Below are 55027 nucleotides of genomic sequence, written 5' to 3'. Positions count from 1 at the left end.
AAGCTAACCACTACTACTGCCTTCATGATTCGGGACTTCCACCCTATAGATTGCACCCATGCCGGGCGCACGAAAAAAAGGCAAAGCATGGCGCTTTGCCTTTTTTGGGTTTTTATAGACTTTTCACTTCCACGTTTTCCGGAAGCTTGAAAGGGTTCTCGGTATTGATCCTGTCATAAAACATCATCCCGTTCAAATGATCTAGCTCATGTTGAAAAACGATTGCAGCAAAGCCCTTCAGCCGCATCTCTATTTCCTCACCATTACCATCCACCGCTTTAATTTTAACCCGTTCATAACGCGGTACATATCCTTTAACATCACGATCGACAGAAAGGCAGCCCTCACTTTGCGGTAAATAGATCATTGTGGCAGAATGACTGATAATTTTCGGATTCACAAGGGCATATTCAAACAGCTTCCCCTTTTCGTCTGGAAAATACATGACGAACATGCGTTTATTCAAGCCTATCTGATTTGCAGACAACCCAACGCCTTCACGCAAGTTGTACTTCTTTTGGAGTTTTGGGTCCTGGCTATTTTTAAGGTATTGCATCATGCATTCCAACGTTTCACGATCTTCATCCGAAATCGGCAGGCTAACTTCATCCGTTACCTGACGCAGAATTGGATCTCCTTCTCTAACGATATCCTTCATCGTAATCATATAGTCTTTTATAAATTTACTCATAGAACTTCACACTCTTCTACCATTTTATTTTTTCATGACTTAGACCATTTCACTTTAGCATTTCGCATTTAAAAAGTCTAATAAGCAGGTTAGAATAAATTTACCTAAATCCTGGACTCCATTACTAAAATTTTCAATAATGAATTTCATTTCCTTACTCTAACATTATTTACCTTAACTTTAGGGTACAAAGACCTATATATTAAACGTTTAAAAATTCTATACTGAATATATATTCTTAAAGGAGATGAAAAATTGAATTCGAACTCTAAATTTGTTTCGAAGTTGCTGCCGTTCTTGACGGCTTTCATTGTGATAATTGCTGGAATCAGTTGGTATGTTGTTACACAGTCAAAGGAAATGGTCATTCCTTTTTCTTCTGTAGAAAAGACGATTAAAGCTCAAAATGGAGCCCCTGTCACCATTGAAGAAAAAAAGAATGGCACTCTTCACATCTCCACACCAGATGGAGAATACGTTTCTAGTATTCCTCCCAACAGTCAAATGATCAATAAACTTGTCGAAACATATAACGTTCAATATTCTTTTTCATCAACTAATAAATCAGCAATATGGATTCTAGGCGGATTGTTGGCGGCTCTCGTCGCAACCGGTGTCATTATACAGAAAAGATCAAAAGGTGGATTACGGATCGGCAGCAAGAAACAAAGCCTTTCCACCCCTAAGCCTCTACCAGAGATAACCATGGATGATGTAGGCGGTTTGCAAACCGAAATCAAACAGGAAATCCTACAGACGCTCACTACACTAAAAGAACCTGAACGTTCAGCAAAGATTGGAATTAAGCCGCCTCAAGGCATTTTATTATACGGCCCCCCTGGGACGGGGAAAACGTTGCTTGCCCAGGCAATCGCAAAAGAGCTTGGTTCAAACTTCTTCTCTACGAGCGGTTCGGCCTTCAACGAAATGTTTGTTGGAGTCGGTGCAGCCCGTGTCCGCAGTCTTTTCCAAAATGCACGTAAGCAATCGCCAGCTGTCATTTTCATCGATGAAGTGGATGCGTTGGCCGGCAAAAGGAAAGCTCATGGCGGGGAAGAAGGCGAAAAAACGTTAACTGAACTGCTTGTGCAATTGGACGGAGGCCATCCAAATGAAGGCATTTTATTCATCGCAGCGACCAACCGGAAAGATATGCTCGATGAGGCATTTCTACGTCCGGGCAGGATCGATTTCTCTTTCCAAGTTCCACTCCCAGATACACAAGGAAGAAAGGAAATCATCGATATCCATTCGAAGGGAAAGCATTTGGCAACGGATGTCCTTGCCTCCTTGGATGAATTGGCTGAAAGTACATCCGGTTTCTCCGGTGCTGACTTAAGTGCTCTATTCGATACTGCCTCACGTCATGCACTGAGGAATGAACAGGATATGATTCGTAAACAGGATCTTGATTATGCCATTGACCGTACGATACTTGGAGCCACATCACGTACTTTGAATGATGTGGATACGAAGCGGCGTGTGGCCATTCATGAAAGTGGACATGCCCTGATTGCAGCTTTGACAAAGCCTGGTTCTGTTCGAAAGGCGACCATCATTCCTCGTGGGGAAGCCCTTGGATATGTAGCGCCGATACCAAAAGAACTACATCTAGCTACAGCAAGCGAATTGCTTGATCAAGTCAAAATGATTTTAGCGGGCGGCGTGGCGGAAAGAATGTATTTAGGGGAACACAGTATTGGTGTAGGCGGAGATGTACAGCAGGCGAAACATCTACTTGAACAAATGGTCGATACGGGAATGCTTCAAGATGGATTTACCCTCACTTTCAATAAAGGTGAGAAGGAACAAAAGATGCAGGAATTATTCACCAAAGCGATTCAGGAAACGGAAATGTTGATTGATACGAATCGCCAACAGTATGATGAGCTCGTTGATGAGTTATTGAAAAAAGAGACACTCGATGGATCAGAAGTTCAGCGTATCGTTGATGCTTCAGAAATAACCAGCGTATGCTCGAATGCTTAACACTATTTTCTGCTGGAGTGTTTTAAAACCTACTCTGTGTTTGGGGCCTGTTTGAATCGAACAGGCTCTTTTTTTTGATCATATTCGGAGGCGACCCGTAAAGCTAAGAAGTGAGGAAAGGGGAAATTAACCAGAAGGAAATTCCGTCCACTCTCTGTGAGTGGATTTCAGCATATAAAAGGGCTGTCGACATTGTCGACAGCCCTTTTTCAAGGTTTGCACCTATCACTTTATAGTTTTTCCAACTGGATGATACCTGGTGTGTTTTGTTTCTGGATCCCTGCCTTTTGCAATTTCACTGCCGTTCCTTCTGGTAAGTTAGTGAATATGATAGGAGTGACCGTAGACGGAGCATTCCGTTTTATGAAATCTAAATCAATTTCCAAAAGAGGTGTTCCTTTTGTTATCTTTTGACCTTCTTGCACAAGAGATGTAAAGCCTTCTCCATTTAATTTAACTGTATCTAAGCCAACATGGATCAGAATTTCCAGTCCATTATTCATTTTCAATCCCAATGCATGATTTGTTGGGAAGATACTAAGCACTTCCCCATCGATTGGTGATACTAGTTTCCCATTGACTGGCTCGATAGCAAAGCCATCACCCATCATTTTCATCGCAAATACTTGATCGGGAACCTGTTCTATCGGCAAAACGGTTCCTTCGATTGGAAGGACAAAGTCATTTGCCCCCAAAGTTTGGTTTTCTTCCACTCTTTCCTCTGCCACTTGTGCAGATGGACCTGTTTTCACTTGAATTGGATCGACGCCATTCTTGACAAGTTGTTTCATCGCATTTGCCACAAATTCAACATTCGTTCCAACAATGACTTGCACACTTGATTTATTCAATTTCATTACACCGCGCGCACCATGCCTTTTTAAGGCGGCTTCATTCACATTACCTGTATCGGCAACTTCTAAACGTAAGCGTGTTGCACAGTTATCAATTAGCTTTATGTTTTCTTTACCGCCAAGATCTTGAATGAAAAGCGATCCCATATCGGTATATTTATCCCCTGTTTTCACAATAGTCTCTTCTTCCGCATCTTCCTCATCATCTTCCCGGCCAGGTGTTTTTAAATCCATGATCTTGATGACAAAATAGAAAATCACGAAGTAAACGACAGCGTATACTAAGCCAATCGGTATTAACCATAGTGGTTTTTGCGCAATGCCAAAGTTCAAGAAATAATCAATGGCTCCTGCGGAGAATCCAAAACCGTGATGAATATCCAAAATAACAGCAAGTGCCAGAGAGACCCCTGTTAATAAGGCATGTATTACATATAACACTGGCGCGATGAACATGAACAGAAATTCAATCGGTTCAGTGATTCCTGTTAAGAACGAGGTGAAGGCTAACCCGAGCAGCATCCCCGTCACCAATTTACGTTTCTCTTTCTTAGCAGCTGCAATCATCGCTAATGCTGCAGCGGGAAGGCCGAACATCATGATTGGGAAAAAACCAGTCATGAAAGGTCCAGCAGTTGGATCACCTGCGAAGAAACGGTTTATATCACCGGTCGCTCCATTGTATTCACCAAATACGAACCATACCATACTATTCAGGACGTGATGCAAACCTACTGGAAGCAATAAGCGATTCAATACGCCAAATACGCCAGCACCTAAAGCTCCTGCACCTGTAATCCAGTCTCCAACGTTATTGATTAGATCTTGAATAGGAGGCCATACAAAACCGAATATTCCCGCAAGTAAAATCATCGCCAGGGATGTGATGATCGGAACAAATCGTTTCCCTGAAAAGAATCCAAGCCATTCAGGGAGTTTTATTTCAGAGTATCTATTATATAGGAAGGCAGCAACTATACCTGATATAATACCTCCTAATACAGCCATGTCGATATCTTTATTAATCGCTTGTGTACCATTCGTCAAAACAAAGTAACCAACAAGACCAGCTAATGCCGCAGCACCGCTCCCATCTTTGGATAATCCAATCGCTATACCTAAAGCGAACAGTATGGCAAGGTTATCAAAAATTGCTTTTCCCGAGGCAGCCATAAATGCAATATCAAGTAAATCCGGTTGCCCTAACCGAAGCAATAAAGCTGCTGCTGGTAAAACAGCAATTGGCAACATCAAAGCTTTCCCAATTTTTTGTAGAAAATTTAACATCTAACTCATCTCCCTTGTTCCTAACATCTTTTGATTCAGCAGAATGACAAGACATATAAAGCGTTTTCATTTTGTCAATAGAATAATTTTTCTTTGGCTTATACTAGCACAGAAAAGATATAGATGTCTATACCAATTTATCTGGAAATATACTATATTCTTAGAATATAAGAGAAAAATATCATCATTTACCCCTTAACTGGTCTAGACAACTATTAATAAAAACGATAAAATGAGGGCAAAATATAAGAGACCAATTCATGACTCATTCATTAAGTTTTACTTTCACAAAGGAGATTATGTATGAAAACATTCATTATTAATGATCTGATTGTTCATAGCGAAAACGAAACATACAAAAATGGGTACATTAAGGTCGTGGATGGAAAAATTGCCGAAGTTGGGCCAGTAAACCAATACAAACATGACGATGATGTTAAAGTAATCACTCTTTCATCAGATTACCAGGTAATTCCCGGTGCCATCGACATTCATATCCACGGGGCATCCAATTCCGATGCAATGGATGCCACACAAGAAGCATTATCCACAATGGCAGAGACTCTTCCCAAAGAAGGAACCACCAGCTTTCTGGCCACTACAATGACTCAAACTACCGAAGCCATTGAATCAGCACTACTTAATGCTGGTAAATATATCGAAAGTCAATCTCAAGAACACGCTGAAATAATTGGAATCCATTTAGAAGGTCCTTTCATTTCACCGGTCCGTAAAGGAGCACAGCCTGAAGAGCATATCGTTGACCCTGATGTCACTCTATTTAAAAGGTGGCAGGAAATGGCCGAAAATCAAATCAAGCTTGTAACGCTTGCTCCTGAACAACCAAACGGATTAGATCTTGCCGCTCACTTAAAGGCAACTGGTGTCGTCGCTTCCATTGGACATTCAGATGCAACATATGACCAAATCGATGAAGCAATCCAAGCAGGGACTACCCACGTTACACATCTTTATAATGGGATGCGGGGACTCCATCACCGTGAACCTGGTGTTTTGGGAGCTGCTTATCTTCGAGACGAGCTATATGTTGAACTTATTGCTGACGGCATTCACTGCAGGCCGGAAATGATCAAGCTGGCATATAACCAAATTACCAGCGAACGAATGATCTTGATAACGGATTCGCTTCGTGCCAAATGGCTTGAAAAGGGAACCTATGATTTAGGTGGTCAGCCTGTGTATGTTAACGAAACGAAAGCAACGCTTTCAGATGGTACACTAGCCGGCAGTATATTGAAAATGAACGATGCCATTAAGAACACAATGGAATATACCGATTGTTCCATGACTGACATTATAAAAATGACGGCGGAAAACCCTGCCAAACAACTTCGGATTTTTGACAGAAAAGGAAGCATCCAGGTCGGCAAAGACGCCGATCTTGTAATATTGAATGACCGCTTGGACGTTGAAATGACGTTCTGCAGAGGAAATTTAGCTTTTAAAAAGGAGAATGTATAATGAATATCATACAAGTGCAGGACTACATGGAAATGAGCCGGACAGCCGCAGAAATAGTGATCGGAAAAGTCAAAGGAAATCCTACTATCAAATTGGGCCTTGCAACAGGCGGTACCCCTAAAGGAATGTACGATAATTTGATTGAAGATCATGTGCGCAATCATACTTCTTATGAACATGTAACGTCCTTTAATCTTGACGAGTATATCGGCTTAAAACCAAATGATCCAAACAGTTATCATTATTATATGAATGACTCCCTATTCACTTACATCAATATAAATAAAGAGCGCACTCACCTTCCAAATGGCACAGCAGATGACACCAACGGAGAATGTAAACGGTATGATGAAATGATTGATTCCGTCGGAGGGATCGATCTTCAGATACTTGGCATTGGGCAAAATGGCCATATTGGTTTTAATGAACCTGGAACTTCCTTCACATCAGGTACACACGTCGTGACACTCGAAGAATCCACGCGTCAAGCGAATGCACGTTATTTCGATTCCATAGACGAAGTTCCTACACATGCCGTTACGATGGGCATTTCAACAATCATGAAAAGCAAAGAAATTCTGCTGTTGATATCTGGTGAAGAAAAAGCCGAAACCTTGAAGAAATTGATACACGGTGACATTTCAGAGGAATTCCCTGCATCTATCCTAAAAAAACATAATAATGTTACAATTATCGCAGACCAAAAAGCGTTATCCGGAGTGATAATACCCTAAAAGGAGCGAAAGTCGATGATTGATAAAAACTCACCTCTTCCGATTTATTTTCAAATCGAAGAACAAATAAAAAGACAAATAGAAAACGGTGAGTTCCAAGCGCACGATGCCCTTCCATCTGAACGCGAATATGCCGAGCAATTCGGAATTAGCCGGATGACCGTCCGGCAAGCCATAAATAATTTGGTGAATGACGGATACTTATACCGTCAAAAAGGAAGGGGAACCTTTGTCGCCGATAAGAAGTTGGAGCAGCAGCTCAATGGGCTGACCAGCTTTACAGAGGATATGAAAGCCAGGGGGTTAAATCCAAGCAGTAAGCTGCTGAGCTTTGAAATCATTCCGGCTAATAAGAAAATTGCCAGTGAATTGCACATTTCCCTTCATGCTCCCGTTTATGAAATAAAACGCATTCGCTTGGCAGATGATGTTCCAATGGCACTCGAGACCGTGTACATGTCTGCTAATTTAATTAAAGGACTAACGGAAGAAATCATTAACCTTTCCCTTTACCAGTATGTGGAGAATTACATTAAACTTAAAATAGACTATGCTTCACAAACATTGGAATCAGCGATTGCTTCTGAATTGGAAGTGACCCATTTAGCGATCCCAAAGGACTCACCCATATTATTCATTCAAAGGAATACATTTTTAATAGATGGAACTCCTCTTGAATATGTTAAATCGGCTTATCGTGCAGACAGGTATAAGTTCACTATCACTATATCCAGATAATCTTAAATATTTTTGATATACAGAAGGGCCAATCACTAGAGTCTATTAATTGCTAAAGGTAATGGAGGGTGGCACATATATGAATTCATACTTTGAAGAAGTTCAGGCTTTACTCAAAATTGTGGGAGAACAGGAAAAGCAATCAATTAAGGAATCTGTGGAACATATCTCGAAAGCAGTGATGTCGGATGGAGTCATTCATCTATTCGGAAGCGGACATTCTCATATTTTGACGGAAGAGGTATTCTACCGGGCAGGTGGGTTAGCCGCCATTCATCCTATTTTCGTTGAAGATTTGATGCTTTTTAAGGGAGCATCTAGGTCATCGCAACTTGAAAGGCAAAATGACCTATCTGAGAAATTCATGCTTGATGAGGATATCCGTCCTGGCGATGTCTGTATTGTCATTTCATCGTCTGGTGTGAATCCCGTTCCCATCGATGTAGCTATTATCGCAAAAGAAAAGGGCGCCTTTGTCATTGGCCTTACATCACCGGAGTATGCAAACAGTTGTCCTTCACGGCATAAAAAGAAGCTTTATCTCCACGATGTCGTTGATTTGGTCATAGACAATCATATTTCCAAAGGTGACACATTGCTGAAATCAAATAATATATCCTTTGGTTCCGGATCGACCGTAATCGGGGCCGTCCTTCTCAATATGATTTTCACACAAGTCATTGAAACGATTATTGAATCAGGAGTGACCCCTCCCGTATTTCTAAGCAGTAATATCGAAGGGGCAGATGAACACAATCAAAAGATTATCGCGAAATATAAAACAAGAATCCCCCAATTGTGAATCGATATAGCCAAAAAGGCATACATAAGCTTTTATGTTCCACATGATGAAATATAAAGAAGGCACCCATTCGAATGCCTTCTTTATTTTATAGTCCCTTTTAATCCTTTTTTTAAAAAAACGGCCACCAATTCGCGTTTCCAAACGTTGCAACCATTACTGAACAACGGCAAGATGACAAACGCGTATAAAGCAAGCCCCACCAATATTAACAATGGCAATCTCCAAGAGTGATAAAACCCCACCCGGCATCATCTCAGCAAAAGTTCCCCCATCTTATTGACCTAGAAGAAAACTTCCATATACCGATCAATCAAACCAGAAAATTTTTCATTTGTCATCGTTGCACCTCTCAAAAGGTAGCTCAATCATTAAACTATATGTAGCTTACTACTGTTTTATTTAACATATCAATCCCATAATAGTTTATTATTCCTAGTTTAACTCATGGTAAATAAGGGAAAACCAAAGTAAGCAAACAATCTACTATTCTAAGGGAGGAAATATAAATGACTCAAACAACTATCGAAACTCAAACGAATAGCAAACTGTTAAAAGGGATTCTAATTGGAGGACTTGTTGGTGGTGCGTTAACCTTGCTTGACTCCAATACAAGAAATAAAGTAAAGCGTTCAGCCGTCCTTTTAAAAGACAACTCCATGAATATGATTGAACAGGTCAAGGAGAATCCCGGCGAAATGAAGGAACAAATGGTATCAGGAGTCAAAGGCGCAACAGAGACGATTAAAGAGGCAATCAATGACGTTGAAACCTTATATGAAACCGTCAATGAAGACGTGGTGGGTAAAGTATCCGAAGTAAAGGATATCTCCACTAACGCCCTTGGTACAGCTAAGGACGCAACAAATGAATTAAAGGACATCAGCTCAAAAGTGGTTGTTGCCGGTAAACAACTGAAGGAAACACCAACACAATCATTGAAGTCAGATAATAAAAAAAGTGAAAAAGAGAGCGATGACGTCGTTACAAAATCAGGATTATCCAATCAAAAATCAATTTCATCGAACTTCTAATATATAAAAAAGCTGAGGCATTATGAATCGACCCTTTGTAAAGGACATTTTAAAAAAAGCTAGGCAACTTGAAGGAGATGCTGTCTGTATTTTGCAGGCGGCATCTTTAATGGTCGACAAATAAGCACGTTTGCCGTGATGGTAAGTTAAGTAAGTGATGTCCGTTAATAATACTTTGCCTGCGACACCTTGTTTGAATGGACGCTGTAGGAGGTTTGGATAAGTACGGTGTTCGTGTGTCACTTTTGCCATTCGGCGATATGGATTCGCTTTTCAGATCGGGCAGATCCTATTAAATTTATTCATAATGCGACGAATTCTTTTAAGTTGTAAGTGATTTGATACTGATTTTCTAACGTCATTTTAATTTGACACGCACCTTTTTTTCTTCGACGAAAATGATCTGTGTACGTGATGGCCTTGTCACTAAGAGCTTGAACATGAGGATTACATTTTAGTTGTGCTTGTTCTTTCTCCGTTGGTCATCTTAGTTCACTCCGACGTGTTTTTTCTTATCATAAACAAAAGTACCCTACAGGATAGACTTTTTTCAAAGTGTCTATTCTATAGGGTACTTTTTATTACGCCCCAGCTTTTTGTTGTTCCATATATCATTTCACTTGATAATCTTATTCAGAACCCTCTATTTTATTCGTAATCTCATGATCTTTTTTCACTTCAGCTAACCAAGCTGGATATTCCTCTTGTAATCTTTCAGAAAGAAGCGTTTCCTTGATTTCGTCTTTACTGTCTTCTAAATTAGCTTCTTTTGCTTCCTTTTTACCGGTTACTTTTATGATGTGATAACCATAATCGGATTTGACTGGATCACTGACTTTGCCTATATCAAGATCAAAGGCAACATCTTCAAACTCATCCACCATATTCCCTTTCTCAAAGTATCCTAAGCTTCCACCGTTATCCGCCGTTTCTGTATCAGTGGAATATTCAGCTGCCAATTTAGCGAAATCACCGCCCTCTGCAATTTCCTTCTCAACCTTTTTAGCCGTTTTTTCGTCTTCGACTAAAATGTGACTGGCTTCCACTTGTTCAGCTTGTGCAAATGTATCTTTATTATCTTCAAAATACGTACTGATTTCATCGTCTGTAACGGTAATTCTCGGTTCGATCAGTTTTTTCGTTTGCAGATAAACCACGATATCATTTTTCAAGGCTTCCATGGACGAACCGCTTGCTTCCAATTGCTCTTTTAACGACTTTTCATCGCCATAGGACTCAGCCATGGTATCTATTTCTTTTTGGATTTCTTCATCCTTAATTTTAATTCCTTCTTTTTCCGCTTCCAATTCAACCAATTTATTCGTAATTAACAGGTCTAAAGTATCTGCTCCGTACTCTGCAACAAGCGCGTCATACAGCTCATCCTTACTGATTTTCTCGCCATCGATACTTGCCATTGTCTTATTCTTTTCCGTAGAAGAAATCATCGCAAATGCCATGATCCCGGCAATGATTAAAGTGCTCCCTGCCCAAACATATGCCTTCGTGCTTCTTAATAGGTTCATGAATGCTCTCCCTTAATTTTTCTATTATGATAGTTTGGAAATATTAGTCAGTCCTTAAAATATTAGTTCCACCTGTGGTATTTCCCATCATTATACTAACATACTTATATCCCTACTGATATTTTAGAGCATTTTCTGGCCTACTAACATTTTACATTGCTATAAATTCATTATTACAAAGATCTAAATTATACCGTTATATTGACTTTTGATATATAGGTAATGGTGGCGAAGCATCGGAGATCATACGTCAAAAACTCAGAAAAAAGCATGGTATAAGGGGGATACCTTTACACCATGCTTTTCTTGTATTATTTACGATGCATCTTAAACTCAAGGAAGAGTTCGTTGTAATGGGCCAAGTTTTTCTTCCCAAGGTTTTCGTACACTTCCAGCTTCTCTGTCAGTTCTGGTGATGGATAGAAACGTTCATCCTTCACCACTTCTTCAGGCATATATTTCAGTGCTTCTTTATTAGGGGTCGAGTAGCTTACATATTCGGCATTCTGTGCCGCAACTTTTGGGTCCAGCATGAAGTTGATGAACTGGTGAGCCGCATCGGCATTTTTGGTTGTTTTCGGGATGACCATATTATCAAACCATAAATTGGACCCCTCTTTAGGGACCACATATTCGAGATCTTCATTTTCAGCCATGATTTCAGAAGCCACTCCGGACCAAACAAGCCCAATCGCCGCTTCCTGGGTTTCCAATAGCATGCGGCTTTCATCTCCAACGATCGCTTTAATATTTGGAGTGAGTGCATCAAGCTTGGACTTTGCCTCTTGAAGGTGTTCTTCATCTATATCATTCAATGAATAATTCAAAGAGTTCAGGCCCATGCCCATCACTTCTCTAGCCCCATCCGTCAAAAGTATTTCATTTTTTAAATCTTTATCCCATAAATCCGCCCAAGCCGTTATTTCTTTGCCACCAAGCATCTTGGAGTTGTAAACAATTCCAACTGTTCCCCAGAAATAAGGCACGGAATATTTATTCTCCGGATCGAATGGCAGATTGATGAACCGCTCGTCGATATTTTTCAAGTTTGGTAGCTTGGAATGATCCAGGGGAACCAATAAGTCTTCTTGTCTCATCTTATCAATCATATACTCAGAGGGTATGGCAATATCATAAGTCGTACCGCCCTGCTCGATTTTAGTCATCATTGCCTCATTTGAATCGAACGTCTCATAAATGACCTTTATACCCGTTTCTTCTTCAAAACGGTCGATTAGATCCGTATCGATGTAATCGCCCCAATTATAGATGGTAAGCGTATTATTGCTCGTAAACCCCTGTGATGAGTTCAATCTTGAAATCGCATATAGCAGCAAGGCGGATACGAGGGAAATGATTAAAAACATTTGAACCAGTCTTTTCATCGTTTCCCCCCCATTCCCGTTTGCCTTACACGTTGAGTTATAAAGTAATAAACGACAACCAACAATAGTGTCAAGGCGAACAGCAGTGTCGATAGTGCATTGATATTCAATGAAATACCACGGCGGGCCAATGAATAAATTTCCACTGATAGAGTGGAGAAGCCATTACCGGTCACAAAGAACGTAACCGCAAAATCATCAAGTGAATAAGTCAAAGCCATAAAAAAACCAGCAAAGATACCTGGTAAGATGTATGGTAGGATGACCTTCGTCAATACATCCCAACGGCTTGCCCCTAAATCCCGGGCCGCATCAATTAAGGTAGGGCTCATTTCCTGAAGTTTCGGAAGGACAAGCAGCACAACGATCGGGATGCTGAAGGCGATATGCGACAACAGTACTGAGTAGAATCCAAGCTTGATCCCAGCCATTGTGAATAGAATGAGGAAGGAAGCACCGATAATCACATCGGGACTGACAATCAATACATTATTCAATGACAATACCGTATTCCTAGCTTTACTGCTCGTAAAGGAACGAATTCCAATGGCTCCAATCACCCCAATGATCGTGGCGATCAGTGCAGATAATAAAGCGATCACAAGCGTATTCAATACAATGATCAACAGCCTTGTATCTTGGAACAGCTCCTTGTACCACTCCATGGTGAACCCTTTAAAGTCATACATCGTTCCACCGCTGTTAAACGAGTAAAAGACTAAAAAGAAAATCGGTGCATAGAGTATGAGAAAAATCAAAACGAGAAACCCTTTTGATATTGGTGATAACTTACTACCCAATTTACACACCCTGCTTTCGGTTACCCGTTACAAACATAATCAGGAACATTATAATAATCAAAAATACCGCGATTGTGGAACCCATTCCCCAATCCTGTGTCACAAGGAAGTGCTGCTCGATAGCCGTACCAAGCGTAATGACTCGATTACCGGCAATCAGTCTTGTAAGCATGAACAATGAAAGTGCCGGGATGAAGACTACCTGGCATCCCGTCTTTACACCATCTATCGTCAAAGGAAAAATGACGCGGCGGAATGTCATCCACCGGGACGCTCCCAAGTCATTGGCCGCATCCAAAAGGGTTGGATTCATTTCATCCAGCGCATTGAATATCGGTAAGATCATAAACGGGATGAATATATAAACCGAAACGAATATGAAGCTGAAATCCGTAAAGAGAATTTGCTGCTTTCCGATTCCTACTGCCTCCAGAAAACCATTGGCCACACCATACGTGCCAAAAATGCCAATAAAGGCATAAGCCTTTAAGAGTAAATTAATCCAGGAAGGCACGATTATCAGCAAAAGCCACAACTGCTTATGCTTGGTTTTCGTTAACAAATATGCGGTAGGGTAAGCCACTAAAAGGGATATTCCCGTAATGAGGAAAGCATACCAAAATGAGCTTAAAGTCATTTTTAAATATACTGGTGTAAAGAACTTTTGATAGTTAATCAAAGAAAGATTACCTTCAATGTCGAAGAAGGAATAGTAAAGGATTAACAAAATGGGTGCGACAACGAATAAAGCAATCCATAAGACATAGGGTATGAAATAAATATTCCGTGATAGTTTATTCTGCATGACTTTCCCCATCATGATACGCTTCCAAACGCTTATCGAATTCCTCTTCCGTTTCACCCAATCGCATGACATGAATCGCTTCGGGATCGAAATAAAGACCTATTTCATCTCCAACTGTTGCCTTTTTCGTTGATTGGACAAGCCACTCATTCCCATCATGATCATAGCAGCTGATTTCATAATGCACACCGCGAAATAGCTGAGAGTCCACCCGAACTTGCAGTTTCCCGCGATTGACGGAAGTAATCTCTAAATCTTCCGGGCGGATGACAATATCAACAGCTTCATCGCTGTTCAAACCTTGGTCTACACATTCGAACTGTCTGCCGACGAATTCCACTAGGTAATCTTCAATCATTTTTCCTTTTACAATGTTCGACTCACCAATGAAATCAGCAACGAATCGATTCAGCGGTTCATCATAAATATCCGTAGGGGGCCCACTTTGCTGAATTTTCCCTTTGTTAAGGACAAAAATCTCATCTGACATCGCTAATGCTTCCTCTTGGTCATGAGTGACGAAGATGAACGTGATTCCAAGTCTTTGTTGTAGCTCCCGCAATTCATATTGCATTTCTGTACGCAATTTCAAATCAAGGGCAGATAGCGGTTCATCCAGCAGGATGACTTCCGGTTCATTAACTATCGCCCTGGCAATCGCTACACGTTGCCGCTGACCGCCGGACATTTCCCTGATCTCCCGTTTTTCATAACCCTCCAAATTAACAAAGCTGAGGGCTTCCTTCACCTTTATTTCCACTTCGGTATTTTTCATTTTTTTGATGCGAAGACCGAATGCTACATTTTCAAAAACATTTAAATGTGGAAAAAGTGCATAATCTTGAAATACCGTATTTACTTGCCTTTTATTGGCTGGCACATCATTGATCTTTTTTCCCTCAAAGTAAATATCACCCTTGGAGGCCTCCGTAAATCCGGCAATCAAGCGAAGGATCGTTGTCTTCCCACAGCCTGAAGGACCCAGAAGCGTATAGAACTTCCCTCTCTCGATTTCAAAACTAACATTATCGAGAACTACCGTATCATCATCGAATTGCTTCGTAACCTGATCGAAGTGTATTATATTCTCGTTTGCCATAGCTACTTCCCTCTTTCCATTACCTTACTTCATCCGTCTTTACATAGACGATAGCAATTGCTTTGAATTCTATAAGTATGATTCCGTCACCACAAGCAATAACTCGGATGGACCCCCAAAATCATTGATGATTTGGTGTTCATCGGAAGCATGAAAATAAATTGATTCACCTGCCTTGACGAAATACGTATGTGTACCAAGCTTTACAATGACTCTTCCGCTTATTACATAACCGAATGTTTCCGACAAGGATGGTTCAAATTGTTTGAATTCCCCTTTTTCCTGAAGGGTCAGGCGAATCGGTTCCATTTCCTTCTCATTCGATTCAGGCACAAGCCACTGAATTTGATACCCTCGTTCCTCATCGATAAAAAATGTTTGTGCTTCTTCTTCATACACTACTTTTTGGACCTGATCCTCTTCATCGAAGAATTGCTTCGGCTTGCAGCCGAGTACTTCTAATATATTGAAAAGAGTTTCAATGGAAGGGGAACTAAGATCCCTTTCTAACTGTGAAATATATCCTTTGCTTAAATCCGTTCTTTCTCCCAATTCTTCCTGGGTCAATCCTTTTTTCAAGCGAAGGTTTTTTATTTTTTTTCCAATTTGCATCCTATTTACCCTCAATTAGTTTACCTATAGTAAACCTACAGTAGATAAAGTTTTATATAAGTAAACTTTCAGTTTAATTTTACGAATATCATTATACAGGAAATGCTGGAAACTTCAAACGGAATTTCCAGTCATGCAAAAAAGGACTGCCACCTGGCAGTCCCCCTTTTACAAATTCAGACATATCTCTTGCGCTTTCTTTTCCCCATCAGCAATACAGTCCGGTATTCCGACACCATTGTATGAACATCCCGCAAGTAAAACATTCGGATAATTCTCGGAGATTTTCGCCTCCAGTGATTGAACGATTTGAGGATGTTTAATATGGTAGTTCGGCATTTCTTCATGCCATTTCGTCACTTCACTTGTAATTGGAGTCCCAGAAATACTTAAACTACTTTTAATGTCCCGTAAAGCCACCTGGATTAATTCCTGATTTGTAAGGGACCGTAACCGTTCATAGTCCGGAATTGAGCTTTTATAAAAAAGCCTTACTAAAAGCTGACTGTTTTCAGAAGTATGCTCCCATTTCCGGCTCGTCCACGTACATGCATTGCAGATCAAATCACTATTATCACCTGCAATGAAACCCGTCCCATCATTAGGAAGCATGCTGTCCGGGATATCGAATCCAAGGTAAACGCTTATCATTGAACTATTGATCAAGCCAGCGAAGTCTTGATCCAACTCCCTATCACCCAATAGTTTCTGGGCAATTGTATGCGGTGTACTCAATACGATGAAGTCCGTTTCCAGCGATTCACCGTTTGCCAATGAAATTATATACCTCTCATCATTCTTTCTGATTTTTTCCGCCTTGACCCCTTTAATAATTTCCACTATATCGAGGCTTTCCTCAATACGTTCAATCAATACCGATAAGCCATTTTTAAACGAAAGGAACTTCTTATTTCCCTTGCTTTGATATTTCTGCTTATTTTCCGATAGACCGCGTATGATACTGCCATATTCATTTTTATAATCCAGCATCTCCGGCAGTGTTTTAGCAATGGTCAATTCATTTAGTTTTCCTGAATAAACACCCGATAGGACAGGTGATATCTGTTTTTGTACCAATTCCTTACCTAAGAAACTTTCAAGAAATAAACCGATTGAGTCGTTTTTCGTAAACGTCTCATTCTTTGTATAGAAATCCTTTAAGGCATCGACCTTTCCTTGTGCAGAAACCAGATCACTTTTCACCAGGGACTCCAGGCTCATTGGAATTCCGAATAGGGCATCTTCAGGGATTCCCTTTAGCACGCCATCGGTATAGATAAATGATTTTCCCGTCGCATTATAGACAACTTGATCCTCAAGGTTCAATTCTTTAAGAAATGGTTTTATATTTTGTTTCCTGGCGACAATCGAATCGGCACCCGCTTCGATTTTAAATGGACCATCATGCACTGTCCTGATTTTACCGCCTAGTTTCTCATTTCCTTCTATTAATATTAATCGTACGGAGAGACTGTTCGCTTTAGCAGCTTTTTGTAAATAATACATGGTTGATAAACCCGTAATGCCTCCACCAACCACTACGACCGTTTTCATTAGAATACACCTCGATTAACGAAATTTACATTAAGTAAAGTGTACCATAAGGCAGCAGCATTATTAAAAGTGACCCTTTAATTCATTAGTTTCGTAATGAAACCTGTAACAAATTGGACAAAAAAAAGACCTTCTCTCATTCGAAAAGTCTAAATGCCCTCATATTGATACTCTATATCTCATTTCTTTTTTCCATATCCATGTTCATTTTATCTAATCTATATTCCATTATCTCCATCAACCCGCTTCTTCCTTCTTTATGAATTCCTGTATCCTGATACCCCGATTTCGTATAAAGAGTTTTGGCAATCATATTCTTGACGTCCACTGCCAGTACAATCGAATCCTTGTTTGGAAAAATCCCTTTTGCGAATTCCGGAAGGATTTGCAAGGCTTTCTTCGCAATCCGTTTCCCTTGATGCTTTTGATCAACAAGAAATCCACGGAGTAATATCGCTTTTTTATTGCTGGTGAAAGGGCTGATGTTCTCCCCAATGTGTAAAACGAAAAACCCGACCGGAATACCCGCAGCCAAAATAACGAAAGGGTGTCTGTCAACATCCTTTCGGCAATATTTCAGTGACTCTTCCGGCAGAGCCGAAAAAGGGGTTTGTGTCTCCGGTAAATAAAACTGTGACAGCTGGTGATGATGTTCCGGTAAATAATGCGTTAAGGTGATGATCCCGATTTCCTTGTCCTGTTTCATTTGGCACACCGCTTTCATCAATTATTGGATACCTTAATGATTCGATGCGTCACCTTAAAATCCCTCCACTAAATGAAAGAAGCACTGCCGAATATATCGGCAGCGCTCTTTAAAATAATCAATGGGTGCTTTCATTGATTGTCAGTGCTTCTCGTAAATTGATTTGCTTGCGGAGTATATTGGCAACCTCGCGGGAAATTTGTCGTTTTTCAAACATATCCTGCACTTCGTCCCGTTCTGCCTGGATCGCTTTATAGAATAGCTCCCTTTCATAATCGACCATTTTACTAGGGATACGGCCTCTATTTTCACGTTTGCATTTTAATATCAACACTTTATACTCTTCTATGATCATCGAAGACGTCTCATGATTTTCAGAAGTGATACCCGCTTGTATCTCTTGGATGGCGGCTTTGTACATCCTGATTTTAAGGTCTCTCACCTTTTCCAATCTCTCTATATTGATCCTTCTTATTTCACTTTTATTAGGGAAAAATAATTTAAAAACCCTCAGCATACTTCTTCTGAAAAGCGTTACGGACCTGAAAAAACGGAATTTCATCCGGTTTGTGACCGCGCCTTCCATACGCTGGATATATTCTTTACATATAAATGCCGTTTCCCGGTCCACTTTCTCATCCTTAATAAGTTTATCAAGAAACCTTTGCTCTGCTTCAAGGGCTTTAAAGCGAAGAACTTTTTCTTCTTCCCTTAATGCAGCTGGCTCTTTCTCCTGTTCTACATAGGACAGTGCATTGATCTTGGTGCAGTACCTCGAAATGATCGATAAAGCCGCTTCCCGGTTTTCATCTGTCATTTGGGATTCTATAACTTTAATCGCCGCTTGATGTGTGTGAATGGCAGCCGCTTTCGTTTTATCAGCCTGCTTATCCACGATTTCCTCTTCTTCTGCCCGTGCTATGATTGGCAGAAAAACACTGGCAACGATCAAAGTCAGCAATATGACACCTGCTGCAATGAAGATGATTAACGAACGCTCCGGAAAAGGACTTCCATCTGCCAACACATACGGAATCGAGAACGAACCCGCTAACGTTACAGCTCCGCGAACACCGGAAATGGTAATGATTCCAGCTGCTTTGAAGTCTGGTTTTTGGGCGCCTGCTTTTTTCGTCATCCAGCCAATCGACCAGGCAGCAGTAAGCCAAATGAATCGTAAAGCAAAGAGGAAAAGTGTAATGACCACGATATATAGGATGACTTGCCCATTATTGAAGACTGGATCTTGAAAGATAATTTTCAAAACGCTTGGAATTTGCAAACCTAGCAAAACGAATACAAGACCATTCAATACATATAAAATGACGGACCATGTACTCTTTGAAACGACCTGAAGTTCTACAGTTGGTGATATTTCCCGATCTCGTTCAATGGCATGGACAATCCCCCCAGCCACGACCGCTAAAATCCCAGAAAGGTGGAAATGTTCCACAGCGAGGAAAATAATAAAAGGAGTCAGGATCTGGATTAACATGTGCATCGTAACATCTTCCATTCCTAAACGGCGAAGAAATACACGGAGCCTGATAATGATGAAGGCAACAATTGCTCCTCCTACAAAACCACCAATCGAAATCCATATGAAACTGAACGTTGCATCCACTAATGAGAAAACACCAGTGACTGTAGCTGCAACGGCAAATTTAAAGGCAACTAGACCTGAGGCATCATTCATGAGCCCTTCTCCTTCAAGAAGGTGCATGATGCTCTTAGGTAACTTAACTCGACTCGCCAAAGCGCTTACTGCCACTACATCTGTAGGGGACAAAATGGCTGCTAAGGCGAATGCTGCTGGCAATGGAATCGAAGGAATCATCCAATTAATTAAATACCCGCCTGCCCAAACCGTTATGAATACCAGGCCTAGTGCAAGCATGAGAATGGGTGCTCTCAACTTCCAAAGTGCAGTGCGGGGCACATTTTTGCCATCATTGAATAAAAGAGGGGCGATGAATAACAGTAAAAACAATTCCGTCTCCATCTCAACATGCATACCCAGGGGTAAAAGTGCCAGTATGACACCCAGTGCTATTTGTATTAATGGTACAGGTATAAAGGGTACAAAGTGGTTAATTACATTAGACACTCCAATCAATATAAGAAGGGCTAATATAACAAGAAAAAACTCCATTCAAACATCAAACTTCCTCTCTCATCTATTCTCATAACTATAATCGTAACATATTCAGACCCATCCATTCATGCATTTACTATTCTAACCTAGAATACTCCTGAATAATTATACCTTTTGCGTGATGGATCACCATGAAAATTGAGGTGATTGAATGAATACAAAATCGACTCAAATCAGCATCGGATTTCAAAGAAAAAAGCTGATTGGCTTACCCTAATCAGCATTTTGTGAAAAGACTAACCCACAGAACAAGTCGGCACTGCTTTATGTTAAAACACCATTTAGTTCCCCGGGACAAAGAGACGAAGGTGTTTGTGCAGTACATTTGATTGAAATGGAAGGGGCAAGCCTTTATCTCCATCGATATTGACTGCAAGTTCGTCTGTTGTGGATAAATTGAGCTTGGATGTTTGAATATATTCAATTTCGTCATGTCCCTTGATCTCTCCTTTCATTAAACTGGGAATGATCTTGACGATAAAAGGAAGTGATAAATCCTTAATGATGAATGTGTGCAGCTTTCCATCATTCACTTCCGCCTCGGGTGCAAGTTGTTCGAAACCGCCGACAGAGTTAGTCATTGTTGCAATCAGTAAATGAGCCTCACCCATCCAGCTTCCCTGATCATGTTCAACCGTTAAAGGGAACGGATTCTTTTTAATCATCGCTTTTGCTCCTTCAATGAAATATGCAAAAGACCCCAGACGGGTTTTTTGGTCTACGGATACATTATAGGTGGCCTCAGCGATCGCCCCTACTGCCAACACATTCATGAAATAACGGTCATTGATCTTCCCTATGTCCGATTCCTTAATATGCATGTCCTTTAATATCTCAATGGCCGTATTGGGATTCAAGGGTATGCCCAAAGATCTAGCGAAATCATTAACGGTTCCTAGTGGGATGATCCCGAAAATTGGCCGATGCTGCTGCTCGCCCAGCCCATTCACTATCTCGTTCACCGTTCCATCCCCACCCATGGAAATGACAGCATGGAACCTCTCTTCACAGGCCTCCTTGGCAAAATCCGTAGCATCCCCCTCTCCTTCGGTTTGACGGACGGACACCTCATCATATATATCACCAAGTGCCTTTTCCGCTTTCGGCAAAATCTTTCCTGCCTTTTCCCTACCTGAAGATGGATTTATGATAATCATCACTTTCGACATATGCTACCTCCCTTTATTGTATATCTACTAGCAAGTTACCTCTTTACTGAAGTAATAAAACCACACGGACAATTTTTCCGATTGTTGAATAAAGAAGTTTGGCTGGAACTTTCATAATTGCTGCCGCTTGACGGTTTGCTGACATTTTGAACAGCTCTTATATGTTCATGGACTGTGAAGCAGGTAATCATCACCCCTGAACCTCCCGTTCCTCTTCTGTTACAGTAATACCTATTCTAATCAACTGAAAATTGTCTGTCCCTTTCGCCCCCCTTTGTTTTCCCCCTTTATAAAACCCATTTTTTCTTCATTTTCCAAGCTGCCGTGAAAAGAAATACAAAAAAAAGTTTAAAAAAACTCCCTATCTATAAGGTTTTCAGACTCTTCTTGAAGTAAATTTCAAATTTTCTGTTAAATACCTATACATTTTCCAAATTCGGGTATATACTGTATTATAACAACAAGCAAATAACAATAACTGTACTATAAGGAGGGTGCGAGCCATGCAAGCAAATCAATCGGATACATTTATAATCGAAACGTTTAAACATTGTCCAGAATGTGGTGAAACACATGTGGATCACTCAGATTCCTATCTGTTGGAGTGCGATCGCTGCCTTTCCAAACGTGAGGAATAAATCGATCGAAAAAATAATAAAACATTATAAAGGAGGAAATCATCATGCAAATGAAAAAATCCATTGAATTTTTTAACAATATCCCTGCTAAACATTGTCCCGAGTGCGGTGACCATATTATTGAACAAGCTGAATCCTACTTAATGGAATGTGACCGCTGCCTTTCCAAACGTGAAGACTAATTAACCCAAATCAAAAAGGAGGAACCATCATGCAAACTAAAAACCCATTGGAATTCTTCAGGACACTTCCGCCTAAACAATGTACAGAGTGCGGAACCCATATCACTGAACAAGCTGAATCCTACCTCTTGGAATGTGACCACTGCCTTTCCAAACGCGAAGAATAACTAAACCAAATCATAAGGAGGAATCATCATGCAAACTAAAAACCCATTGGAATTCTTCAGGACACTGCCACCTAAACAATGTACGGAATGCGGTACTCCTATTATTGAACAAGCTGAATCCTACCTCTTGGAATGTGACCACTGCCTTTCCAAAAAAAATGAATATTAATAAAAGATGCTGACATCAAGAAGCTCTATAGGTTTGATGTCAGCATTAACCTTGTATTAGCTTCCCTTTCTACATTCAAAAAAGGATGTCCTCGGGACACCCTTCATTCGTACTATTTTTTACTTCCCAATATATTTATATTTTCCACTGACTTTCCTGCTGCTGTACTGTAGGAAGTCCAAAGCAAAAATCATGAATTCAAGTCCTAGACGCTTATCTGAACGCATAAAATCCGAACCTAACAGTTTTTCTAATTTTTCAAGCCTATGATATAGCGTTTGCCGGACAATGAATAGTTGTTTTGAGGTTTCCTGTTTAGAACCGTTACAAGCAAGATAGGTCTTCAGGGTAGGCATTAACTCACCATTGTTTTGCTTATCGTATTCAATGACAGGACCTAAATATTCGTGCACCGTTTCCTCCAGATTACCATGTTTATTTATGAGCGAAATCATGCGATGCATATGTAAATCCTGATAAAAGAAGCTCCTGTTATCCTCTGGTAATGTATCCTGAAGCAGCAGAGTCTCACGGGCCGTTTCATAACTTTTATAAATCTCGCTTAACCCTCGAACATGCTTTCCAAAACCAATGGAGAGCAAACCCATTCGATTGCGCCCGCTAACATCCATTTTCATGATTCGATCCACTGCGCTTGTCACCCTTGATTTCCAATCTTCAGATGAACGATTATCACCTAAAATAAAAACTAGATGCTGATTAATTTCCATAGAAAATATCTGAAAGCCGTACTGTTCAAAAACTGTCTTAAACATTATTTTAAAATAGGTTCCATCTAATTTTGCAGAACTTCTATTATACCTTGGGTGTTGTTTGCAAATGCAAACAATACCGCCATCCAACTGCATTTTCGGATCAATATAGGAAAGCCTCTCCCGGATTGCTTCGTCACTATACTCACCTTCAATCCAATTTGTAAGCCATTTACTCTCTTCCGACATTTTCTTTTCTTCAATATATAACTCCCTTAATAGATGCTGTGCCAAAGCGGTAGCTGTTCGATCCAAAATCAGTGAATCAAAGTCCGTCAACTCTCTGTCGTTGCTGAAAATGAGCAGTTCCGCATAATTTTCACCGAGCACTTGAATTGTCTGTCTATGAATGGTTTTATCGAATTTCGATTCTTCGTATATGTCCGATACCATTTGATAGGTTATTTTTTTCTTCGTTTTGGGAATGCTGGCTATATCGTTTTCATTAAAGATAAGAATAACCTGTACATTTAAATAGCTGTGGAGAAATTTTAGAATTGGTTCATAATGGTCAATTTCGAGGAGATTTTTATTTAACTGCTGGGAGTAGTTTTCTAAGTTGGAGATCATTTGATATTGTTTATTAATGATAAGGGAATGAATATCCTGAGTGATTTCTACGAAAGGGACTTCCTCATGAAATAGGATGATAGGGAATTGCTGTTCATTTGCTAGATCAATGGCACATTGCGGCACTGCCATGGTGTTGGCGCCAATCTCTATACAGAGTCCAGCTGCATTGCATTCAATTAACTGTTTTAAGTAGGATAGAAATGTTTCATCGCAATCTTTCCACCCTAAACCGGTAGTCAGAATCAGTTCATTTCCATTTAACAAATGGCTGATTTGAGTGACTTCCATGCAGTGGACCCACTTCACTTGACGCTTTATCCCACTGCTACCTGCAATTATATCCGTCAGATTAAAATGCTTGCGTGTTAGAATTTCCTCGATTGTAATCGACGTATTCATCCATCCACATCCTTTTATAAAACTGCTTTAAAATCTATTATAAACGGACAATCCTTAAATCTCCAGACACTTGTTAGAAAATCTAACGTCAAAATTCTACAAAAAATTCGACCCTTTCCACTCACAAGGCTGCCGGGAAAACAAAAACTCATAGATTACCTATTCATTCACTTTCAGCATCTATCGTTTCCTCTTAGAATGTTAAAATCTAAACATGCACAAGAAAAAGGACCCATTCATGAGGAATAGGCCCGGTCCATAACTAATTTTAATTTAACTTCTTGTAAAGCAACGTAGAGAAATATTTTCTTCCTTCCGGGGTTTTAATGTTCAATTGCTTCCATTCCTGCTTCGTTCCTTCAATCAGTTCAAAATCGAGAAAAGCTCCGCTTAAATTTTCTGAAACCCGGGTGATTCGATATCCTTTTTCAAGTAAATAATCGATTTGTTCCCTTTCTAAGCGATAGTCTTGATATTCGGACATTCCCATTCCCCCTTTTTTATAGGTTCTCCTTGCCAGCTGAAACCGTAAAAACCGTCTCTTCTTCTAGTTCTAGACCCTTTTCGATTTTCCAATCCCTTCCGACGGAAATACCCAAATATTTCTCATCGCTGGGATCAATGATTTCAGCCTGTTCATATTTCTTGAACCACCAATACTTAGCCAATATATAATAACTTGCACTGCCAAGAACAAAGCCAATAATAAACGAATAATTCGAAAAAACCGTTGCACCAATTCCTCCAATCACCCAAGAAATGATTCCTGCCCAATTCACTCCATTCAAGTATTTATACTGGCCTTCACTCTCATAGAGTTCTTGTACATTAACCCGCCGTTTACGGAGAAAATAATAATCTGCTACCAGGATGCCGACAATGGATGCCAGGATTCCACCTATTATTAATAAAACTTCTATTATTATGCCGAACAGGCTCCATGGCTGAACCACTATCCCAATGACCCCCGCTACAACGACTCCCATCCAAAACGGCAATTTAGGACCCAGGATATTGGAGAAAATGGTAGCTGCGGGAATAACATTGGCCGTAGTATTCGTCGACCATTGAGCAAATACGATCATGATTAAAAGGACGCCGAGAGCAACCCCACTTGCTGATTCCTGTATAGCAACTACGGGATCATAATTGGAAACAGCCATATAGGAAACCGCACCGATAATGACCATGAACGTCTGAGTGATGGGATAGGTGATAATATTCCCAATTATCTGCCCCTTATTGCGCTTGAACCAGTTTTTTTCATTTTTTGGTGCTTTTATATAGCGGGAGAGGGTCGGCATATCTGCAGTCAATGTGCCCCAAAACCCCATATTTGCCATAATGACGACCATGAAAGCCGTAGCGGCAGCCCCGCCAGTGACCGGACTTTCAATCCAGGACCATACATCTCTTCCTTGGGCCACAGCTTTATCGGAAAGGGTAAAATACATCCAGCCAGAAATTAAAATGATAACAGGCGCTGCCAAGTCGGCAAAACGTTCTATCGATTTTATTCCCATTGCCGTGTTGACCAATTGTAAAACGGCAAAAATGAGGAAGCAGGTAAACCAATTATCAAAATCAAAAAGGGTTGTAAAGATAGCATTCATTGCAGTAGCTCCAAAGTAAGTGTTAAGACCAAACCAGCATGAAGCTACAAACCCCCGTACAACCGAAGGGATATGGGTTCCTATCGTACCGAACGGCGCCCTCATATAGACTGGGAATGATATTCCATGTTCAACACCAATATCCCCTGTCATTGTCATCAAAAATCCGAGAACCACACAGGCAATGACCGTTGCAAGAACGACCCAGCCTAAGGATAAACTTTGAACACCATTCCCGCCAATCGCGAAGGCAGCCAATACTACAGCCATGCCCACCCAAATGAAACCAAATCCGGCTGCACTTATGTTTTTCTCACTATGAGGTATAGGCAGCAAATCGGGAGACTTTAAATAATCTTTCTTCTCACTCATATAAAATCCCCCTATATTAATTTGCAAGATTCCTTACCGAAGTTATACTGAAAGCTTTTTCCCTGTATCCTGCTTCAGCGCCGCATTATATTTTGCCCGTTTCAAGAATTGCCCTTTTCCAGCTTCGCCTACAAATTGTTTGTCTTTAATGACGAATTGACCTCTGGATAGGACGGAAACCGGTTCACCTGTAATTTCCATACCTTCAAACGCATTATAATCCACAGCCATGTGATGAGTATCTGCAGAAATGGTTCTTTCAACTTCCGGGTCAAAAATGACAATATCAGCATCCGAACCTACTGCAATCGTCCCTTTCTTAGGGAATAATCCAAATAGTTTGGCCGCACGCGTAGAGGTCATGTCGACAAATTGATTCAAGGTAATGCGCTCTTTCATGACCCCTTCAGAAAAGAGGATACTCATGCGGTCCTCAATCGTTGGGCCGCCGTTTGGTATTTTCGTGAAATCTTCACGTCCAAGGTCCTTCTGACCCTTAAAATCAAAAGAGCATTGATCTGAGCCGATCGTTTGCAATTGTCCCATTTTTAAAGCATTCCATAGCACTTCCTGGTTTTTCTTCTCCCTTAATGGTGGGGACCATACATACTTAGATCCTTCGAAATGGGGCTTTTCAAGATAAGACTGGTCAAGGACCAAATATTGCGGACAGGTCTCCCCCCAAATATCCACCCCTTTATTTCTTGCCTCGATAATCTTTTCAACTGCATCTTCACAGGTGACATGAACGACATAGAGCTGACCGTTTGCCATTTCCGTCAGTTTAGCTGCCCTTCCGGTTGCTTCACCTTCAAGCTCCGGCGGTCTTGTTAACGCATGGTAAATTGGATCGGTGTTACCTTCAGCAAGCGCCTTCTTTGTAAGATAATCGATGACATCACCATTTTCGGCGTGAACCATGACTAGTGCCCCAAGTTCCTTTGCTTGCAACAAAGTGCGGAATAGTGTGGCATCATCTGCTTGAAAAACATTCTTGTAGGCCATGAACACTTTAAAGGAGGAAATCCCTTCATTATCGATGATACTTGGCAACTCAGCCAATACATCATCATTAATCTCACTGATCATTAAATGAAAACCATAATCTATGGCGGCCTTTTCGTTTGCCTTTTCATGCCATGTTTCAATCGCGTTCTTTAACGGCACCCCTTTTTCGGTCAAACAAAAGTCGATGATCGTTGTCGTTCCTCCATATGCAGCGGCAATCGTACCTGTTTCATAATCATCCTTTGTGGTTGTCCCGCCAAACGGCATATCGAGATGGGTATGTGGGTCAATGCCCCCCGGAAAAATATAAGCTCCTTTTGCATCAATGATTTCAGCCCCCTCAGCAGGCAGGTCCTTGCCAATCATTGCAATCTTCTCATTTTCAATTAATATATCTGCTTGATACGTATCTGCAGCCGTTGCAATCGTTCCATTTTTAATGATTTTCTTCAAATTCGATCCCTCCATCATTTTACGAAATCAACACTTTCACTGCCGATGCCCCCAAGTAATGATTGGCGTTCATTCCACGTCATTGGCGGTAATTCATTTGTCAATTCAATCATATCGATTGCCCCATCGACAGGACATACGATCGAGCAAAGATTACATCCTACGCACTCTTCTTCGCGCACCCTCAAGTAGGAGCTGCCTGATGTGTCCTTTAACATATCTATACATTGATGAGAAGTATCTTCACAGGCAATATGGCATTTGTTGCAGTTAATGCACACATCATTATTAATGCGCGCAACTACCTTATAATTAAGATCTAAATTCCCCCAATCGGAATAGCGCGGTACAGACTTACCGACAATATCCATCACAGACGATATCCCTTTTTCATCAAGGTAATTGGACAGGCCATCAATCATGTCCTCCACTATCCTAAAACCGTGATGCATGGCAGCCGTACAAATTTGCACTCCGGTTGAACCCATCAGTAAAAATTCCACTGTATCCTGCCAATTTGAAATGCCGCCTATTCCTGAGATGGGAACATTAATCATTGGATTCCTTGCACACTCTGCCACCATGTTCAATGCGATTGGCTTCACAGCAGGACCACAATACCCTCCATGAGCCCCCTTGCCGCCTACATGGGGAATCGTATTCCATGAATGAATATCCACTCCCGCTAAGCTGTTAATCGTATTGATCATGCTTATTGCATCCGCACCGCCGCGCACCGCCGCTTCAGCCGTAACCGTAATGTCGGTTATATTCGGTGTAAGCTTGACGATGACAGGTTTGGATGCTGCTTCCTTCGCCCAATATGTTTGCTTTTCCACAAGTTCGGGAACCTGTCCCGAAGCAGCTCCCATCCCACGCTCTGCCATACCGTGCGGGCAGCCAAAGTTCAACTCGTAACCATCGACACCTACATCTTCTATACGCTTGATGATTTCATGCCACTTGTCCTGTTGCGGCTCCACCATAACTGATGCAATGATTGCATGATCAGGGAACCTCTTCTTCGTTTCATATATTTCTTTCAAATTCACTTCAAGCGGCCTATCCGTAATTAATTCTATATTGTTGAACCCGGCGACTCTTTGTCCATTAAAACTGACCGCTGCAAAACGTGATGAGACATTCAGGATGGGGTCACCCAATGTCTTCCATACAGCTCCTCCCCAGCCAGCTTCAAATGCACGCTGAACTTGATAGCCCGAATTAGTAGGTGGTGCTGAAGCAAGCCAAAAAGGATTGGGAGATTTAATACCTGCAAGATCAATTGATAAATCAGCCATGATAAGCCTCCTAATTTTCATTATTATTAAGCAATATCCACCGCTCCGCCCATCAAAATCGAGTCAATTTCATAGGCTGTCTTTTTCCCTTGCTGGGCAGCTGAAACAACCATTGCCTCACCTTGGCCTTTTCCGAAAATCACATCACCGCACGCAAAAACTTTTTCATTCGATGTTCTGTAGGAGGATCCTTCCAAAGTAACTACACCACCATCATGTTGTATGCCAAACTGTTCAATCAATCCTACATACCTCGATTGGCCTATAGCGCGAATGACCCCATCGACAGGTATGACGAACTCTGATCCGGAAATTGTGACTGGACGGCGCCGGCCATCTTCCCCAGCCTCGCTAAGCATCATTTTCACACACTCGATGCCCGTTACCTGACCGCTTTCATCCGACAGGATTCTGGAAGGGTTAGTCAGCCAGTGAAACCCGACACCCTCTTGTTTGGCAAACTCATATTCAAAATCATAAGCTGTCATTTCCTTTTGGGTACGACGATATATAATACTCACTTGCTCGGCACCTAGGCGTACAGAACAGGTCGCGGCATCGATCGCCGTATTTCCGGCCCCAATTACCGCCATCTTCTTCCCAATGAATTTATCAGTGATGCCCTCCGTTTTCGTTGCCTTGACGAAATCGATTGCATCATAAACCTCAGCCAAATCCTCTCCTTCTATTCCAAGCTTAGGAACAGCGGACATGCCAATAGCTAAAATGACCGCATCATAGTCGGCAGTCAGCTGATTTACGGAAACATCAACCCCGACCTGTGTATTCGTTTTAATTTCTACATCCAGACTCTTTACTTGTTCGACCTCCCAATAAGAAATGCTCTGAGGCAAACGGAACGATACAATTCCGTAAGTATTTAATCCGCCTGGATTTTTTTCAGCTTCGAAAATGGTTACACTGTAGCCAAGCAAGGCTAATTCTCTTGCTGCAGATAAGCCCGCTGGACCGCTTCCTACAATGGCAACTTTTTTGCCATTCTTCTTCCCGGTCTTAAAAAGGGCTTGTTTATTTTGGATGGCCCAATCTGTGGAATAACGCTGGAGGTCGCCAATCATGATTGGCTTTGTAGAATGGTTCAGGACACATGCCCCCTCACATAACTCTTCAGTCGGACATACCCGCGCGCAGCTGGCACCGACGGGATTGGCCGTCATAATCGTCTTGGCCGACCCTTTAAAATTACCTGAAGCTATCTTCTTGATAAAACTCGGAATATCTATCCCTGTCGGACAGGCTTGGATACATGGGGCTTCATAGCAGTATAAACATCGATTCGATTCTTCCAAAGCTTCCCTTGGGGACAGCCCCCTCTCCGCTTCCTGAAAGTTAATCTCTAGGCCACCTTTTAACGGGCTCGTCATACTCATCTACTATTCTCCTTCCAAACATTTATTTTTTCGAAAAATAAAAAGGGAGGAATTGCATGCATTTCTCTAATAATACAATCCTCACATTTAAAGGATTGAAACATTGCAACATGGTTTTTCATCAATTTATTCAACAGACAGTCATGGCGATTTCCTTGCCAAAATTCTCACGTACATTTTATTATTTTCTCACTGGCCACGCCTGGTCCCTTCCTTCGGCATAAAAAGAAGCCCCCCCTACTAATCTTAAAAACTCAAATCCTGATGATTGATCTGAGAAATGAGTTATTCTTTATTTTATAATGTTAAAAAGTAAGTTACATTATACAAAGTGTAAAGTATTGCCAGCTGTCAGATATGCAATCTGTAATATCCATGTTATATTTCCTAACAACAAATGATAAACATCGTCATTTTTCTACATTCAAACTTAATATTCATCATACTTTCTGATATTCTTTGATGATTTGTTCAGAAAACCTATTTATCAACAATTTGTCCACATAAAAAAAAGCCCAGGAACTTTATTCAAGTTTTCCTGGGCTTATTATTTTTATCCACAACTTATGCACATAGCATATTGCTTTATTCTCTTTATTTTTGCGGAACAAAAGCATTACAACCAAAGTTATCCACATAACTAAATTTACTCCCCCACTTATCAACAAGCTGTTAACAACTTATCAACAGGAAGGTTCATTCTGGATGAATAACGTAACGATTATATTTTTCATAATCCGTTTTCTTGCACTCAAGCTTAATTCGATATCCGTTTTCCTCATATTCAGTTTCCGTTATATGACCATTTTCATTGAAATAAGAAACCAGCTGTCCTTGATCAAATGGAATAAGCATTTCACAATGAGTATAGTCGACAAAAATATGTCCGCGAATTTGATTGATCAATTCCTCAATGCCGACTTTGTTTTTTGCGGACATATATACAGATCCACGATTCACCTGCGGAATTTCCAAATCGGTAAGGTCCGCTTTATTATAGGCAAAAACCGTTGGAATCCCTTTAATGCCTATCTCTTCTAAAGTCTTATCAGTTATCTCTATTTGCTGCTCATGATTAGGGTTGGAAAAATCGACAACATGGATTAACAGATCCGCTTCTACCACTTCTTCTAATGTGGATCGGAATGCTTTCACAAGGTGATGGGGCAATTTAGACACAAAGCCCACCGTGTCCGTCAATAAGAATTCCTTTTTATCCGGAAGCGGAATGTTTCGAACGGATGTCTCAAGAGTAGCGAACAGCATATCCTTTTCCAAAACCTGCTTCTCGGCTGTTGGATGGAACATCCCGATCAGGACATTCATGATCGAAGATTTCCCTGCATTGGTATACCCTACTAAGGATACAACAGGGATGGAATTCTTTTTCCGCTGTTTTCTCTGCGTTTGCCGGTGCGCAACAAGCTCTTCCAATTCTTTATTCAAAACACTTATATTTTCCTCGATTCTCCTACGGTCAAGCTCTAACTGCTTTTCACCTGCCCCTTTGTTTGTGCCGACTCCACCACTTTGACGCCCTAATGACTCCCTTAAACCAACAAGGCGCGGGAGCATGTACTGAAGCTTTGCCACTTCTACCTGAAGCTGCGCTTCCTTCGTTTTCGCCCGGTGCGCGAAGATGTCAAGAATCAAGATTGTCCGATCGATCACCTTGCAATCCATGTCCCTCTCCAGGTTCCGAAGTTGCGAAGGTGAGAGCTGATCATTAAAAATGACGACGTTAGCTTCTTTATACTCAACGAGACTTTTTACTTCCTCAATCTTCCCGGTACCGATAAAATGTGATGAGTTCACCCGATGCAAATTTTGTGTGATGGCCCCTGCAACCTCTACCTCACATGCTTCCGTTAAATTGGCCAATTCCTCCATTGAATACTCAAAATCCTTTTGACCGTTGAGATTAACTCCAACCAAGATTGCCCTCTGCTGTAATTCCATCCTTTCAAATCCCTTCCTACATACCGTACTCCCTATAACCTTACACATAGCCATACCTATCATACTGCACTAAAAGTCAGCCACATTGTAGCATACTGACCATCACTTGCATAACGATTGCTTAGCCAAGCAAAATGTTCTTATTAGAATTCCTTTTACTAATAAATAAATTCAACAATAAATAACATGACTAAATATGACCTATCATGCTATATATCCTATTGATATTATTACTTTGGTTGAATAACATGATTTCCCTTGGACACCGTTATCACTTTCCCTGTTCAAATCTATTTACGTTTTCAAAGGAATATGGATGCATATTTTCCAAGTTTCACATGAAACAATCGGAAAGTGCATAACAAAGGCTCCCCAGCACCTTAAAATGCACCAGGGAGCCCATATTCTTTTATTCTTTTATTCTCAGTAATCTTAGGCTGTTCAATGTAACTAATAATGTTGCACCCATGTCGGCAAAAATCGCCATCCAAAGTGTTAACCAGCCAGGCGCTATCAATAATAAGGCCAGGATTTTAATCACCAATGAAAACGTGATGTTCTGCTTAATGATTTTTAATGTTTTGCGACTTAAGCGGATTGTATAAGGCAGCTTCGATAAGTCATCACCCATTAAGGCAATGTCGGCTGTTTCAAGGGCCGTATCAGTACCTGCCCCGCCCATGGCAATCCCTACCGTGGAAGCTGCCAAGGCAGGCGCATCATTGACACCATCGCCCACCATGGCCACTCGATCATATTTTTGTTTCCATCGTTTGATGATGGTCAGTTTATCTTGTGGCAATAGCTCCGCCTCAATCTCCTGAACCCCTGCTGCAGCTCCAATTACTTTTGCTGTTCCGATATTATCCCCAGTCAGCATTATCGTTTTTTCAATGCCCAATGCATGCAGTTTCCGAATTGCTTCCTTACTGCTTTCCCTTATTTCATCAGCCACCGCAATGAGTGCCAGGAGCTTCATTTGATCACCTAGCACCATCACTGTTTTCCCTGCATTTTGAAAGCCGGTGATCAGTTTTAGGACATCATTAGGGAAAACTATACCTGCCACTTCTTCAAGAAGATGGGGTTTACCAATGTAATAGATTTCTTGATTGATTTTCCCTTTTATACCTTTACCGGTGATTGCTGTAAAATCCTCGACCAATAAAGAATGATAGTCCACGTCATTTTGTTCCGCCTTTTGAAGAATGGCCGTGGCAAGGGGGTGCTGTGATCTGCTTTCTAAAGCGGCAGCGATCGCTAGCACGTCCTGTTCATTCAACACATCAGACAATACTGTGAAATCAGTCACTTCAGGTACACCCTTTGTTAAAGTACCCGTTTTATCAAACGCAATCGCCTTCAAGGCTCCTGCTTCCTCCAAATGGACCCCGCCTTTAATCAGCACACCATGCTTAGCAGCATTTCCGATTGCTGTCACAATGGCGATGGGCGTTGAAATGACCAAAGCACAAGGACAACCGACAACCAGTACAGCCAATCCCCGGTAAATCCATTCACTCCAATTTCCATTGTTCACAAGCGGGGGTAACACGGCAATGACCAAGGCAATGAGCATAATAGCCGGCGTATAAAATTTTGCGAACTTATCCACGAAAGCCTGGGAAGGGGCCTTTTCTGCCTGTGCTTCTTCAACAAGGTGGATGATTTTTGCAATCGTCGTATCCTCGACCCGCTTCGTGACCTCCACTTCGAGCAGCCCTTCCCCATTTAAGGTTCCAGCAAATACTTCACCCTCAACCGTTTTGAAAACCGGCTCGGATTCCCCTGTAATGGCTGCTTGATTAAGTGTCGAGGCCCCTTTCATGATCCTTCCATCCATGGCAATCTTTTGGCCGGGTTTAACGATCATGATATCGCCCACTTCAATCTCACCAACAGCAACCATCATTTCGTGATGCCCTCTTAGGATCAAGGCTTCTTTAGGTGCGATATTCATTAAGGATTCTATGGAATTACGTGCTTTATCCATTGAGTATTTTTCCAGCGCTTCACTTATTGCAAATAGAATGACGACAGTTGCCCCCTCGCCCCATTCACCCAGCACGGCCGCTCCGATGATGGCAACCGTCATAAGGGTGTGCATATCAAAACGAAGTCTGGCAAGATTTTTCAACCCATTGAAAAATAATGAATATCCTCCAACTATGATTGCAGCCGCATAACCGATTATCGGCATGATGCCTCCATCAACATATTGCTTATCCAATATCCAACTGATAAGCAGAAGGATAACCGAGAACACCACTTTAATATTTTCTTTTTGCTTCCAAATTGGTTCCCTTTGCGTCACCTGTTCCTGTTCATCCCGGATTCTCAGGTTATCAAATGCCCCCGCCTTTTCAATCTCTTCAATTGTCGCGCTTCCCTGTATAGAAATTTTTGAAGCACCAAAGTTAATTTTGGCTTCCTTCACACCCTCCAGATCACGGACATTGTTTTCAAATTTAGCAGCACAATTCGTGCAGGATAGACCCTGAATACGATACGTTTTTAATGGGGACTCAGCCATCGACCTTTACCTCCTGCTGATGTTCTAATGCAATGAGAATCAATTGCTTTATATGGTGATCATCCAAAGAATAAAAAGCTAACTTTCCTTCTTTTCGGTATTTTACGATTGCATGTTTATAAAGTGTACGAAGATGATGTGACGTTGTCGCCATCGAAGCACCAATGATATTGGCCAGATCGCACACACACAATTCTTCGTCCGTACAGAGCGCATAAGCTATCTTCGCCCTATTTTCATCACCTATCACCTTAAACAGCTTCGACATGCTGGATATATTCACCTGGCTCATCTCTTCTTGTATGCGATTAACCTTCACTTCATCATGCAGGTGGACATCACATACATCTTTCAGTTCCGTCACCTTCTCACACCTCTCATTCAAATCTGCGTTTGATTATAATATAACATAATTCCCCGAATATTCAAATCCATATTTGAATGTTTAAGAATCTTTCCCCTTCCTCCAAACGGCATAGTGAAAGTACCCTATATGTCTTTATATGTGGGTATCACTTTTTTGTTTCACATCCACGATTTTGCTCGCCCCCCTAGAATGTTGCTGAACAAAAAAAAGACAGGCCCCAGAATATCCGCCTGTCCTCTTTTTTAGGAACCCATCCATCCTTCTCGAATCGCGTGAACCGAAACTTTTATCTGCCAGTGACAAAAAAAAGAAGTCCTTCACGCCCCTTCAATCCAATGATTTCAGTAATTCCCTATCCGTACCTTGATAAGTATAATATATTTAATTTAGTATTTTCTTGAAGAACTATGATATACTTAGTCAAACCTTTTTAAGCGTTTTACTTTACTTGTACCATTTACCCTGCTCATCATTGAGCAGGGTTTTTTGTTATATATTTTCACAAAACAAAAAAGACAGACCCTATAACTAGGATCTGTCTTTATTTGTTTTTGAAATTATGCTTTTTGAACGTTAGAAGCTTGAGGTCCACGTTGACCTTGTTCTACTTCAAAAGTAACTTCTTGGCCTTCGTCTAAAGATTTGAAACCTTCGCTTTGGATAGCTGAGAAATGTACGAATACGTCGTCTCCGTTTTCGCGTTCGATGAATCCAAAACCTTTTTCTGCGTTAAACCATTTCACTTTACCTTGTTCCATTGTTGTTGCCTCCTAGTGCATTTAAGCACATTGTATTACTATCCTTGCTCTAAGTCATCATCGAAAACGAAAAGTAGTACTTTTAGTATCCTTAGTACCGAACAAAAATAATTAAGACTAAGCATAACATTAAATGGCAGCGATTGCAAATAGTTTGGGCAAACTTTTTTCAAGCAATTTTTAATACTCTTTAAATTCATCAAATAAGCATGAATGGACTCTATGTGTTATAGCTTACTGGCCCAGATGACATCTCACATGCATTTCACAAACAAAAACATCCCGTAACGGGATGTTTTTGTAGATGCTCACATCAAAAAATTTATTTTTTCGTAATAAACTTTTCCACCATCTCTTCTAATATGGCCGCTTCGTTTGCTACCTCTTCGTTTTGCTCTTTCAATCCAGTCATTATGGAGCTTTGTTGAATTGCAGCCGCAGAGATTTGCTCCGTTGTTGCGACTCCCTCTTCTGAAATCGCTGCTATTTCCTGAATGGATGCCAGACTTTCATCCGAGGACTCGTTGATTTTTTTCGAATGGGTCGCTAATTGTTCTGTGCCTTCCAACAATCTCTCTACGGATTCAAATATCTTATTGAAAATCTCGCCATTGTTTTCCACTAAGGAAACACCATTTAAGATATCCTGGAAACTTCCATCGTTATTTTGGATGACTTTGGCTGTTTGTTCATTAATCCGTATGATCGATTCTGAAATGATATCAATGGATTCATCTGTTTGCACAGCCAATTTTTGCACCTCTTGAGCGACTACAGCAAAACCCCTGCCGGCATCCCCCGCCCGTGCCGCTTCTATGGAAGCATTAAGGGATAGCAGGTTCGTTTGAGAAGCAATGACCCTTATTAAGCCTATCACTTCATTTATCTTCACTACATCCTCTTCCAGGCTCACCAAATTGACTTTATTCGCTTGGCCATTTTCCAAGATTTTATCCATCTGGCTCGTTACATCCTGCACTTGTTTACTTCCTTGTTTTGCAAGTGTATTCGCATGCATGGTAAATTCATTCATTTTATTCGTTTGCTCGCTCATTAAACGGATTGTATCCGTTAAGTCACTGATCATATTGGAAATTCGGTCAATATGATGGGCACGTTCTTCTGAAGCTTTTGCCTCTTCCGTTGTCCCCGTTACTATCTGGCCATAGGATTCCACCATCTCTTCAAAGGATTGGTGAATGGACACTGTCGTTTGATTCATCTTTTGAGCATGTTCACGGACATTCTGAATTATATGGGACAAACTTAATCTCATTTCTTCGAATCCATATGACAGATCGCCAATCTCATCCTGTCTGCCAATGGGAATCGATTTACTTAAGTCCCCTTCTGCCATTTCATTCGTGTAACCAACAAGCTCATTGACGGGTCCCGAGATCTTTTTACCGATGACAACGGCGCATAGCATGCCTAATATAATGGCACTTGCAAGAAATAAGATATTATAGAATATCATTGTGCTTTTCAATTCATCAATGAATTTTGCATCCATATCGATTCCGACAATCGCGTCCGTTCCCTTGATTGGCGTAAAGTACGACTTGTGTGTTCCCCACTTATCTTTATATATTTCACTCAAGACGTCTTCGCTTCCATTTATCGATTTTGCCTGTTCCGGCGTGAAAGGGGATTCAACCATGAAGTCCTCGCTGCCGTTCAGGGCTACAATCATTTCGGCATCATTCTCCCGCTTCAGTACATAAACATATTCAATACCCTTTTTATCTTCAACAAAGGCATCTAATTTCCGCTTAATTTCTTCTCCCCGTACCGAAGCATTGTTTATCAAAGTGGGATTGAGGCTTGCTGCTAAACTGTGGGCATTTTCAGAAAGACGCTCATCGAATTGCGGAAGGACATTTTCATTGATCATTTTATTAGTAATATAGGAAAAGCAAAGGCCCATGGCCCCTGCGAAAAGTACGAATGGAATAACATAAAACGAGAATAGTTTTGCCAGCAAAGATTTTTTAGGATTTAGCTTTGAAAATCTCATTTCCGTGCCCCCTTAGATGAAAACCAGGTGTTTTATAGTCAAATATGGTATTAAGTCCAAATGAAGCAATTGGAGATTTTCATTCAAATCCTCACTTCTATAAAAGATGATGGCCATGCTCCGGTCATTTTGGAAAGGAAGCTGCCTATATTCCAATACATGTTCGAATTCATGACGAAGTCCATCATGATCAATACATGAAACATCCTCCAGATTTATTTCCAGTGGAACCTCTGCAAAGAAAAAGCTATATATATGATTGTCCATCTCTTCCAATATCCGATTCCAATCGGGTTTCGTTCCTGAAAAATAGTGCCCATACATATTCATTCCATAGGCATGGTAACCTAGATCCGTTGTACCCGCCCCAGCAAAACGCAGGGGATTGATTTCGATGGGTATCACCCGGTCTCCCTTTTTGCGAATTTCAAAGTGTATAGGATAATTCCTAAGTGGAAGGACCGTTTGGGTATTCTTCATGAACTTTAGTGCATCATGATAGATTTCATTGATGGCCAACTTCGAAGTATAATAAATTCGATCGGAAGTATCGTAATCATCCTTGAATAATCGTTTGAAGACATTCAAAATGACCGGTTCACCATCTTGATTGTAATAGCCATCAATGGCATACTCTTCACCCTGAATCCACTCTTCTATTAAAACGGTATGGGAATCGACCACTTGTGAATCATATAATCCACCCGAATGAAGTACATCCGCTTTAAGCTGGTTCACGGCTATTTCCCAATCCTGCTCATTCTTGACTTTGTGCACCCCTACACTTGAATAGCCAATATTGGGTTTGATAACTACTGGATACGGTAGTTGATTTTTATCCAGGTCACCTATTATGGATAAATCGATATCTTGGAAATAGAAATCAGGATATAAAGATTTCGTCAAATTTCGCACCTGACTCTTATCCTTCAATAACTTTGACCAAATGTATTCATTGCTATTTGGTTGAAAATGACCTAATACTGTTATGCCATTTTCAGAGTTTGTAAGAATTCTTTTTTCCTTTTCCATGGACTTGAAAAATTCTATATCTTTTTGAATGTTTAGCTTTTCCGATGTTAAAGTGTCTCCCCATTGCCCTTGTTCCAGTACTGGAATTTGCTGTTTCTCTAACACCTTTAGAAGAATTGGCGACACAATGGACTCATTCAAAATAATCATTCTTTTCACCTAACTTATCTGTTTTTTGTATCTCCATATTTAATCGGTTAAAAGCGGTAAGTATTTAGCTTATGTAGGTATTTATTATTAAAAATGCATGAAAAATCAAGATATCAATATATCTTTTTACCTATCCCATCAGATCTAGCCTTGAGGTCCTTACACATACCATCGAATATTTAATTTTCTTGAATCTCATTAAAAAAGGCCGACACTATTTTAAGTGTCCGCCATATCTTTTCAAATTTATCATTCAGAAAAAGTTCACCAGTAATTTCGTGGAATAACTAAGACTAAATAGAAAAATACTTAGGAGTTCATATTCAATTCATAACTTTTTTATATACTTGCCCTATGAAGATCAAGAAAGGATGTATTAACATATGTCAGAAGAGAAAAAACAAAAAGGATGGCGCCAGTTCATTCGGTTAGTTCAACAAACGAAGCCTTCTAAACTAATGATAGGGATTGCATTGGCCTTAAGCCTAGGTACAACAGGTGTAGGTTTACTAGTCCCTTTATTCACAAAAAATCTAATTAATGATTTTTCGATCAGCTCACTAAGCACTGAACGGATCACCCTTCTCGTTCTTGCCATCATTGTTCAAGCATTGGCCAGTGGATTTTCCATCTATTTATTAAATCGAATCGGTCAATCTGTAGTGGCGGGTATCCGCGATCAGCTATGGAAAAAATTACTCGTATTACCCGTGAGTTATTTTGATGAGCATCCATCGGGTGAAACGGTCAGTCGAATGACAAATGATACAACTGTAGTGAAGGGATTAATCTCTGAACACCTCTCTAATTTCGTTACAGGCATCATTTCCATCGTTGGCTCCATGATCGTGTTATTTGTCCTGGATTGGAAAATGACATTGTTGATGTTCATTGCCATCCCACTCTCTGTTTTGATATTAATGCCACTAGGGAAAAAAATGCATAAAATTTCAAAAGGGATGCAGGACGAAACAGCAAGCTTCACCGCAGTCCTTCAGCAGGTGCTAACGGAAATCCGTCTTGTTAAAGCATCGAATGCAGAAGCCTTGGAATATCAAAATGGAAAAAAAGGAATCAACAAATTATTTCAATTTGGATTAAAAGAAGCAAAAATCCAAGCTTTGATTGCGCCGCTAATGAGTTTTGTCATGATGGCCTTACTCGTACTGATTTTAGGTTATGGGGGAATGCGTGTCTCTTCAGGAGCCCTGACAGCTGGAGCTTTAGTTGCATTCATTATGTACCTTTTCCAAATAATCATGCCAATGGCTCAATTAGCCAGCTTCTTTACGCAATTCCAAAAAGCTACGGGTGCAACAGAGCGCATCATTTCCATTTTGGATTCAGCAGAAGAAGAAGACGCGAAGCAGCCAGTTCAAAATATAAGTCAATCAATCAGCGTGGATCACCTGAACTATAGTTACAATAATGGAGAACAGGTACTTAAAGATATAAGCTTTAACGTTGAAGCTGGTAAGGTCACTGCAATTGTCGGACCAAGCGGCAGCGGAAAAACGACACTTTTCTCTTTATTCGAGCGTTTCTACAAACCACAGCAAGGCTCCATTTCCATAGGCGGGAAGTCCATAAATGATTTCACGCTCCTTTCATGGAGAAGCCAGATTGGTTATGTTTCACAGGAAAGTCCAATTGTATCAGGCACAATTCGAGATAATATTTGTTATGGAATGTATCGGGATATAACGGATGAGGAATTAAATCAAGTCGCTAAAATGGCGTATGCAGATCAGTTTATTTCCGAGCTTCCCAACGGATTTGATACAGAGGTTGGTGAAAGGGGCATGAAATTATCAGGCGGCCAAAGACAAAGAATTGCAATCGCTCGTGCATTTTTAAGAAACCCTAAAATATTAATGCTTGATGAAGCCACCTCCAGCCTAGACAGCAAATCGGAAAATGTCGTTCAACAGGCATTGAATGATTTAATGAAAGGCCGAACAACAATAGTTATCGCCCACCGCCTATCGACCGTTATCGGTTCAGATCAAATCATCTTCCTTGAAAAAGGGAGAATAACAGGCAGCGGTACACATAAAGAGCTGTATAATACGCATTCATTATATCGCGAATTTGCCCAACAGCAGTTGCACAAACTTGAACTGGCCTAATTCACCGAAAGGAAGGAAGAAGGATGACAAAGATATTAATTGTAGATGATGATGCCCATATTCGCGAACTTATAAAACTCTTGTTAAGAAAAGAAGGATTTGATTTATATGAAGCCTCGGATGGACTGCAAGCATTGAAATTAATGGAGAAAGTGAAAATCGATTTGGCAGTCATCGACATTATGATGCCTAACATGGATGGATGGCAATTATGCAAAGAGTTAAGGGAATTTAGTGATATCCCCATTTTAATGCTGACTGCAAAAGGGGAAACCACACAAAAAGTAAAAGGATTCGGTCTTGGGGCAGATGATTATCTTGTAAAGCCATTTGAACCGATCGAATTGGTTCTTAGAATAAGAGCATTATTAAAACGGTATAAAATCACTATTTCACAAACATTAAATATCGGCGAATTGAAGATGAATCGCAACACGCATGAAATGTCATTCAAAGACCAGGAATATACAATTCCATTAAAAGAATTCGAATTGTTGTTTAAATTAGCAAGCTATCCTGGAAAAACTTTTTCCAGGGAAGATCTTATTGAAGACATTTGGGGCTATGATTATGAAGGTGATGAACGAACTGTCGATGTTCATATTAAAAGAGTGAGAGAACGGTTTCCGGAATCGGAATTCCCCTTCCGGATTAAAACGATTTGGGGATTGGGCTACCGTTTGGAGATAACGAGATGAGAAGCGATCGATTTTTCAAACAAACACTTGGCATACTGTTTTTTCTTACGTTTATTTCAATTTGCTTTTCGGCCGGTTACTATATCATTCAGCTATTGCCATTAAGGTTACCCGATTATGTTCGGTTTCTGGCCACTATCATGACAAGCATCGCAATCATGATATCCATCGGTTATCTTATCCGCACTATCCATCACAATAAACGGGTAAATATTTACCTCGAGATCATAGATGCCTTAAGGAAAATAGCAAATGGCGATTATAATGTACAATTGGATTTTAAAATGGAAAAGAAAAACGAAATGACCGATATCATTAACCACTTCAATCACATGGCCAAGCAATTGAAGCAAATGGAAGAAATGCGGCAGGAATTCATCTCTAACGTCTCACACGAAATACAGTCGCCCCTAACCTCCATTGTAGGATTTGCCCAAGCTCTTCAATTTAATAAGCTGACAACCGAAGAACGAAATCATTATCTTCATATAATAGAGACAGAGAGCAGGAGATTATCTAAATTAAGTGATAACCTTCTAAAGCTTACATCCCTTGAATCCGAGCATCATCCTTTTGAAAGGACGGATTTCTGGCTGGATCAGCAAATACGAACCATTATTTTGGCTTGTGAACCTACGTGGTTGGAAAAGGAACTCGAATTGCATATATCTTTAGAAAAGATTCGAATTTTTGCAGACCAAGATTTAATGAGCCAAGTATGGACAAATTTAATACACAATAGTATCAAATTCACCCGCCATCGTGGAAAAATCACGATTCGATTACAACAGATTGATGACCTGGCATTCATAACGATATCCGACAATGGAATTGGCATATCCGAAACGGACCAGTTTCACATTTTCGAGCGATTCTATAAAGCCGACCTGGCAAGGGAACGTACAAAAAGCGGCAGCGGCTTAGGTCTGTCCATCGTGAAAAGAATTATAGAGATGCATGAAGGGACCATATCCGTGGAAAGTGAACTCGAAAAGGGAACTACTTTTACGATTCTGCTTCCTATTTCGTGAGGGTTTTGTGATTGTTAAAAACTTTTTTAAATCATTAATGCTGCCTGCTATTTTTAAAAACACTGCCCGTTCGTTGATGATTATATTGTAATATCAACACTCTACTAAAGATTGTTTGAAATTTCGGAGAAACTTCCTTAAAAGATCGAAATAGGAATTGGATAATTTAAACATATTAATATTACTTATATTATAAACGTTGGGTACAAAAAGCGAATTTGATACCCAACGATTAACAAGCCGGAAAAATTGTTGTTGGCAATAAATATGGACATTCCGCTTAAATGAAATCGTTATAATACCTGTATTATCTTTGATTAAAATTTATGTTATTGTCAGGAAAATAACATACATCAAAAACAACAAAATAATATATCCATCAAAGAATTTAACTTTTCCACTTTGAAAATGGTTATTTTTTCTTACCTTTACAAATAAGAAAGTCAATATAGATAGAAAAAGTATTAAGCCAGTTATGGTGGTAATTGGAGAAACCATTACCTTAAAATAAGTTTCAGTAACCTTATCCGAGAAATGCATGATGATCCTCATTATTTCATTCACCAAAAAGTGAAAAAAGATAGCCGGGACGATACTCCCAGTATAGATGGATAATAGTGCAAGAGAAATGCCCATTACAAATGCAAAAACAAAATTTCCTAACGTCATATGATAAATGCTAAAAATAAGAGCACTTAAAATTATGGCCGATTTTATGTTCATTCTCTGATATTGTTTTAATAATATACCCCTAAAAAGAATTTCTTCACTAATCGCCACTGAAAAGCCAATCATCATAATGCTGTAAAAACTTATGTTTTTACTACTCTCCATAAGTGTACCAACAATTTTTTCAGCAGTAAGCCATTCGCCCGTTAGTAGATAATGTTGGCTCCTCCCAAAAAACACAGTTAGCATATGGGCTATACTCCCCATTAAAATACCAAGAAGAATATATTTTATATGTACCTTATTAAGCCTAATGCTCGATAAGGTTATTTTTTTCTTTTTTAAGAAAAGAAAAAGAACATAGATAATAACCAGTTTACTTAAAAAGAAAAATAATTGTTTGTTTATTTGCAAAAAAAGTTCTTGTAATGTAAGTTGGACAAAAGGAAAAATAATCATAATTAGTATAGTTATATATAATATAAAGCGATGTGTTTGCTTAATATCAGTATCCATTCTTACCCCTTTATTATACAATAATTTCAAAGAAGCCATGTATTTGTGCTTTTTTCAACTTATTTTATTGCCACTTTTTTATATTTAATGTAAGTTGCATTTCTTTGCTCTGTTTTTATCAAATTACCAGTTGGACTATATGTTTTTAGAGTTCCAGTCACTTTCCATGTTTCTTTGTATTGGTTCCATTTTTTCGTTGCCGAATATACCTTTTCTCCGCCACCAGAAATAACTAATTTACCAGCTATCTCCACCCTGAAGGTAAGGTTAAGACTCCAGTTTGTAGTATCAGTCACTTTTTTGTGAAAGACACTTGATTGTCGTTTATCTGTGGCTGTTTTCCAAGTATACCGATTACAAGTAGCACACACAGGAGATATACCAATTCTATTATTCGTGATTTCTCCTGTTTTTTCATCTACAAGTATAGGTATTTCTTGACCTAAAAGTACATCAGAACCTGATAGAGTTGTATATTCTGTCAGAAACTCACCTGATTGGCTTTCCTCTTTTAATTCAGTTGGAGAACTTGCAAAGGTTGATATGGGATTAAATCCAAACCAAAATACAGGAATTATTAATATAAAAAGGTATAATAGCTTCTTCATCTCTTCACCCCACCTAATATTTTTTCCTTAGATACCCCTTATGAATTTTTGATTTAATATCTTAAGTAGTTTGGTTGTAATATTTGTTAATTCGATTTTATCAAAAAACAAAAGCACAGGCAGTTCCAAATTTGGAATTCCTTGTGCTTTATTTGAACTTAAACTATATAGAGTCGCAACCGTAAAGGTAGGTCATTAAGGAAGGAGCATATGCCTTTTTGCCTATGGGGAGCTTATTTATAACCTCAGGACCACATCGTTTCACTTCTAATATGGAACAGAACCCCGAATAATGGACACTTTAATAGAGATTCAGCCACCCTCCGATTTTTTATTTATTTCCGCCAAAAAGTTGAACAGTCTGCCTTATCAAAAATATTATACTCGATCATTTTCTCAAGTAATGAGTAATCAACCGGACTGTCCCACTTGATACGTACCAACTGCTTGGTGTGATCATAGCCAGCCTGCACGATTGCATCAGAGAAATGATCGATCCCTGCCTTTTCAGGGGCAACAGCCAAATGATGTTTGGCTACACTAAAGCCAATAATATATGTGTCATGATCGGTAAACATAGGCTGATTCCACGCAATCTTCGGCATTAGATTTGGAAATTTCTTAGTTACCCAAGCCAGGACTTCTTCCGTTCGTTCCCTATGTTGCGAGTTATCAATATTCGTTAAAAACTCTGCAAAGACTTCCATGTCATTCTCTCCTAAATTAAAAAAATTTTATGAAGACTTCATTTTCAACAATGCACCATAGGAAGATCATTAACATTGCTCTAATGGATGCCATGACTACCTACTGATGGATTTGATAGATTGCATTACACTGCACACCGATTCTTATTACCTCGGTCTTCTAATCCACTTGTCAACTTGAGAGGTTCTCGTTGTTTTAAACATAAAAATACCCCTTTGGCTAATCATAGCCAAAGGGGTAAAGCTTCGCAACTTTTTATAATCTACATTGCATTCATTCAAACTTACTCAACCGTTACACTTTTCGCAAGATTACGCGGTTTATCCACGTCACATTCGCGGTGCAAGGCTGCATAGTAAGCAATGAGCTGCAGCGGGATAACAGAGATAAGGGGTGTTAATAGTTCATTCACTTCCGGGATGACGAAACGGTCATCCTCTTCTTCAAGCCCCTTCATGGAAATGATGCAAGGGTTGGCGCCTCGGGCAACCACTTCTTTTACATTACCACGTATGCTTAGGTTGACGCCTGCTTGTGTTGCTAGGGCTATGACAGGTGTACCTTCTTCAATCAAGGCGATCGTTCCGTGTTTAAGCTCGCCGCCAGCAAAGCCTTCCGCCTGAATGTATGAAATTTCCTTCAGCTTAAGCGCCCCTTCAAGAACAACATAGTAGTCAAGGGAACGGCCAATGAAGAAGGCATTTCTAGTAACGGACAAATATTCACGGGCAATGTCTTCCATCTCTTCTTTCGAATCACATAGGGCTTCCATTGCTGTCGCAACGATTCCAAGCTCTTTTACAAGGTCGAAATAATACTCCATGTTACGGAATTGGCCAGTTACATTTGCTAATATGGCCAAGACCGCCACTTGAGCTGTGTAGGCCTTTGTTGAGGCAACGGCAATTTCAGGACCAGCATGCAGCAAGAGCGTATAATCCGCTTCACGTGACAATGTAGAGCCAGGTACGTTCGTGATGGTCAAGGCTTTATGACCAAGCGCTTTGATGGACACTAACACGGCACGGCTATCTGCAGTTTCACCACTTTGTGAAATGAAGATGAATAGCGGTTTTTTCGATAATAACGGCATATTGTAAGTGAATTCCGATGCCACATGGACCTCAACCGGTATTTCCGTCATTTTTTCGATGAATTGCTTACCAATCAACCCTGCATGATAGCTAGTTCCGCAAGCGATGATATAAATACGGTCAGCCTCACTTACGGCTTCAGTAATGCTATAATCGATTGCAAGTTTACCTTCTTCATTTTGGTATGCTTGAATGATTTTACGTATGACAGCTGGCTGCTCGTCGACTTCTTTGAGCATATAGTGCGGATACGTACCTTTTTCAATATCACTTGCATCCAGTTCAGCAGTGTATGGAGCACGCATAACTTCTTCGTTGGAAAGGTTCTTGATCGTTACCTTTTCTTTGGTCACGATAACCATTTCCTTATCCATCAGTTCAAGGAATTGATCTGTGACTTGCAACATGGCCATTGCATCCGAAGCGACAACGTTAAAGTCTTTTCCGACACCGATTAGCAGCGGGCTTTTATTTTTTGCGACTAAGATGGTTTCATCATTTTCAGCATCCAATAGGGCAATGGCATATGAACCCTCCAAAAGAGTGAGTGTTTGACGGAACGCCTCTTCCACTTCCATGCCCTCGTTTACGAACTTCTCTATGAGTTGAACGATGACTTCCGTATCCGTTTCACTTTTAAAGGCAACATCCTTCAAATATTCACGTTTTAGAATCGCATAGTTTTCAATGACCCCATTATGAACTAAAGTCAATCGACCTGAATTACTTTGGTGAGGATGAGCATTTTCACGGCTTGGCACACCATGGGTTGCCCAGCGTGTATGTCCTATTCCAGTATGTGCCATAGTATTTTCATCCACGGCTCCGCGTAAGTCCGCAATTCTTCCCTTTTCCTTAAAGATTGTCACGCCTGCTTCATTTCTCACAGCAATCCCTGAAGAGTCATAACCGCGGTATTCAAGTTTTTCAAGACCTTTTAATAAAATTTCCTTTGCATCGTTAAGTCCAATATATCCAACAATTCCACACATAATTTCTGTTCCTCCAACCGATTCGAGGGAACAGGAATGCACGGGGGCATCCCTGCCCCCTCATCTCTGATATATATTTTTTATAAAGGAAATGCCTTAAAGCACTTTTTCCCTTTGTGCATTTCCAACCCTTTGTGCAATAAGTTGCCCTACTGTTTTAAGATTGGAATTACTGCGGCTGTGCACTTCAGCCGGGAGGTATCCGCCGATCATTCGATAAACCTCCTCCTCGTCAACTAAGCCTTTTTCGACCAGACTTAGTTCAGGCGCTTTTGTAAATCAGTTTCTCCTTGCCTACCCTCCTTTTTTGAAACAACCATTTTCAGAAAATGAGTTGTAAATCAGGATAATCATACCTTAAACAAGGGACATAGGTCAATTCTTTATTACCAAGACCTACAAAAAAGAACTTCTTTATAAAAATATGCATAAAAGGAAATTTCGTTCCTTTTATGCATACGAGTGTTATTCGTTTATTCCCATTTCCGTTCTTACAACTGAGACGATGCGATCTACATAATTAGTGCATTCCTCAGCAGTCGGTGCTTCAGCCATAACACGGACTAGCGGTTCCGTACCGGATGGTCTCACCAAAATACGACCGTTTCCGGCCATTTCCCCTTCGACTGCCTTAATGACTTCCTGTACCTTTTCATTATCAGTTACACCGTGCTTATCGGTAACTCTGACATTGATGAGTGTCTGTGGATATTTCTTCATCTCGCCAGCTAGCTCCGATAAGGTTTTTTGGGTGTCACTCATGATGTTCACAAGCTGTAAGCCCGTCAATAAGCCATCTCCCGTTGTGTTATAGTCCAGAAAAATGATATGTCCGGATTGTTCACCGCCAAGGTTATAGCCGCCTTTTCGCATCTCTTCCACCACATAGCGATCCCCCACTGCCGTTTGGGCACTTTGTATACCATGCTCTTCAAGACCTTTATAAAAACCAAGGTTGCTCATGATCGTAGAAACCACTGTTCCCTGTTTCAGACGGTTATTTTCTTTCAAGTATTTCGCACATATATACATGATCTGGTCGCCGTCCACTATATTTCCTTTTTCATCTATGGCAATGACGCGGTCTCCGTCACCATCGAAAGCAAGTCCAACATCAGCACCTTTTTCTTTTAAGAATTCAGCAAGTGCTTCAGGGTGTGTGGAACCTACCTTGTCATTAATGTTCAATCCATTAGGCGATGCCCCCATTGTAGAGATGTCTGCATCAAGATCGGCAAACAAATGCATGGCCAAGGCTGATGTCGCTCCATGTGCGCAATCAAGCGCAACATGAATGCCTGTAAAGTCTTCATCCACTGATTGTTTCAAATACTGGAGATACTTTTGCCCTCCTTCGAAATAATCATTCAAATGGCCCAAATCGCCGCCAACCGGGCGAGGAAGTTCATCCTTTTCCAAATCTAACAGTGTTTCAATTTCCGCTTCTTGATCATCGGATAGCTTAAACCCATCCGGTCCAAAGAATTTAATGCCATTATCCGCTACCGGATTATGCGAAGCCGAAATCATGACACCTGCTTCAGCACTTAAAGCCTTTGTTAAATATGCAACTCCCGGTGTCGAAATTACACCCAGGCGCATCACTTCAGCCCCAATGGATAATAGACCGGCAACAAGTGCACCTTCCAGCATTTCACCAGAAATACGTGTATCGCGCCCTATCAGCACTTTGGGTTTTTCTGTATTTCTAGTAAGAACGTAACCACCTAAACGGCCTAGTTTAAATGCCAACTCCGGTGTTAATTCGCTATTCGCTATACCCCTAACTCCGTCTGTTCCAAAATATTTACCCATCTTTATCGCTCCTTCTTCGAATCGTTACTGAATTAAATGATGTTAAAGGAAGGTCATGTCTCTTCGTCTTTTTGAGTAATGGTGACCGAAGCCGTTTTAGATTCCAGTTCCCAGGTCACTCCCTCAGGCGCGTTTACCACCAGTTCTACATCATGCGTACCTTCATCTAAATTACTTACATCTACTGTAAGATTAATGTCTTCTTTAGTTATTTTCTTCAAGTCATCCGCTTCACCAAGCAAGGTGATGCTTGTTACATCGTTTTCCAATTCGGCGTCTTGGTCATCCTTCATGCCCACAGGCACTATTTTTATATTGCTGAATGTTTTAGACTCAATGGCAGCCGGTTCATCTTTATCGACTACCTTTTCTTCTTGTTTTTGTTCAGTTTCCGGTTTTTTCTCTTCTTCAACTGGATCTACATTCGCTTCATCCACATCCACTTTCTCTGTGCGAATTTTGACCTTTGCTTTACCCAAGGACATTTTTTGTACACTTTCGGGTTTAGTGAGATCGAGTTCCAGGTCTGTATCACCGTCAATTTTCGAGATATTTACAGGAAGATTTACTTCACTTATTTTCCCCAGGCTCGTTTCTGACCCGAATAAGGTGACCTCATTTGGATCGACACTTATACTCTTGATCCTGATGCCATCCTTTGCCTTCCCAGTTTGTTTCGGGGTTATCGACACCGTCTTGGAAGGAATGCTCACTTTTAAGGAAACGGCAACTGAAGCGGGCTCGATCGTCACGTCCAACTTATTCAAGTCCCGGTCAAGGGCTTTAACAGTTGCCTTTCCGTTCACCGTTTCGTTAAGTCCCTTACTTATTTCAAGGTTTGCCTTTACATAGGAAATTTGATCAATCGTATCTTTAGCACCCGTTATTTTGACAGTTTTCGGGCTAACTGTTGGCTGGTCAGCAGTATATCCCTCTTCAAGTAAAGAGTTGTTATACTCGGCTTCAACGGGGAATTCCTTCGTCACCCGTTCCTGAACATTGACTTCCGCATATTCAGGATCGACCGTCGCCACTAACCTTTCATTCAAATCACTTATTTTAAATGTGACAGTTCTGTTCCCCATTGAGATTTCAGGATCCGAAAGGTCCACATAAACTTTAAAGTCCCTTTGGTTTTTCGCATTTATCAATAGACTTTTTGCTCCCTTTAGAGTTACATCCACCGTTTCAGGGACTCCGCTCACCACTAGATTCTCACGGTCATAGTACACTTCAACCGGTACATTTTCGATGGTCTCCGTACTGATTTCAGGGGCGGTCGATAAACCAAGGGATTTTTTATCCGACTCCATCTCAAAGTTAATGGAAATGAACAAAAGTGCTGCCAAGGCAAAAGCTACGATTCTCATAAACCAAGCGCTATTGGTGTATTTATCCATTCTTTTTACCCCTCCAGTTCCAGATGCCTGAGGAAGTTGATTTGATGTTCTCCACTACCAGTTCACTAGTAAGCATGGCCCTAAATGATTCTTGATTCAAATCCCGGTAAAGCTCCCCGTTTTTAGTGACGGATATCCCTCCCGTTTCTTCTGAAACAACAATCGTAAGACTATCCGTTACTTCACTCATGCCGATGGCTGCCCTATGCCGCGTGCCAAGTTCTTTTGATATGAATGGACTTTCTGATAAAGGTAGGTAGCAAGCTGCGGCCGCAACCTGGTTATTTTGTAAAATAACTGCGCCATCATGGAGCGGCGTATTGGGGATAAAAATATTAATGAGCAGTTCTGAAGAAATATAGGATCTTAGAGGAATCCCCGTTTCAACATAATCCCCAAGCTCCGTACCTTTTTCTATCGTAATTAAGGCTCCAATCCGCCTTTTCGCCATATAAGTGGACGCCTTTAGAATTTCTTCGACTAAACGCTCTTGCTGGTTCTCTTCTGGAACGGTGCCCCTTGCAAAGAGCTTCCCGCGTCCTAATTGTTCAAGTGCCCTTCTCAGTTCAGGTTGAAAAATGACAAGAATCGCCAATACTCCCCAATTCATGACTTGTGCCATTAACCATCCAAGTGTATTGAAACCAAACAGGTTGCTTAAGCTTTTTACAATGACAATTACAAAAATTCCTTTTAGCAGCTGAATAGCCTTCGTGCCTCGAATAATAGTTAACAATTTATATATCACAAACCATACAAGGAGAATATCAATGAAATTTACTACATAGTCCCAAACAGTCAAATTGGATAAAGACATGTTGTTTCCTCCAGTCAGTATTACTCCAAATACCAATTACAATCGTTGTGTAATAACCTTAATAGTATACCATTTTTTAAATGATACATCTAAAAACTAGTGTGAGAAATTTACATGGTAAGGACGAATCATGCAAAATGGTTCCCTTTCCCTCTAAAAAATAAAGCTGAGCGAAGTCACCGTATATGAAAACGATGCCCTTCTCCCAGCTTATATACCTTATTCCTTTTTTTCCTCTTTAGCAGGAACCAACGAGGTTGCAGTGTCCTTTACTTTATACCACATCCACTCAAAAGCTTGGTCAATAACATTGATGCTCCCAGTCACATTCCCTGCCTTAGACATATATTTATGTCCATTTATGACTGTAACATCTCCTTCTACTTCACCATCTATTTGAATGTTACCATTTTGAACTACCACATTTCCTTTGATTGTCTCACCTGCAGGCACAATCACCGTTTCACCTTCGACCACTAAGTTAGGCTGCTTTGACACTGAAAAATGTTCGTCCTGATTATAAGTGGAAAAAATAGATCCTGTCATCAATAAGATGAACATCGCTGCCGCTGTCATGAAGGGATGGCTTTTGAACCAACGTTTGGCGCCCGTTGTTTTCGTTTCCTTTGGCAATTGAGCCATAACCTTTGCTGTAAAGTCATCCGGGGCCTTAATATGTGAAGTGCTTTGTACAAGCGCGACCGCCTTTTTCATTTCATGAAAGTAATCCCGGCATTCAGCACAATTATGCAAGTGCTCCCGTAATACTTCTTTGTGCTCAGGTTTGATGTCCTCATCTAAATAATCATGCATATATTCAATGATTTCCTCATGGCAGTTCATTTTTCTCACCTTCTTTTTATAAATGGCGTAGTTGTTTACGCAAGGCTTCCCGACCACGATGTATTCTCGTCTTAACCGTACCGACTGGCAAATCGAGTATTTCACTGATTTCCTTTAAAGATAACTCTTCAATATACTTCAATACGATTACCGATCGGTATTTCTCGGGTAATTTCATTATTTCAACTTGAATGGTTTCCTGTAGTTCTAAAGATTCAACCTCTTCCTCGGGTTTCGCCATATCTGATGCAACATGGGAATACATATTCAATCCTTCTGTTCCTGCCACCTCTGCATCTAGATAGTAATCCGGTTTTTTCTTGCGAAGTCGGTCAATACAAAGGTTAGTAGCAATCCGGTATAACCATGTCGAAAATTTCATTTGTATATTGAAACTGCGAATATTCACGAAGGCCCTTACAAAGGCCTCTTGTGCCAAATCTTCTGCTTCTTGCCTGTTTCCGATCATCCTGAAACATATCTGGAAAACTTTGTCCTTGTAAATTTCGACAATTTCCCCAAATGCATTATGATCTCCCTTTAATACTTGATTAATTCTCTCTTTAATGAGTGCATCCATTTTCCGGTTTTACCCCCGCTCATGCGGCTATACGATTATTACGAATCGTAAGCTAAAAGGTTTCAAAAATTTATTACATTAATTTTAACAAAGTTTTACATTTTATGTTTAAGAAAAAAAAAACAGGGCTATATAGTAAGAAATTGTGAAATTCAAGGGAGTGAATCTCTACATGACTGCTGAACAAATTTTAGACCATATTGAACAATACAGACAGAAAATGATGGTTTTGGCTTCCCGTTCTTCGATGGTTGATAATGAAGTTGTTGAAGTTAGCAGCAAACTGGACTCTTTAATCAACCAATACATCCATTTAACTAAAAATGGATGTCTCCCAGACCGACGTGCTCTTAAGTGAATATGGATAGGCGATTGCAACCATCTATTTATGGATATGTTCCGTTATATACACCCTGGATAATAAGCCTACGTCTTCTAGCATATAAAAAACAGTAACCCATTACAAGCCAGTTACTGTTTCTTTTATTTTTTCAGTTATAATAACTTTTCTCCAAATAACGAACCCATTAGAGCCACAGCAACGATCGCAGTTTTATTTCTCTCATCTAAAATGGGGTTGACTTCAACGAATTCAGCTGATGTTATCAAGTTGGATTCCGCGAGCATTTCCATGGCCAAATGACTTTCACGATAACTTATGCCACCAATCACCGGTGTCCCCACTCCAGGTGCATCTGCTGGGTCAACTCCATCCAAATCCAATGAAAGGTGGACACCATCCGTTCTTTCCCTTAAATAATCTATGCACTCTTCCATGACCCTTGTCATTCCCATACGATCTATTTCATGCATCGTAAATACTTTAATCCCTTTATCACGTATAAGTTCTTTTTCCCCTTCATCCAATGACCTTGCCCCAATGATTACGATGTTTTCTGGTTTCACTTTTGGAGCGGAACCATGAATATTGATTAGATCGGGATGTCCAAGCCCAATACTGACAGCAAGCGGCATACCATGGATATTTCCTGATGGCGAAGTATCTTCCGTATTTAAATCCCCATGTGCGTCATACCAAATCACACCTACATTTTCATAGTGCTTTGCGACTCCTGCCAGTGTTCCTATAGCAATTGAATGGTCTCCACCCAATACAAGTGGAAAAGAACCGCCTTCTATTATTTCATCAACTCTTGTTGCTAATAGGGTGTTCCCCTTTGCAACAAGCGGTAAGTTTTTCAGATTTGTCCCAGGCTTATTTGCATTTCCAGGTCGTCCTACAATGATATCTCCTAAATCCTCTACTTCGATATTTAACTGTTCAAGACGCTCGAAAATCCCTGCGCAGCGAATGGCACTAGGTCCCATATCCACCCCTCGCCTTGCTTGACCAAGGTCCATAGGCAATCCAATGACGGATATTTTCTGAATAGACATACAACTCCCCCTTTCCACCATTTTACATCGTATATGACAAGTGGTTCAACTAAACATTTACATTTATAAAGATGCACCACTCTTTCCTATCTCATACTTTTTCTATAAAAAAAGCTTCTAGGGGTTGGTTACCCCAACAATGCGTATAAACAAAAAAAAGTCTTAAACCATTTTGGCTTAAGACGTAAATTTTGGTGTATGTAGTTGATGGTGGAGCCTAGCGGGATCGAACCGCTGACCTCCTGCGTGCAAGGCAGGCGCTCTCCCAGCTGAGCTAAGGCCCCTAAGGGTTTAAAATAATTAAGCGGAAGACGGGATTCGAACCCGCGACCCCAACCTTGGCAAGGTTGTATTCTACCACTGAACTACTTCCGCAAATGGCTGGGCTAGAAGGGATCGAACCTTCGCATGACGGAATCAAAATCCGTTGCCTTACCGCTTGGCTATAGCCC

Annotated in this window: 48 protein-coding genes, 2 tRNA genes and 2 pseudogenes; 14 read left to right on the top strand and 38 right to left on the bottom strand. The window is 40.5% G+C overall.

Translation table 11 applies throughout. The annotated features are described in order from the left end of the window. Positions 1-112: 112 nt before the first annotated feature. Positions 113-691 carry a peptide deformylase gene (gene def / locus SB775_RS20275; protein WP_089363926.1) on the bottom strand — a complete coding sequence of 193 codons (579 nt, stop codon included), beginning with the start codon at positions 689-691 and terminating at the stop codon, positions 113-115. Positions 692-946: 255 nt separating this feature from the next. On the opposite strand from def, the gene SB775_RS20270 reads away from it, so the two are divergent. Next, on the top strand, positions 947-2680 hold the full coding sequence (locus tag SB775_RS20270; protein ID WP_089363925.1) for an AAA family ATPase: 1734 nt from the start codon (positions 947-949) through the stop codon (positions 2678-2680). Positions 2681-2910: 230 nt separating this feature from the next. Here the strand turns inward: SB775_RS20270 and nagE are convergent, their stop codons facing one another. Next, positions 2911-4821 carry an N-acetylglucosamine-specific PTS transporter subunit IIBC gene (gene nagE, locus SB775_RS20265; RefSeq protein WP_410863009.1) on the bottom strand — a complete coding sequence of 637 codons (1911 nt, stop codon included), beginning with the start codon at positions 4819-4821 and terminating at the stop codon, positions 2911-2913. A 303-nt stretch (positions 4822-5124) separates the two neighbouring features. Between nagE and nagA the strand changes: the two genes are divergently transcribed. The 4 genes from nagA (at position 5125) to SB775_RS20245 (ending at position 8577) form a co-directional block, all read left to right on the top strand. Continuing rightward, a complete protein-coding gene (gene nagA / locus SB775_RS20260; RefSeq protein WP_410863008.1) occupies positions 5125-6303 on the top strand; it encodes an N-acetylglucosamine-6-phosphate deacetylase in 1179 nt (392 codons plus the stop codon). Continuing rightward, positions 6303-7037 (top strand): glucosamine-6-phosphate deaminase, encoded by a 735-nt coding sequence (gene nagB, locus SB775_RS20255; protein WP_410863005.1) that lies wholly within the window; start codon positions 6303-6305, stop codon positions 7035-7037. The genes nagA and nagB overlap by 1 nt, the downstream gene beginning before the upstream one ends. 15 nt (positions 7038-7052) lie before the next feature. Beyond that, complete coding sequence (locus SB775_RS20250; RefSeq protein ID WP_410863004.1) at positions 7053-7775, top strand: GntR family transcriptional regulator; 723 nt, start codon at positions 7053-7055, stop codon at positions 7773-7775. 79 nt (positions 7776-7854) lie between these two features. After that, positions 7855-8577, top strand: a complete 723-nt coding sequence (locus tag SB775_RS20245; RefSeq protein ID WP_061461150.1) for an SIS domain-containing protein — start codon at positions 7855-7857, stop codon at positions 8575-8577. 112 nt (positions 8578-8689) lie between these two features. Here SB775_RS20245 and SB775_RS20240 read toward each other — a convergent pair. Beyond that, positions 8690-8850 (bottom strand): annotated as a pseudogene (locus tag SB775_RS20240) (hypothetical protein); the annotation flags it as partial. A gap of 236 nt (positions 8851-9086) precedes the next feature. On the opposite strand from SB775_RS20240, the gene SB775_RS20235 reads away from it, so the two are divergent. Next, positions 9087-9611, top strand: a complete 525-nt coding sequence (locus SB775_RS20235) for a hypothetical protein (RefSeq protein WP_061461149.1) — start codon at positions 9087-9089, stop codon at positions 9609-9611. A gap of 96 nt (positions 9612-9707) precedes the next feature. On the opposite strand, the pseudogene SB775_RS20230 reads toward SB775_RS20235, so the two are convergent. From SB775_RS20230 to SB775_RS20180, 11 genes and pseudogenes are all read right to left on the bottom strand, one after another. Then, positions 9708-10012 (bottom strand): annotated as a pseudogene (locus SB775_RS20230) (IS3 family transposase); the annotation flags it as partial. A 228-nt stretch (positions 10013-10240) separates the two neighbouring features. After that, complete coding sequence (locus SB775_RS20225) at positions 10241-11137, bottom strand: peptidylprolyl isomerase (RefSeq protein ID WP_410863002.1); 897 nt, start codon at positions 11135-11137, stop codon at positions 10241-10243. Between the two features lie 311 nt (positions 11138-11448). Next, positions 11449-12522 carry an ABC transporter substrate-binding protein gene (locus tag SB775_RS20220; protein WP_061461146.1) on the bottom strand — a complete coding sequence of 358 codons (1074 nt, stop codon included), beginning with the start codon at positions 12520-12522 and terminating at the stop codon, positions 11449-11451. Further along, on the bottom strand, positions 12519-13322 hold the full coding sequence (locus SB775_RS20215; protein WP_089363916.1) for an ABC transporter permease: 804 nt from the start codon (positions 13320-13322) through the stop codon (positions 12519-12521). Before SB775_RS20215 ends, SB775_RS20220 begins: the two co-directional genes overlap by 4 nt. A 1-nt stretch (position 13323) precedes the next feature. After that, positions 13324-14127 (bottom strand): ABC transporter permease, encoded by an 804-nt coding sequence (locus tag SB775_RS20210; protein WP_089363939.1) that lies wholly within the window; start codon positions 14125-14127, stop codon positions 13324-13326. Continuing rightward, positions 14117-15226: an ABC transporter ATP-binding protein gene (locus SB775_RS20205; protein WP_061461144.1), complete on the bottom strand. Its 1110-nt coding sequence runs from the start codon at positions 15224-15226 to the stop codon at positions 14117-14119. Before SB775_RS20205 ends, SB775_RS20210 begins: the two co-directional genes overlap by 11 nt. A 69-nt stretch (positions 15227-15295) precedes the next feature. Beyond that, on the bottom strand, positions 15296-15838 hold the full coding sequence (locus SB775_RS20200) for a helix-turn-helix domain-containing protein (protein ID WP_061461143.1): 543 nt from the start codon (positions 15836-15838) through the stop codon (positions 15296-15298). A gap of 168 nt (positions 15839-16006) precedes the next feature. After that, positions 16007-17392 carry a protoporphyrinogen oxidase gene (locus SB775_RS20195; RefSeq protein WP_410863000.1) on the bottom strand — a complete coding sequence of 462 codons (1386 nt, stop codon included), beginning with the start codon at positions 17390-17392 and terminating at the stop codon, positions 16007-16009. 172 nt (positions 17393-17564) lie between these two features. Further along, a complete protein-coding gene (locus tag SB775_RS20190) occupies positions 17565-18098 on the bottom strand; it encodes a GNAT family N-acetyltransferase (RefSeq protein ID WP_410862998.1) in 534 nt (177 codons plus the stop codon). A 118-nt stretch (positions 18099-18216) separates the two neighbouring features. Then, a complete protein-coding gene (locus tag SB775_RS20185; protein WP_410862996.1) occupies positions 18217-20250 on the bottom strand; it encodes a Na+/H+ antiporter in 2034 nt (677 codons plus the stop codon). Positions 20251-20534: 284 nt separating this feature from the next. Beyond that, positions 20535-21422, bottom strand: coding sequence for a diacylglycerol/lipid kinase family protein (locus SB775_RS20180; protein WP_410862994.1), 888 nt, complete (start codon positions 21420-21422; stop codon positions 20535-20537). 503 nt (positions 21423-21925) lie between these two features. On the opposite strand from SB775_RS20180, the gene yhfH (SB775_RS20175) reads away from it, so the two are divergent. The 4 genes from yhfH (SB775_RS20175) to yhfH (SB775_RS20160) are packed head-to-tail and all read left to right on the top strand — an operon-like array spanning position 21926 to position 22578. Next, a complete protein-coding gene (yhfH, locus tag SB775_RS20175) occupies positions 21926-22060 on the top strand; it encodes a protein YhfH (RefSeq protein ID WP_141133678.1) in 135 nt (44 codons plus the stop codon). 44 nt (positions 22061-22104) lie between these two features. Continuing rightward, the gene (gene yhfH / locus SB775_RS20170) at positions 22105-22242 is read left to right on the top strand and encodes a protein YhfH (protein WP_081108660.1); all 138 of its coding nucleotides are present in this window, start codon (positions 22105-22107) and stop codon (positions 22240-22242) included. A 29-nt stretch (positions 22243-22271) separates the two neighbouring features. Further along, positions 22272-22409: a protein YhfH gene (gene yhfH, locus SB775_RS20165; RefSeq protein ID WP_081108659.1), complete on the top strand. Its 138-nt coding sequence runs from the start codon at positions 22272-22274 to the stop codon at positions 22407-22409. Between the two features lie 28 nt (positions 22410-22437). Further along, positions 22438-22578, top strand: coding sequence for a protein YhfH (gene yhfH / locus SB775_RS20160; RefSeq protein WP_081108658.1), 141 nt, complete (start codon positions 22438-22440; stop codon positions 22576-22578). Positions 22579-22697: 119 nt separating this feature from the next. Here yhfH (SB775_RS20160) and SB775_RS20155 read toward each other — a convergent pair whose 3' ends face one another. The 12 genes from SB775_RS20155 to SB775_RS20100 all read right to left on the bottom strand — a co-directional run bounded on the left by SB775_RS20155 (position 22698) and on the right by SB775_RS20100 (position 39277). After that, positions 22698-24323 carry a PucR family transcriptional regulator gene (locus tag SB775_RS20155; RefSeq protein ID WP_410862991.1) on the bottom strand — a complete coding sequence of 542 codons (1626 nt, stop codon included), beginning with the start codon at positions 24321-24323 and terminating at the stop codon, positions 22698-22700. A 268-nt stretch (positions 24324-24591) separates the two neighbouring features. Beyond that, positions 24592-24807, bottom strand: a complete 216-nt coding sequence (locus tag SB775_RS20150; protein ID WP_061461137.1) for a hypothetical protein — start codon at positions 24805-24807, stop codon at positions 24592-24594. A gap of 16 nt (positions 24808-24823) precedes the next feature. Further along, complete coding sequence (locus tag SB775_RS20145; protein ID WP_410862990.1) at positions 24824-26308, bottom strand: NCS1 family transporter; 1485 nt, start codon at positions 26306-26308, stop codon at positions 24824-24826. A 42-nt stretch (positions 26309-26350) separates the two neighbouring features. Next, positions 26351-27769 carry a dihydropyrimidinase gene (gene hydA, locus SB775_RS20140; protein ID WP_410862988.1) on the bottom strand — a complete coding sequence of 473 codons (1419 nt, stop codon included), beginning with the start codon at positions 27767-27769 and terminating at the stop codon, positions 26351-26353. Between the two features lie 14 nt (positions 27770-27783). Beyond that, positions 27784-29070, bottom strand: a complete 1287-nt coding sequence (gene preA, locus SB775_RS20135; protein ID WP_410862986.1) for an NAD-dependent dihydropyrimidine dehydrogenase subunit PreA — start codon at positions 29068-29070, stop codon at positions 27784-27786. A gap of 26 nt (positions 29071-29096) precedes the next feature. Then, the gene (locus SB775_RS20130) at positions 29097-30455 is read right to left on the bottom strand and encodes an NAD(P)-dependent oxidoreductase (RefSeq protein WP_410863011.1); all 1359 of its coding nucleotides are present in this window, start codon (positions 30453-30455) and stop codon (positions 29097-29099) included. A gap of 702 nt (positions 30456-31157) precedes the next feature. Then, positions 31158-32420 carry a GTPase HflX gene (gene hflX, locus SB775_RS20125; protein ID WP_410862985.1) on the bottom strand — a complete coding sequence of 421 codons (1263 nt, stop codon included), beginning with the start codon at positions 32418-32420 and terminating at the stop codon, positions 31158-31160. Between the two features lie 409 nt (positions 32421-32829). Next, on the bottom strand, positions 32830-34953 hold the full coding sequence (locus tag SB775_RS20120; RefSeq protein WP_410862983.1) for a heavy metal translocating P-type ATPase: 2124 nt from the start codon (positions 34951-34953) through the stop codon (positions 32830-32832). After that, complete coding sequence (locus SB775_RS20115) at positions 34946-35317, bottom strand: ArsR/SmtB family transcription factor (RefSeq protein WP_061461131.1); 372 nt, start codon at positions 35315-35317, stop codon at positions 34946-34948. The genes SB775_RS20120 and SB775_RS20115 overlap by 8 nt, the downstream gene beginning before the upstream one ends. A gap of 560 nt (positions 35318-35877) precedes the next feature. Continuing rightward, on the bottom strand, positions 35878-36078 hold the full coding sequence (locus SB775_RS20110; RefSeq protein ID WP_034304915.1) for a cold-shock protein: 201 nt from the start codon (positions 36076-36078) through the stop codon (positions 35878-35880). A gap of 322 nt (positions 36079-36400) precedes the next feature. Then, positions 36401-38095: a methyl-accepting chemotaxis protein gene (locus SB775_RS20105; RefSeq protein ID WP_410862981.1), complete on the bottom strand. Its 1695-nt coding sequence runs from the start codon at positions 38093-38095 to the stop codon at positions 36401-36403. A gap of 12 nt (positions 38096-38107) precedes the next feature. Then, a complete protein-coding gene (locus SB775_RS20100) occupies positions 38108-39277 on the bottom strand; it encodes an ATP-grasp domain-containing protein (RefSeq protein WP_410862979.1) in 1170 nt (389 codons plus the stop codon). Positions 39278-39660: 383 nt separating this feature from the next. Here SB775_RS20100 and SB775_RS20095 point away from each other — a divergent pair, with 383 nt between their 5' ends. The 3 genes from SB775_RS20095 to SB775_RS20085 are packed head-to-tail and all read left to right on the top strand — an operon-like array spanning position 39661 to position 43135. Next, complete coding sequence (locus SB775_RS20095; protein ID WP_410862977.1) at positions 39661-41406, top strand: ABC transporter ATP-binding protein; 1746 nt, start codon at positions 39661-39663, stop codon at positions 41404-41406. 23 nt (positions 41407-41429) lie between these two features. Further along, entirely contained in the window at positions 41430-42104 is a 675-nt protein-coding gene (locus SB775_RS20090; protein ID WP_410862975.1) for a response regulator, read from the top strand. Next, positions 42101-43135: a sensor histidine kinase gene (locus tag SB775_RS20085; RefSeq protein ID WP_410862973.1), complete on the top strand. Its 1035-nt coding sequence runs from the start codon at positions 42101-42103 to the stop codon at positions 43133-43135. The genes SB775_RS20090 and SB775_RS20085 overlap by 4 nt, the downstream gene beginning before the upstream one ends. 324 nt (positions 43136-43459) lie before the next feature. Here the strand turns inward: SB775_RS20085 and SB775_RS20080 are convergent, their stop codons facing one another. The 9 genes from SB775_RS20080 to sigW all read right to left on the bottom strand — a co-directional run bounded on the left by SB775_RS20080 (position 43460) and on the right by sigW (position 53177). Next, a complete protein-coding gene (locus SB775_RS20080; protein ID WP_410862972.1) occupies positions 43460-44320 on the bottom strand; it encodes a CPBP family intramembrane glutamic endopeptidase in 861 nt (286 codons plus the stop codon). A gap of 59 nt (positions 44321-44379) precedes the next feature. Beyond that, entirely contained in the window at positions 44380-44928 is a 549-nt protein-coding gene (locus tag SB775_RS20075) for a hypothetical protein (protein ID WP_410862970.1), read from the bottom strand. A 335-nt stretch (positions 44929-45263) separates the two neighbouring features. After that, entirely contained in the window at positions 45264-45635 is a 372-nt protein-coding gene (locus tag SB775_RS20070; protein ID WP_410862969.1) for an iron chaperone, read from the bottom strand. Positions 45636-45919: 284 nt separating this feature from the next. Further along, the gene (gene glmS, locus SB775_RS20065) at positions 45920-47722 is read right to left on the bottom strand and encodes a glutamine--fructose-6-phosphate transaminase (isomerizing) (RefSeq protein ID WP_410862967.1); all 1803 of its coding nucleotides are present in this window, start codon (positions 47720-47722) and stop codon (positions 45920-45922) included. 465 nt (positions 47723-48187) lie between these two features. Beyond that, positions 48188-49537, bottom strand: coding sequence for a phosphoglucosamine mutase (gene glmM, locus SB775_RS20060; RefSeq protein ID WP_089363896.1), 1350 nt, complete (start codon positions 49535-49537; stop codon positions 48188-48190). A gap of 53 nt (positions 49538-49590) precedes the next feature. Then, on the bottom strand, positions 49591-50937 hold the full coding sequence (locus SB775_RS20055) for a CdaR family protein (protein WP_410862966.1): 1347 nt from the start codon (positions 50935-50937) through the stop codon (positions 49591-49593). Continuing rightward, a complete protein-coding gene (cdaA, locus tag SB775_RS20050; RefSeq protein ID WP_061440410.1) occupies positions 50930-51754 on the bottom strand; it encodes a diadenylate cyclase CdaA in 825 nt (274 codons plus the stop codon). Before cdaA ends, SB775_RS20055 begins: the two co-directional genes overlap by 8 nt. A gap of 219 nt (positions 51755-51973) precedes the next feature. After that, positions 51974-52597 (bottom strand): anti-sigma factor family protein, encoded by a 624-nt coding sequence (locus tag SB775_RS20045; protein ID WP_284469077.1) that lies wholly within the window; start codon positions 52595-52597, stop codon positions 51974-51976. 16 nt (positions 52598-52613) lie between these two features. Next, positions 52614-53177, bottom strand: coding sequence for an RNA polymerase sigma factor SigW (sigW, locus tag SB775_RS20040; protein ID WP_410862964.1), 564 nt, complete (start codon positions 53175-53177; stop codon positions 52614-52616). Positions 53178-53349: 172 nt separating this feature from the next. Between sigW and SB775_RS20035 the strand changes: the two genes are divergently transcribed. Further along, the gene (locus SB775_RS20035) at positions 53350-53535 is read left to right on the top strand and encodes a Spo0E family sporulation regulatory protein-aspartic acid phosphatase (RefSeq protein ID WP_410862962.1); all 186 of its coding nucleotides are present in this window, start codon (positions 53350-53352) and stop codon (positions 53533-53535) included. A gap of 137 nt (positions 53536-53672) precedes the next feature. Here SB775_RS20035 and rocF read toward each other — a convergent pair whose 3' ends face one another. The 3 genes from rocF to SB775_RS20020 all read right to left on the bottom strand — a co-directional run bounded on the left by rocF (position 53673) and on the right by SB775_RS20020 (position 54950). Next, positions 53673-54575, bottom strand: a complete 903-nt coding sequence (gene rocF / locus SB775_RS20030) for an arginase (RefSeq protein ID WP_089363891.1) — start codon at positions 54573-54575, stop codon at positions 53673-53675. Positions 54576-54783: 208 nt separating this feature from the next. After that, a tRNA-Ala gene (locus tag SB775_RS20025) sits at positions 54784-54859 on the bottom strand. 19 nt (positions 54860-54878) lie between these two features. Beyond that, positions 54879-54950, bottom strand: a tRNA-Gly gene (locus SB775_RS20020). Positions 54951-55027: the final 77 nt, after the last annotated feature.

The organism is Peribacillus sp. SIMBA_075, assembly GCF_046534585.1.
Note: the sequence above shows the minus strand (reverse complement) of the source record. Positions and strands in the feature narration are given on the sequence as shown.

Bases quoted from the DNA above. Each gene is read 5' to 3' on its own strand.
- def (WP_089363926.1), bottom strand. From the start codon at position 691: ATGAGTAAATTTATAAAAGACTATATGATTACGATGAAGGATATCGTT.
- nagE (WP_410863009.1), bottom strand. From the start codon at position 4,821: ATGTTAAATTTTCTACAAAAAATTGGGAAAGCTTTGATGTTGCCAATT.
- nagA (WP_410863008.1), top strand. From the start codon at position 5,125: ATGAAAACATTCATTATTAATGATCTGATTGTTCATAGCGAAAACGAA.
- nagB (WP_410863005.1), top strand. From the start codon at position 6,303: ATGAATATCATACAAGTGCAGGACTACATGGAAATGAGCCGGACAGCC.
- SB775_RS20250 (WP_410863004.1), top strand. From the start codon at position 7,053: ATGATTGATAAAAACTCACCTCTTCCGATTTATTTTCAAATCGAAGAA.
- SB775_RS20245 (WP_061461150.1), top strand. From the start codon at position 7,855: ATGAATTCATACTTTGAAGAAGTTCAGGCTTTACTCAAAATTGTGGGA.
- SB775_RS20235 (WP_061461149.1), top strand. From the start codon at position 9,087: ATGACTCAAACAACTATCGAAACTCAAACGAATAGCAAACTGTTAAAA.
- SB775_RS20225 (WP_410863002.1), bottom strand. From the start codon at position 11,137: ATGAACCTATTAAGAAGCACGAAGGCATATGTTTGGGCAGGGAGCACT.
- SB775_RS20220 (WP_061461146.1), bottom strand. From the start codon at position 12,522: ATGAAAAGACTGGTTCAAATGTTTTTAATCATTTCCCTCGTATCCGCC.
- SB775_RS20210 (WP_089363939.1), bottom strand. From the start codon at position 14,127: ATGCAGAATAAACTATCACGGAATATTTATTTCATACCCTATGTCTTA.
- SB775_RS20205 (WP_061461144.1), bottom strand. From the start codon at position 15,226: ATGGCAAACGAGAATATAATACACTTCGATCAGGTTACGAAGCAATTC.
- SB775_RS20200 (WP_061461143.1), bottom strand. From the start codon at position 15,838: ATGCAAATTGGAAAAAAAATAAAAAACCTTCGCTTGAAAAAAGGATTG.
- SB775_RS20195 (WP_410863000.1), bottom strand. From the start codon at position 17,392: ATGAAAACGGTCGTAGTGGTTGGTGGAGGCATTACGGGTTTATCAACC.
- SB775_RS20190 (WP_410862998.1), bottom strand. From the start codon at position 18,098: ATGAAACAGGACAAGGAAATCGGGATCATCACCTTAACGCATTATTTA.
- SB775_RS20185 (WP_410862996.1), bottom strand. From the start codon at position 20,250: ATGGAGTTTTTTCTTGTTATATTAGCCCTTCTTATATTGATTGGAGTG.
- SB775_RS20180 (WP_410862994.1), bottom strand. From the start codon at position 21,422: ATGTCGAAAGTGATGATTATCATAAATCCATCTTCAGGTAGGGAAAAG.
- yhfH (WP_141133678.1), top strand. From the start codon at position 21,926: ATGCAAGCAAATCAATCGGATACATTTATAATCGAAACGTTTAAACAT.
- yhfH (WP_081108660.1), top strand. From the start codon at position 22,105: ATGCAAATGAAAAAATCCATTGAATTTTTTAACAATATCCCTGCTAAA.
- yhfH (WP_081108659.1), top strand. From the start codon at position 22,272: ATGCAAACTAAAAACCCATTGGAATTCTTCAGGACACTTCCGCCTAAA.
- yhfH (WP_081108658.1), top strand. From the start codon at position 22,438: ATGCAAACTAAAAACCCATTGGAATTCTTCAGGACACTGCCACCTAAA.
- SB775_RS20155 (WP_410862991.1), bottom strand. From the start codon at position 24,323: ATGAATACGTCGATTACAATCGAGGAAATTCTAACACGCAAGCATTTT.
- SB775_RS20150 (WP_061461137.1), bottom strand. From the start codon at position 24,807: ATGTCCGAATATCAAGACTATCGCTTAGAAAGGGAACAAATCGATTAT.
- SB775_RS20145 (WP_410862990.1), bottom strand. From the start codon at position 26,308: ATGAGTGAGAAGAAAGATTATTTAAAGTCTCCCGATTTGCTGCCTATA.
- preA (WP_410862986.1), bottom strand. From the start codon at position 29,070: ATGGCTGATTTATCAATTGATCTTGCAGGTATTAAATCTCCCAATCCT.
- SB775_RS20130 (WP_410863011.1), bottom strand. From the start codon at position 30,455: ATGACGAGCCCGTTAAAAGGTGGCCTAGAGATTAACTTTCAGGAAGCG.
- hflX (WP_410862985.1), bottom strand. From the start codon at position 32,420: ATGGAATTACAGCAGAGGGCAATCTTGGTTGGAGTTAATCTCAACGGT.
- SB775_RS20120 (WP_410862983.1), bottom strand. From the start codon at position 34,953: ATGGCTGAGTCCCCATTAAAAACGTATCGTATTCAGGGTCTATCCTGC.
- SB775_RS20110 (WP_034304915.1), bottom strand. From the start codon at position 36,078: ATGGAACAAGGTAAAGTGAAATGGTTTAACGCAGAAAAAGGTTTTGGA.
- SB775_RS20105 (WP_410862981.1), bottom strand. From the start codon at position 38,095: ATGAGATTTTCAAAGCTAAATCCTAAAAAATCTTTGCTGGCAAAACTA.
- SB775_RS20100 (WP_410862979.1), bottom strand. From the start codon at position 39,277: ATGATTATTTTGAATGAGTCCATTGTGTCGCCAATTCTTCTAAAGGTG.
- SB775_RS20095 (WP_410862977.1), top strand. From the start codon at position 39,661: ATGTCAGAAGAGAAAAAACAAAAAGGATGGCGCCAGTTCATTCGGTTA.
- SB775_RS20090 (WP_410862975.1), top strand. From the start codon at position 41,430: ATGACAAAGATATTAATTGTAGATGATGATGCCCATATTCGCGAACTT.
- SB775_RS20085 (WP_410862973.1), top strand. From the start codon at position 42,101: ATGAGAAGCGATCGATTTTTCAAACAAACACTTGGCATACTGTTTTTT.
- SB775_RS20080 (WP_410862972.1), bottom strand. From the start codon at position 44,320: ATGGATACTGATATTAAGCAAACACATCGCTTTATATTATATATAACT.
- SB775_RS20075 (WP_410862970.1), bottom strand. From the start codon at position 44,928: ATGAAGAAGCTATTATACCTTTTTATATTAATAATTCCTGTATTTTGG.
- SB775_RS20070 (WP_410862969.1), bottom strand. From the start codon at position 45,635: ATGGAAGTCTTTGCAGAGTTTTTAACGAATATTGATAACTCGCAACAT.
- glmS (WP_410862967.1), bottom strand. From the start codon at position 47,722: ATGTGTGGAATTGTTGGATATATTGGACTTAACGATGCAAAGGAAATT.
- glmM (WP_089363896.1), bottom strand. From the start codon at position 49,537: ATGGGTAAATATTTTGGAACAGACGGAGTTAGGGGTATAGCGAATAGC.
- SB775_RS20055 (WP_410862966.1), bottom strand. From the start codon at position 50,937: ATGGATAAATACACCAATAGCGCTTGGTTTATGAGAATCGTAGCTTTT.
- cdaA (WP_061440410.1), bottom strand. From the start codon at position 51,754: ATGTCTTTATCCAATTTGACTGTTTGGGACTATGTAGTAAATTTCATT.
- SB775_RS20045 (WP_284469077.1), bottom strand. From the start codon at position 52,597: ATGAACTGCCATGAGGAAATCATTGAATATATGCATGATTATTTAGAT.
- sigW (WP_410862964.1), bottom strand. From the start codon at position 53,177: ATGGATGCACTCATTAAAGAGAGAATTAATCAAGTATTAAAGGGAGAT.
- SB775_RS20035 (WP_410862962.1), top strand. From the start codon at position 53,350: ATGACTGCTGAACAAATTTTAGACCATATTGAACAATACAGACAGAAA.
- rocF (WP_089363891.1), bottom strand. From the start codon at position 54,575: ATGTCTATTCAGAAAATATCCGTCATTGGATTGCCTATGGACCTTGGT.